The following is a 57,671-nucleotide window of genomic DNA, read 5'->3' as shown; positions in this document are numbered from 1 at the left end:
CGCTCGAGCGGTAGCCGTTCTCGTCGGCGTTCGGCAGGCGGTAGCTGCGGCCGGCCTTGGCGTGCACGGTGACGTTGGCCGCCGCATCAAAAGCGCCTTCGACGCTCCAGGCATTGACCGACTGGCTGCCTTCCGGCACGCCCTGCGACGCATTGGCTTCCTTCTTGGTGAAGCGCTCGTGGCGCGCGCCCACGGCCAGGCGTGCGTTGCCGGCGCCGTTGAAGCGCATCTCGTCGCGCAGGTAGTAGGCTTCGGCGCTCTGGCTCGCATCCGAACCGAGGCTCGTCACGCGGTCCCAGCGGCTCAGGTCGACGCCGGCGACGAATTCGTTCAGGCCGGCGTTGAAGTTGGCACTGTGACGCATGCGCGGCGAGAACTGGGTGTGGCGGGTGTCGTAGGTCGAGCTTGATAAGAAGCCGCCGAAGTCGTAGGCCGACTCCACGTGGCGCTCGCGGTGCGCCAGTTCGGCGGCGAATTCGGTGTTGCCGACGCGGCGCTCGACGAAGGCGGTCACGCGGTCGCTATCGAGCTTGCCGAAGTCCTTCGGAGTCAGGGTCTGGCGCGGGTTGGCGGCGAACTGTTCATAGGTGAGCGAACCCGGGAAGCGCATGTCCTGGCGCGCGCTTTCCACGCGCAGGCCGGCGCGCAGGTCGTTCTGAGCCCACTGGAAGCCGCCGCTGAAGCTGGTCTGGCGGAATTCGTTGTTGTCCCGGTAGTTGTCGGTGCCCTGGCGTGCGCCGGCCAGGTCGAACGACAGCGGGCCTTCGGTGTGGCGCACGGAAGCGCGCGCATCGAACTGGTCGAAGCGACCGCCCTCCAGCACCACCGAGCCGTGGTAGCCAGCTTCGCCGCCGCGCTTGGTGATGATGTTGATCACGCCGCCGGTCGCGCCTTCGCCGTACAGCACGCTGCTGCCGCCGCGCTGGATCTCGATGCGCTCGACGGTGTCGACCGGGATCGAGGACAGCACCGGGCCGGCCAGTTCGTTCTCGTTCAGGCGCACGCCGTCGACCAGCACCACCATGTTCTGGCTGCTGTTGGAGCCGAAGCCGCGCAGGTCGAGCGCGAAGTCGGGCGAGCCGTCCAGGCTCTGGCGGCCGAACACGCCGCCGATCTTGCGGATCGCGGCGTTGACGTCGGAGACGCCGGCGCGGCGGATCTCGTCAGCGGTGATGACGGTGGCGCCGATCGGCGTTAGCGAGGCTTGCGCCGGGAAGCGCGCGCCGGTGATGACGACGTCGGGAACGGTCTCCTGGGCCAGCGCATTGGCCGCGAAGGTGGACAGGGAAAAAGCGCAGGCCAGCGCGAGCGGCTTGAAAGCCGGCGCGCTGCTTGGGAAGGCAGCAAAAGTCATGTGGATGTTCTCGGTAAAAGCACCGGCCTGCGTCCCCGCACACCGGAGTCAACGGAAGACGCGGATGCCCTGGGCATGTGCGCGCTTCCCCCTGTCCTGGCCGGTATCCGGGCTTGCAAGTCGGACTGTCCCACCTTCCTGCGCGCGAGCACAGTGGTGATCGGGACAGCCTGCCACCGCCATGCGGTAGCGCTTGTTGACCGTTGCGGGGGCAGCACATCTCGGCGTTTGGCGCGGAGCGCTTCAGCCTCGTGTTTCCCGTTTAACTGCGCAGTCGATTGCCTGCGCGTGCACCAGAACGGGGCGGATTATAACCTGACAAGATTTTTGGCGTTTTTTGCCATCCTGTCGCCTATTCCTGCGGTCTATCGCATGTGCATGGCGTTTCTTCCCCATGCTGGGTATATTCGTTCTCAAACGACAATACAGGGAGTCCCGCATGCATTTTCAAGCACGCCGCACCTTGCACGCGGCGCTCGCCGCCGCCGTGCTCGCAGCCGGCGCCGCCGGCGCCTGGCTGGCCCAGGCCCAGGCGAACAAGCCGCCGCCCGCCGCCGTCCCGCCCGCGCTCGACGGCATCGCCCTCGCCGCACCCGACGCCGCCGCCATCACCACTCCCAGCGCCGCCAATGCCTGGGGCGGCGTGCGCACCGGCGACCACGCCACCCTGTCGGACCGGGTGGTCGGCTACCGCATCGAGGCCACCCTCGACCCGGCCAGGCACGTGGTCACGGGACGCCAGGCCCTCACCTGGCGCAACCGCAGCGCGGTGCCGGTACGCAGCGTCTACGTCCACCTCTACATGAACGCCTTCGAAGGCGAAGGCAGCACCTTCTTCACCGAGATGCGCCAGCGCGGCGAAGGCTTTCGCAGCGGCGTCGGCACGGAAGACGGCGAATGGGGCCACATCGCCATGCGCGGCGTGCGCCAGGGCGCGGCGAACGTGCCGTGGCGCTTCGTCCAGCCGGACGGCGGCCCGAGCACCGACCACACGGTCGCGCGCCTGGACTTGCCGGAAGCGGTGCAGCCGGGCGCCAGCACCACCCTCGACATCGACTTCACCACCCAGCTGCCGCGCGTGATCGCGCGCACCGGCTACTTCGGCAGCTTCCACCTGGTGGCGCAGTGGTTCCCCAAGATCGCGGTGCTGGAACTGCCGGGCGAGCGCGGCGCGACAAGCCCGCGCTGGAACGCCCACGAATTCCACATGGAGTCCGAGTTCTACGCCGACTTCGGCAGCTATGACGTCAGCCTGACGGTCCCGAAGGGCTACACGGTGGGCGCCACCGGCGAGCTGCAAGGTAAACCGCTCGAGAAGAACGGCCTGCTCACGCACCGCTACGTGCAGCACGACGTCCACGATTTCGCCTGGACCGCGGACAAGCGCAGCGCCGCGCCGCTGGTCGAGACCTGGACCGGCCCCGGCAGCCCGACCGTGACGGTGCAGGTGCTGTTCCCGCCCGAGTACGAGGCCAGCGCCAAGCCGGCCATGAAGGCGGCCAAGGATTCCCTGAGCTGGTTCTCGCGCACCCTCGGCCCCTACCCCTACCGCACGCTGACGGTCGTCATTCCGCCGTATAACGCCACCGAAGCGGGCGGGATGGAGTACCCGACCTTCTTCACCGCCTCCGGCCACGCGACCGTGGAACCGAATTCGCTCGACGAATTCCTGCTGGAAGGCGTGACCATCCACGAATTCGGCCACGGCTACTTCTACGGCATCCTGGCCAGCAACGAGTTCGAGGAGCCGATGCTGGACGAGGGCCTGAACGAGTACTGGGACAACCGCATGCTGCGCGAGCGCGGCCAGCAGGCGCACCCGATGCCGCCCTTCCTGAAACGGATCGGCATCGACCCGGCCTTCGACGCCTTCGACATCGTGCGGGTCGGCTCGCCGCGCGACAAGCCGGCCGACGCGCCCGGCCAGAACGCCTGGAACCGCCTGCAGGGCATCGGCCCGGTCTACAACCGCACGGCCCTGGTGATGCGCGACCTCGAGGAGCGCATCGGGCGCGAGGCGATCGAGCGCGGCTTCAAGGAATACTACCGGCGCTGGAAGTTCCGCCACCCGAGCGTGGCCGACTTCCGCGAAGCGCTGGCCGACGGCAGCGGCCAGCGCGCCGTGGTCGAAGAGGTGTTCGCGGCGCAGATGTATGCGGTGGCGCGGGTGGACGACCGCGTGAGCGAGATCGCCAGCGAGGAAGTGCTGCCGCTGGCCGGCACCCGCCTGGAAAACGGCAAGCGGATCGAGGAAACCCGGGCCGACCTCGACAAGCGCATTGCGAAGGTGCGGGCCGACTGGAAGAAGGCCAATCCCGACGCCAAGGAGGGCCGCGGCCCCTTCCCCTGGCGCACCCAGGTGACGCTGCGGCGCGAAGGCGCGAACGTGCCGCAGACGCTGGTGGTGCATTTCGCCGACGGCAGCAGCGAGACCGTGGCCTGGCACGCGAACGAGAAGTGGCGCACCTTCAGCTGGACCAAGCCGGCCAGGGCCGTGTCGGCCGTGCTCGACCCGCGCCGCAGCCACTACCTCGACGTCAACAAGCTCGACGACAGCCGCACGCTCGACAAGGACAGCCGCGCGTCACGCCGCTGGGCCAGCGACGCGATGGCCTTCATCCAGCTCCTTCTCTCCTTCATCGCCACCGTATGACGACCATGCAACCGACCCTCGAGACGCCCCAGGCCGTCCACTCCTCCGCTGCGCCCGAGCGCCGCGGCCTGCGCGCCGCCCTGCGCCCCGCCCTGCAATGGCGCCTGATGCTGCTCTGGCTGCTCGGTCTACTGCTGCCGGCCCTGGTGGCCAGCCTGCCGGTCTGGCGCATGTTCGGCGCCGCCTTCGACCATAGCGTGCAGGCCGGCGTGCTGGCCCAGCGCCTCGACCTGGCCGCGATCACCGACCTGGCCAGCCTGCATCCGCAGCACGCCGCGGCGCTCGGCGGCGGCGGCCTGGTCGCCGTGGTATTGACCCTGCTGCTCTCGCCCCTGCTGACCGGCGCCGCCATCAGCGCGGCGCGGGCCCCGGCGCCACTGGGCTTCGCCGCCCTGGCCGCCGGCGGGGTGCGCGAATACGGACGCCTGCTGCGCACCCTGGTCTGGGCCATCGTGCCGCTCGGCCTGGCCGCCTTCCTGGGCGGGATCGGCGCGGGCGCCGCTTCCGACCATGCAGCCGGCGCGGTGCTGGAATCCTCGGCCAGCAATGCGCAGCTGGGCGCCACCGTCGTCATGGCGATACTGCTCCTGCTGGCGCATGCGACCCTGGACGCGGGCCGCGCCCAGCTGGCGCTGGACCGGCGGCGCCGCTCGGCGGTGCTGGCCTGGGTGGCGGGCCTCAAGCTGCTCGTGCGCCGGCCGCTGGCCACGCTCGGGGTCTACTTCGGCGTGACGATCGTCGGCTTCGGGCTGGCCGGACTGCTGGCGGTGGCGCGCATCAACGTGCCGGCGCTGGGCCTGGGCAGCTTGCTGGGCGGCTTCGCGCTGGCCCAGCTGGCCGTGCTGGTGCTGGCCTGGATGCGCTGCGCGCGCCTGTTCGGGCTGATGGAAATGGCCCGCCCACGCTGATTTCCATCCTGCGCTACCATGGGTGTTTCGACGTCGATCGAGCGGAGCACCCATGACTTTGCCCACCTATTTCGTGTCCCACGGCGGCGGCCCCTGGCCGTGGATGAAGGACCAGTACGGCCCGGCCTACGACCGGCTGGAAGCGTCGCTGAAGGCGATGCGGCATGAAGCCGGCGAGCGGGCGCGCGCGGTGCTGGTGGTGACCAGCCACTGGGAGACGCCGGGCTTCATGGTGTCTTCAAGCAGCGCGCCCGGGATGATCTACGACTATGGCGGCTTTCCGCCGCATACCTACCGGATCGCTTATCCGGCGCCGGGCGAACCTGCGCTGGCGCGGCGCGTGGCCGGGCTGTTGACGGCGGCGGGCCACCCGGCGGGGCTGGACCCGGAACGCGGCTTCGACCACGGGACGTTCTCGATGCTGTATCCGGTGTATCCGGACGCGGCGATGCCGGTGGTGCAGCTGTCGCTGCGGCGCGATCTCGATCCGCAGGCGCACATCGAGGCCGGACGCGCGCTGGCGCCGTTACGGGATGAGGGCGTGCTGATCGTCGGGAGCGGGCTGTCGTATCACAATCTGCGGCAGTTCGGGGCAGGCGGTGGCGCGGCGTCGCGCGCCTTCGATGGGTGGCTGCAGGAGACGATGGCGCTTGCTCCGGACGCGCGCAATGCGGCGTTGTTGCGGTGGAGTGATGCGCCGATGGCGCGGGTGGCGCATCCGCGGGAGGAGCATTTATTGCCGTTAATGGTGGCGTCGGGCGCGGCAAGTGGGGAGCCGGCGGCGTGCGTGTATCACGAAGATGATTTCTTCGGAAGCCTGACCGTATCGAGCTTCAGGTTTGGTAGGGTGGGCGGTCCCCCGCCCACGCGTTCAACGAACGAGAGTTAAGCCACGGAGCGGGCCAGGAAACGTGATTTGAACGCGTGGGCGGGGACCGCCCACCCTACAAGAGCGATCTAGGTAGCCAATCGACCGGGATCACGTCCCGCGCTTGCCGCGCATGGCCTCTTCGGCCTTCAGCGCCGCTTTCTCTTCGGCGATGCGCGCCTTCTCGGCCATCTCGGCCGCGTGCTGCGTCAAGGCCGCCGCGCGCGTTTCCGGCGTCTCCAGGCTGATCCTTCCCAGCGCCCCGGTGCGGTAGTCGTGCAGCAGCACGTGGGCCGCTTTTTCGTAGTCGAAGTCGCCGCCGCGCATGCGGAAACCGCGGCGCGCCGCCACCTGTTCGATCACGGCGATGCCGTCCAGGCCCTCGGTCCTGAAACCGTAGCGCGCGGTGAGCAGCTGCGGGTAGCGCTCCAGCAGCAGGTTGCCCAGGAATTCGGCCACCTCCTCCTCGATCAGCGCGTTGGAGCCGACCGCATGGCTGGCGGCCAGCATCAGGCCGTCGCTGGCCATGGCGATCTTCGGCCACAGCATGCCGGGGGTGTCGACCAGCACCATGTGCTTGCCGAGGTAGAGCTTCTGCTGGGTTTTCGTCACGGCCGGCTCGTCGCCGACCTTGGCGACACGTTTTTTCAGCAGCGCGTTCATCAGGGTCGACTTGCCGACGTTCGGGATCCCCATGATCATGATGCGCAGCGGCTTGGTGGGTACGCCGCGGTGCGGGGCCAGCGACTGGCAGATGTCGGGGATGCGCGCGACGTCGCCCGGCTTCTTGGTCGTCATCGGATAGGCCGTCACGCCGTCCTGGGCGTCGTAGAACGCTTTCCAGGCCGCGGTCGCCTGCGGATCGGCGAGGTCGATCTTGTTCAGGATTTTCAGGCAGGGGCGCTGGCGGAACTTGCGCAGCTCCTCGACCAGGGGATTGCAGCTCGCCTCGGGCAGGCGGGCGTCGAGGACTTCGATCACCAGGTCGGTGTTCTCCATCTGCTCGGCGGCTTCCTTCTTGGCCGCGTTCATGTGCCCCGGGAACCATTGAATGGACATGCTGTGCTTTCGTAATCTTCAATTCAAGGCGCTATTTTACGCTGCCGCCCGTCTCGGGGAAAAATAGGTGCGCAGTTGATCCTCAGCAACGCATGGATGCCTCGACGGCGCAACAATGGTCTTTTCGCCCGCATCACGGAGGATCGCCATGCACCAGGCCCCCAACTCCCTGCGCACCCGCTGGATCACCTTCGGCACGCTGTGCGGAGTGATCGCCCTCAGCTGCCTGGTCGGGCGCTTCCCGCTGCTGGCGGCGTAAGTTTCCCCATCTGCGCCATGCCCGCCGGCGCGCAGGCGCTTTGCGGCAGCGGCTGCGCCGGATCGAAGGCGCCCAGCGCGGCGCGCGCGGCCTGGCGGTCCTTCGCGTATTCCGCCAGGTAGCGGCTGCGCTCCTCGCTCTGCCATTCGGCATCCGACACGCCATCGAGCGAGCGCGCACGCCCGCTCAGCACGCGGCCCTGCAGGCGGGCTACCTGCAGGCGGTCCGGGTCGACGTTCTCGCGCAGCAGGTAGCCGTCGACGTCGCGCAGGGTCAGCGGCATGGCCGGCGTCTCGTCCTTGAGCAGCTTGCCGAACACCGTCAGCTTCACTTCGCGCGTGCCGGTCTGCAGCACGTCGTTGAAGGTCGCCACCGCGAAGGGCTTGCCGCGCGCGTCGTCGACGCGGCCGGTGACGACGTAGCGGCCGGGCTGGCGCACTTCCAGGCCCAGGTAGTAGTGCAGCGAACCTTCCTCCACCGCCTCGCGCGCCTTGCCGGTCCAGGTGGCCGGCAGCACCGGCGTGTAGATCACGTCGAACAGGGCGAAGCCGCTGCGCCCGCCGGCCGTGTAGCGTACTTCGATGCGGATGGTGCCGTGAAAGCCCGCCAGGCCGCCCTGGCCCGGGGCCAATACGCCGGCATAAGCGTTGTCGCCGGCGACCGGGTCGGCGCCGCCGCCATCGTCCACGAACGGCACCGCCACCTGCGGCGTCGGCCGGCTGGACCCGTAGGTCATGCCCTGGGCCACCGCGCGCGTGACCACCAGCGGCAGGGTCTGGCCCTTGCCGTCGACGGCGCGCAGGGAGAAAGCGGCGGCTTCGCCGGCGGCCAGGTAAACGTGCGACTGCGAGGTCTGCAGCAGCACCGTATTGTTGGTGCCGCCGCCTTCCGTGCGCATCGGGTTCGCCTCCTGGATGGGCTGGTTCGGATGGACCTGGTCCGGGTTCTGCGCCACCGGGCGCGACTCCATCGGGTACTTGCTGCCCTCCAGGTAGCTGCAATAGGTGTGGTCGGTCAGCTGGACCTGCTCGAGCAGCTGGCGGCGGCGCTCGTCCCGGTCGCTCGGGATGGGCAGGCCGCCGTCATCGGGGACGGCGCCGAAGAACTGCGGGCCGGCGGGCTGCGGCGCACTCGCGGTCCGGGGCGCCGCATCGGGGCCGCTGCGCCCGAGCCACAGGGCCAGCGCCGCGGCGATCGCCACGCCGGCCCCGATGAACGCTGCTGGCCGCTTACTGGGCACTGCTCACCACCGCGCTGCGCACCACGCCGACGATGCCGCCCCAGTTGCCGTTCGCGTAGTGGTTGTAGGCTTCGCCGTCGTCGCGGAACGCCACCGAGTGGTAGCTCCACTTGGCGCTGCCGCCCTCATTGGCCGCGGTGCCGAGCGTCAGGTCGTTGCAGAACCAGTCGCTCGGATTGCAGTAGGACCCGCCCGCGCTGCCGGCCACGCCGCCGGTGCTGTGGTAGGCGACGGCTTCGTCGTCCTGGCCCGGCAGGATGCCGGAATAGGCGGTGCCCTTGGCGGCCGCGTACATGTAGAACCAGATGTTGCGGGTCGTGTTGTGGTTGTACATGGCGCGCGCGGTGCTCGTCTTCAGGTCCTGCACCAGCGGCTCGGAGGTGGTCCAGGAGCCGACGTCCGACAGCTCCGAGCCGCCCGCCGCGCCGGAGGCCGCCCTCACCCACTTGATGTTCCAGCCGGCCTGGCTCGATCCATCGGTGTTGCCGCACACGCCGGCGCTGTTGGCGCTGGCGTTCTTCTTCAGGCGCGCCGAGCCGCCGTAGTTGGCCAGCGTGTAGCCCATCATCAGGTCGCCCGCGCTATGGGTGACGATGTAGCACCAGTTGGACCCGGTGCAGAAGCAGTCGAGGGCGTCGCGCACCTTGCCGTTCTGCGAGGCGATGCTGCTGCGCCCGTCCCAGTTGACCGACTTCTTGTTGACCCCGGCGGCCGTGGTGCCGGGGCCCCAGTAGCTGAAGTCGTTGTAGTTGCCGACCGCGCCGCCGCCGGTGCGGCCGTTGATCCAGAGCGTGTAGTTGGCGGCGGCGGCCCAGCCGGATACGAGGAACAGGCACAGCGCGCCGATGGCGCGGATGGTGCGAATGATTTTCACTGTTGTCTCCATCAAGTCGTTGTCTGCCATATTGCTTATGGCTGAGTTCGACTCTATGCCTGACATGCATGCGCGTCAAATCGCACAACAGTGCGCGCTCCCCTACTGTGCGGTATTCACCACGGCGCCGCGCAGCACGCCGATGATGCCGCCCCAGTTGCCGCCGCCGTAGTGGTTGTAGTCCTCGCCGTCGTCGCGGAAGGCGACAGAATGCCAGCTCCACTTGCTGCTGCCGCCCTGGTTGTTTTCCGTCCCCAGGCGCAGGTCGTCGCAGAACCAGTCGCCCGGGTTGCACAGCGAGCGGCCCGAATTGCCCGCCACCCCGCCCGCGCTGTGGTAGGCGACCACCTCGTCGTCCTGTCCCGGCAGCACGAAGGAGTAGGCGGTGCCGCGCGCGCCCGCGTACATGTAGAACCAGACGCTGCGCGTGACGTTGTGGTTGTACATGGCGCGCGCCGTACTGGTTTTCAGATCCTGCACCAGCGGCTCGGAAGTGGTCCAGGCGCCGATGTCCGACAGCTCCGAACCGCCCGCGGCGCCCGCCGCCGCCCGCACCCACTTGATGTTCCAGCCGGCCTGGGTCCCGGCGCCGCTGTTGCCGCACACGCCGGCCGCGTTCGGGCTGGCGTTCTTCTGCTGGCGGATGGTGCCGCCGTAGTTGGCCAGGGTGTAGCCGGTCAGGAGGTCGCCGGCGCTGTAGGTGACGACGTAGCACCAGTTGTTCCCGGTGCAGAAGCAGTCGAGCGCGTCGCGCACCCGGCCGCTCTGGGAAGCGATGCTGCTGCGGCCGTCCCAGTTCACGGCCTTCTTGTTGACCCCGGCGGGGGTCGAGGACGGGCCCCAGTAGCTGAAGTCGTTGTAGTTGCCTGGCGTGCCGTTGGCGCCGCTGCCGGCACGGCCGTTGATCCAGAGGGTGTAGTTGGCGGCGGATGCGAGGGTGGATGCGAGCAAGAGGCAGAGGGCGAGGATGGTCTTCACGGGGGTCTCCTTGTTGTTCGCCGGGGGGCGTCAAGGATTAGATGAGATACCGGGGGCTGCGTTCCGTGCTGAGACTGCGCTTGGTGAAATTGGGTTCCGGCCTGCGCCGGAACGACGGTTCAACGGTTCGTGGTAAAAGGTGGCAGCAACGCCTGGACAGCTGCGTGAGAACGTCGTCCCGGCGAAGGCCGGGACCCAAGTTTGCTGGCAAACCGCGAAAGTCACTCGAGCTCCGCGAGCACCTTCACATGCGCGACCACACTGCGCCCCAGCGCCGACAAGGCATATCCGCCTTCAAGGCAACTGACGATCCGCCCCTGCGCATGCTGCTTCGCCACCGCCATGATCTGCCTTGTGATCCACGCATAATCGCTTTCGACCAGCCCGATCCCGCCCATATCGTCCTCGCGGTGCCCATCGAACCCCGCCGACACGAACACCATCTGCGGCCGGTGCGCGTGCAGCGCCGGCAGCCACAAGTCCGTGACCAGCTGGCGCACCGCGTCCCCATCGGCCAGCGCCGGCACCGGCACGTTGACGCTGGTGGCGCTGTAGGGCTCCGGGTCGGAATACGGGTAGAACGGGTGCTGGAACAGGCTCACCATCAACACGCGCGGGTCGTTGCGGAAGGCGTCGGCGGTGCCGTTGCCGTGGTGGACGTCGAAGTCGACGATGGCAACCCTTTCCAGCCCGTGCACCTCCATTGCATGCCGCGCAGCGATGGCGACGTTGTTGAAGAAGCAAAATCCCATCGGCTCGGTGGGCGTGGCGTGGTGGCCGGGCGGGCGCACCGAGCAGAAGGCGTTGTCGACTTCGCCCGCGATCACGGCGTCGGTCGCCGCCACCGCCGCGCCGGCCGCGCGCAGCGCCGCGCGGTAGCTGTCGTGGCAGAGGATGGTGTCGCCGTCGAGCGGGTAGTAATCGCCCGGGGCCGGCACGTTGTCGCGCACCAGCGCCAGCGCGCCCGGCGTGTGGTTGCGCAGGATGTCGGCAACCTCGGCCAGCGGGGCGCTGCGCCGCTCGAGCAGGCCGTCGAGGCGCGCCAGGATCAGCTGGTCGTCGATCGCGCGCAGGCGCTCGGGACATTCGGGATGCCAGTCGCCCATCTCGTGCCGCAGGCAGTCGGGGTGGCTGAAAATTGCTGTGCTCATGGTGGTGGGTCTCCGTGTCAGCTCATCCATAGCGCACCTTCGCGCCCGATCTCGCATAGAATCGGAGCCGAGGCTTGTTGCCGACGGAGTACAAAGCTTGCCAATGGCGCTAATCTACCATGATGCCGCGCCGGCCTGCTCGGCTACGCACTGAACGCACTGAACGGACCACGGAACCTACTATGTTCAATCAATTACATGCGGCCGCACGCCAGGTCGGCCAGGTCGTGATCGGCAAGGACCAGCAGGTCCGGCTGGCGCTGACCTGCCTGCTGGCCGGCGGCCACCTGCTGCTCGAGGACCTGCCCGGCGTCGGCAAGACCACGCTGGCCCACGCGCTGGCGATCTCGCTGGGCCTGAAGTTCAACCGGGTCCAGTTCACCAGCGACCTGCTGCCGGCCGACGTGGCCGGCATCTCGGTCTACGAGCGCGAGACCAATGGCTTCGTGTTCCACAAGGGCCCGATCTTCACGCAGGTGCTGCTGGCCGACGAGATCAACCGCGCCACGCCCAAGACCCAGTCGGGCCTGCTGGAAGCGATGGAAGAACGCCAGGTCAGCGCCGAGGGCGTCACCCACAGCCTGCCCGAACCCTTCTTCGTGATCGCGACCCAGAACCCGGCCAACCAGGTCGGCACCTTCCCGCTGCCGGAATCGCAGCTCGACCGCTTCCTGATGTGCCTGACCCTGGGTTATCCGGACGCCGCCGCCGAACGCGCCCTGCTGAAGGGCGAAGACCGGCGCGCCATGCTGCGGCACTTGCAGCCGGCGATGCAGCCATCGGAACTGGCGCAAGCCCAGCGCGCGCTCAAGGAAATCCATGCCTCGGATGCGCTGATCGGCTATGTGCAGGCGCTGGCCCAGGCCTCGCGCCAGAACGGCCTGTTTGCCGAAGGCCTGTCGCCGCGCGCGGCGCTGGCCCTGCTGCAGGCGGGGCGCGCCTGGGCTGCGCTGGAAGGACGCGACCACGTGATCCCGGAAGACATCCAGGCGGTGCTGGTGCCGGTCTGTGCGCACCGCCTGCGGCCTTTGCGCTCGGCGCAGGGCATGGCGCTGGCCAGCCGCGACCTGGTCCTGCAGCTGCAGAAATCGGTGCCGGTCTAGATGGCGGTGGCGGCACGCGCGAAGGGTGCGGGACTGCGCGGCTGGCTGCGGCGCAGCACCGGCAAGTGGCTGCCGCGGCGCGGCACGCTGGATGCGGGCGAGGTGGTGCTGAGCCAGCGCCGCGTCTTCATCCTGCCGACCCGCGCCGGCATCGGCTTCGCGGTGCTGCTGCTGGTGCTGCTGATCGGTTCGATCAACTACCAGCTGGGCCTCGGCTTCGCGCTGAGCTTCCTGGTGCTGTCCTGCGCCCTGGTCGACATGGTCTTCACCTACCGTAACCTGGCCCACCTGGCGCTGCAGCAGGGCCGCATGCCGCAGGTCTTCGCCGGCCAGGAAGCGCAGTTCGAGCTGCACCTGACCAACCGCAGCAAGCTGGCGCGTTACGGGGTCTGGATCGATTTCGACGACATCAAGGAGCCGCGCCACGCGGTCGACGTCAAGGCGGCCGGCAGCGCCGCGGTGCTGCTGGCCGTGCCGACCGCGGACCGCGGCTGGCTGCAGCCGGCGCGCGTGGTGCTCTCCACCCGCTTCCCGCTCGGCCTGTACCGCGCCTGGAGCTACTGGCGCCCCGCCGCGCGCGCCCTGGTCTACCCCAGGCCCGAGGAAGGCGCACCGCCGCTGCCGCTGTCGGGCAGCGCTTCCGGCAGCGGTCGCGCCGGGGGCAACGACGACTTCGCCGGCGTGCGCAGCTACCAGGCCGGCGACTCGCCGCGGCAGCTGGCCTGGCGCCAGATCGCCCGCCTCGACCCGAGCCTCGGCGGCCAGCTGGTCACCAAGCATTTCGAAGGCGCCACCGGCGACGAGCTGGTGCTCGATTTCTCCGCCCTGCCGGCCTACCTGGACGTGGAACTGCGCCTGTCGCGCATGACGCGCTGGGTGCTCGACGCCGAGCAGCGCGCCCTGCCCTACGCCTTCCGTCTGGGCAGCCTGCGCTACGACGCGGCCAATGGCGCGGCCCACCAGGCGGCCTGCCTGCGCGCGCTGGCCCTGTACGGCCTGCAGGAGGCGGCATGAAGGACGCCCCCATCAAGCCGTCCCTGTTCGCCCGCCCGCTCCCGCGCGACAAGGCCGACACCCTGCTGCTGCTCGGCAGCGCGGTGCTGGTGCTGGCGCCGCACACGGCGCACCTGCCGCTGTGGGTCTCGCTGCTGTGCGCCGCCACCCTGCTCTGGCGCGGCTACATCACCTTGCGCGGCAAGCGCATGCCCTCGACCCTGGTGCTGCTGCCGATCGCCGCCGGCGCGATGGCGGGCGTGCAGTTCAGCTACAACACCCTGCTCGGACGCGATGCCGGCGTGGCGATGCTGGTGATGCTGGTCGCCTTCAAGATGCTGGAGATGCACGCGCGGCGCGACCTGTACGTCGTGATCTTCCTGTGCTTCTTCCTGGTGCTCACCAACTTCTTCTACGCCCAGGGCATCGGCACCGCGATCCTGATGGTGGTGGCGGTATTGGCCTTGTTGACCACCCAGATCTCGTTCCAGTTCACCGGCGCCGTGCCTTCCTTGAGAGCGCGCCTGGCGCTGAGCGGCAGGATGCTGCTGTTCGCGGCGCCGGTCGCGGTGGCCCTGTTCTTCATCTTCCCGCGCCTGGGCGGCCCGCTGTGGGGCATGCCGGGTTCCGGCGGCGGCAGCGGCGGCAAGTCCGGCCTGTCGGAACGGATGGCGCCGGGGCAGATGTCGAACCTGGCCATGTCGGATGAACCGGCGTTCCGGGTGCGCTTCGACGGCGCGGTGCCGGACAAATCGAAGCTCTACTGGCGCGGCCTGGTGCTGGACGCCTTCGACGGCGCCGCCTGGACCCGCGGCGGCTCGCTGCCCGGCAGCCAGACCGTCTCCCTGAACGTGCGCGGCGAGGCGGTGCGCTACGAGCTGACCCTGGAACCCTCCGACACCCGCTGGCTGTTCACACTCGACATGCCGGGCCACCTGCCCGAGATCGACGGCTACCGCAGCCAGGTCTCGCACCAGCTCGAACTCACCAGCGAGCGTCCGCTCGAGGGACGGGTGCGCTATGCGATGACCTCCTACCCCGAGTACACGCTGGACGACGGCGAGGCGCTCGAGGATCCGAACCAGTGGCTGCTGCTCCCCTACGGCTACAACCCGAAGGCGCTGGCCGCCGGCCTGGCGCTGCGTAAACTCGCCGACCCGGTCGAACGGGTGAACACGGTGCTGCGCCAGTTCCGCGAACAGCCGTTCAGCTACACGCTGGAGCCGCCGCTGCTGGGCCGTCATTCGATCGACGAATTCCTGTACGGGACCCGCGCCGGCTTTTGCGAACACTATTCCGGCGCCTTCGTGTTCCTGATGCGCGCGGCCGGCATTCCGGCGCGGGTGGTCACCGGCTACCAGGGGGGTGAACGCAATCCGCTCGACGGCTTCGTCACGGTGCGCCAGTCCGACGCCCACGCCTGGGCCGAAGTCTGGGTGCGCGGACGCGGCTGGGTGCGCATCGACCCGACCGCCGCGGTGGCGCCGGAACGGGTGCGGCGCAACCTGGCCGCGGCGGTCGAGCGTCCGGCGCCGTTCGGCATCGACGCGCTGCGCGGGCTGTCGCTGTTCCAGGCCGGCGAGGATTCGCTCTTGGTACAACTGCGCAATGCGCTGGGCGCCGTCAACAACGGCTGGAACCAGTGGGTGCTGAACTACACGCCGGAACGCCAGGCCGGGCTGATGCAAAGCCTGCAATCGACGCTGGCGGACTGGCGGTTTGCCGGTGTGGCAAGCCTGCTCGTGCTGGTGTTGCTGGTGGCCAGAATTTTCTATCGCCGCAGGGCAATTGACCCTGTCGAGGCGGTATACTCCGTCCTATGCAAGCGCCTTGCCCACCTGGACCTGGCACGCGCAGCGGACGAAGGACCCACCGCCTACGCGGCCCGGATCGCGGCCTCGCAGCAACTGGCGCCGCCATCACGCGAAGCCGCCGTCGAGTTCTTGCGCCGCTACAGCGCCTGGCGCTATGCGCCGCCCCAGCCCGAATCCTCCGCGCGGCTGGCCGCCACCTTGAAGAGTCTATTGTCACAGCTTCGATGAAATCGTTCGTTCCCCTGTTTGCCGCGCTGGCAATGGCGTTTTCCCCGGTCGGAAACGCCGATGCCGCCGCGAAGGATTCCAAGCCCACCAGCACCAAAAGCACCAAGGCCGCCAAGACAGCCAAGGCGGCGAAAGCCAAAGCCGGCAAGGCCAGGGCCGGCAAGAAGGTCGCCATCAAGTCGAGCCGCGTGATCAAGGCGGCCCCGGCCGCCGCCGTGATCGACTATGACGGCGAGCACAGCAACTTCCTCGAATGGCAGGCGGTGCGCGAATTCATCGAAGAGATGGTGGCCCGGCACGGATTCGAGCGCGCCGAACTGGATGCGCTGTTCGGCCAGGCCCGCTTCATCGATTCGGCCGTGCAGCTGGTGAAACCCGCGCCGCCCGGCAAGCCGAAGAACTGGCAAGCCTACCGCGACCGCTTCATCGAACCGATCCGCATCAATGCCGGCGTGCGCTTCTGGAACGACAACGCGCAAGCCCTGGCGCGCGCCGAGGCGGCCTATGGCGTCCCGGCCGAGATCATCGTCGGCATCATCGGCGTCGAGACGATCTATGGGCGCGACACCGGCAAGTTCCGCGTGCTCGACACCCTTGCCACCCTCGCCTTCGCCTACCCGGAAACCCCGAACCGCGCCAGCCGCATGGCCTTCTTCCGCAGCGAGCTGGCCAACACCCTGCTGTTCGCGCGCGAGCACAAGGTGGAGCCGTTCTCGCTGCTCGGTTCGTTTGCCGGCGCGGTCGGCATGCCGCAATTCATGCCGGGCAATATCCTGAAATACGGCGTCGACTTCGACAAGGATGGCCAGATCGACCTGCGCACCTCGAGCGAGGATGCGATCGGCAGCGTGGCCAATTTCCTGGTCCAGCACGGCTGGAATCCGGAGCACCGCGGCAGCCCGGTGTACGCCGCCGACGTGTCGCCGAGCCAGGCCTGGGAACCCCTGCTCGATCGCGGCCTGGCCGCCACCCTGCGCCCCGAGGAGCTGCGCGCAGCGGGCGTGACGACCGCCCAGGCGCTGCCGGCCGAGCGCCTGTACGGCCTGGTCAATCTGCAGAATGGCGCCGAGGCGACCGAGTACTGGGTGGCAAACGATAACTTCTTTGCCATCACCAAGTACAACCGCAGTTATTTTTATGCCATGTCCGTGATCGAACTCGGTCGGGCGGTGAGCGCCGCGCGGCCCCAGTAAGCATTGCTGGCCGGGAAACTTTGTATCGAGTTGTAACTGGTTTCCCGGCCGGACACGTCCGTATCCTTCCCTCACATACTTCATACTCCCCAGGGGTATGCGCCGCACTTTCTGCAGATTCTCCATAGAAACACCTGCGCGACTATCATACTCCCCGTTTTCTTAGCATTCTGTCAGCACGCCCCATACCGTGCGGCATCAAAAGCATGTTCCTACTACACTGCTGATTAATCAAAAAACAATAAACATTTCAGTGACTTTATGAGAGAATTGCATTGCGGCTATTGTTGCGATGAGACAACAATTCCGAAGGGAAGTCCCTGATTCTTATTGCTATTAAGTATCAGATAAGAAATTAGTTGTACAATTGAATAGAAAATTACGACATAACCTGCCTGGAGCCGAGCGCCGCATGGGGCTCCGTCCAACCCCAAAATAGGATATTGAATCATGACAAACCAAGTCGGCATCGACATGAACAGCGATTCGGAGTCCGATGAACTCCTGCAGTACAACCCGAACCGCCTGCTCGACACCCTGATCGAGAACCTGCGCCTGAAGAACGACGCCGCCCTGTCGCGCGCGCTGGAAGTGGCGCCGCCGGTGATCTCGAAGATCCGCCACCACCGCCTGCCGGTCGGCGCTTCGCTCCTGATCCGCATGCATGAAGTCAGCGACCTGTCGATCCGCGACCTGCGCTACCTCATGGGCGACCGCCGCGCCAAGTTCCGCATCAGCGACAAGCAATTCAAGCCGAAAGAAGGCGCTGCGCCGAAAGAGGCGTAAGCCGTACGGGCGTTGCCCGCGCTCGACGAGGATGCGCCCGCCACGGCGCGTCCCTGACTGCTGCACGCTGCACATGACAAGCCATCCGCCAGGATGGCTTGTCGCGTTTACACCTGCATCGTCCGGCTGTCCTGCTCGCAGGACGCAGCCGCGCGCAGGCGCGCCAGGGTCGCGCGCGCGCCTGCGAAGTCGCAGTTGCCGATCTGTTCGGCCAGCATGGCTTGGCTCGATCCGGGCTTGGCTCCGGCCGCGATCTCCTCAGCAAGGTCGAGCGCGCGCAGGTTGCCGTCCGCCAGCAGCCCATCCAGCACCGCGAGGTCGACCTCGGCGCCAGGCGCGGCGGACGTTTCGGTCGGCAGGAAAGGGGCGGCGGCGGCGCGCAGGGCGGCGCACGTCTCGCGCACCGCGGCGGGGGTCCAGCCCTCGAGCAGCGCCAGCAATTCCGGCCCGGCACAGCCTTCTTTCAGGCCGCGCTGCACGTCGGCCAGCGCGATAGCCAGGGCGGCGGCGCCGACAGTGGCGGCGGCGCCTTTGAGGCTGTGAACGGCAGCAGCGGCCTCGGTGCGTTCCTCGCCTGCGAGCGCGGCGCGGACCCGCGCCAGCAGCCCGTCGGCTTCGGGAAAGAAAGCATCGAGACTGCGCAGGTAAACGGCGGCATCGTTGCCGAAGCGCGCCAGCACTGCACCGATCGGTCCGGCTGCAACGCGCGGCGGTGCCGCCGCCGCGCCGGCGCCCGGCCGCAGGACCTGCACCAGCGCTTCCAGGTCAATCGGCTTGCCCAGGTGTTCATTCATGCCGGCCTCAAGGCAACGCGCGCGATCACCCGGACCCGCATTCGCTGTCATGGCGATGATCGGCAGCGAGGCGCAGAGGGAGCGCCGGATCAGGCGCGTCGCCTCCAGGCCATCCATGCCCGGCATCTGCATGTCCATCAGCACGGCGTCGGGCAACGTGGCCACACCCAGCAGGTGGTCGACGCCCTGGCGCCCGTCGACGGCGACCGCCACCTGCGCCCCTTCGCGTTCGAGCAACTCGCGTGCGACCTGGCGGTTCAGCACGTTGTCTTCCACGACCAGGATACGCATGCCGGCAAGGCGCTGGGTGCGCTGCGGCGCCACTGTTTCCGGCCTTGGCCCGACCAGGGCGCGCGCCACCGCCTCGCTGATCAGGCGCGGCGTCACTGGTTTGGTCAGGACACCGGAGAACGGGGCATCGGCGTCGTTGCCCTGCGCTTCCAGCAACATCTCTCGTCCGGCAGCCGTCACCATCAGCACGATCGGCGCTTGCACGCAGGCGCGCCGGATGCAATGGGCAGTTTCGAGGCCGTCGAGTCCGGGCATGCGCCAGTCGAGCAGGACGACGTCGAAGCAACAGGCCGGCTCCCCTAGCAGCGTCAGTGCCTGCACCCCGCTTGCGCACAGTACGGCCTCCCAGCCGAGTCCGCGCACCATGCGCTCGAGCGCCTCGCCCGCTTCGGGATGATCGTCCACCACGAGTACCCGCAACGCCGCCGGCGCCGCGGCGGGCAGCGCTGGGGCCAGTCCGAATTCGAGGTCGAACCAGAAGCAGCTGCCGGCGCCGGGCTCGCTGTCGAGCCGGAGTTCGGCCCCCATCTGCGCCAGCAGGCGTTGGCAGATGACCAGGCCCAGGCCAGTGCCGCCGAAGCGGCGCGAGATCGACGCTTCAGCCTGGGTAAATCCCTCGAAGATGCGCTCGCGCTGGCGCGGTTCGATTCCTATGCCGGTGTCGCGCACCGCGACCCGGATCCGCGCCGCACCGGCATCCTGTGCGAGAAGCTCGATGCCCACCCGAACACTGCCACGCTCGGTGAACTTGAGAGCATTGCCGGCCAGGTTGATCAGGACCTGCTGCAGGCGCAGGCGGTCCCCAACCACGCAGTCCGGCAGGCGCGGGTCCATGTCGAACAGCAGCTCGACCGGCTTGCCGCCCTGGTTCCCCGACAGGATCGTGCCCAGGTCGCGCATCAGTCCGTCGAGTTCGAAGGGATGCGGATCGAGCTGAAGCTTGCCGGCCTCGATCTTCGAATAATCGAGCACGTCGTTGAGCAGCTGAAGCAGGGCTCGCGCTGCCTGTCCGGCCTTGTCGGTGTAATCCTGCTGGCGCGCGTCGAGCCGTGTCATCTGCAGCAGTTGCAGCATGCCCAGCACCGCGTTGAGCGGCGTCCTGATTTCGTGGCTCATGTTGGCCAGGAAGGTGGACTTGGCGTCGCTGGCCGCGTCGGCCTGCTCCTTCGCTTGCCTCAGCGAAGCCAGCAGCTCCTTGCGCGCCGTGACATCCACCGCCACCCCGAGGTAGCCGTCGATGGCGCCATCGGCGCCCTTAATCGCGCTGACGATCAGCGACACCGCGATGCGGCCGCCATCGCGCCGCACGTAGGTCCATTCGCGCGTTTCGGCGCCGTCGCGCGCCGGCACGGAGACGAAGGTGTCGAAACCGGCCACCGGCCCGCCCTGCGCGGCGCTGAGCTCGGCGGCACGCCCCGCCACTTCCTCGGCGTCGTGAAACAGCATCGGCGTGGCGCGGCCGACCATCTCCTGCGCCGGATAGCCGAGCATCAGCTCGGCGCCGCGGTTGAACACCGTAATCAAGCCATCGGCGCCGGTCGCGACGATGGCGACGCCGGTGGCGGCGTCGAGCACGCCGCGGAGCAGCGCGTTGAGCTGGCGCAGCTGCGCCGTGCGGCTGGCGACGGTATCCTCCAGACGCGCGTTGGCTGCCCGCACCTCTTCCTCAGCGGCCTTGCGCCCGGTGATATCGCGCATCGTGACGGCCAGGCCACCGACGGCGCCCTTGGCATCGCGTACCGGCGACACCGCCAGCCAGACGTCGATCAGGTGCCCATCCTTGTGCCGGCGCCGCGTTTCCAGATCGGCCACGGCAGCACCGTCGGCCAGCCAGGCCAGCATGCGGCTTTCCTCGCCAAGGCGGTCGGCTGGCACCAGCAATTCGGCGGCGGTGCGACCGACCGCTTCCTGCGGGCTGTAGCCGAACAGATTCTCGGCGCCGCGATTCCAGCTGGTGATACGCCCGCCCAAGTCCTTGCCGATGATTGCGTCGATCGAGCTGTCGACGATGGCGGCCAGCCGGGCGCGCCCATCGCGCAGCTCGTGCTTGCGGCGCCGTCCGGCGGCGGCCAGCATGGCGAGCGCCGACAGTGCTGCGCTGGCGGCCAGCCCGGCCGCCAGCACGGTCGACGGCTGCGTCAGGCCCTGCTGCGCCACGAACGCCTCGCCTGCGGACAGGGTCAGGCGCCAGCGGCGCCCGAACACGTCGATGTGGGCGCGCGCCCGCAGCTCGTCCCCCGCCGCTGGCGGCAGCACGACATCGACCGCGCCGCCGCTGACGTCTTCCAGTCCGAGCGTGGCCTGCTCGTTCGGGTCGACCAGGCCGCGCAGGATGGTGTCGACCTGCAGCGGCGCGTAGGTCCAGCCGATCAGATGCGTCTCGCGTTCAGGCGGTGGCGGAATCACATCCTTGTCGTACACCGGCAGCATCAGCAGGAAGGCCTGACCGGCGGACGAGCCCGGAAATACCAGCGTGATCGGCGCGGTCAGGCGGGCGGCGCCACTGCGCATCGCATCCAGCGCCGCGCGCCTGCGCTTGGGCTCGGAAGCCAGGTCGAGACCCAGCGCCGACTCGTTGCCGCCGATCGATTCGAACAGTTGGATCACATAGCGCTCGTCCTGGTTCGGCGCCACCTGGCGCAGGGCGAACTTTCCATGCACCAGGCGTTGGCGCGCCACATAGGCCGCCTCGGCCGCGGGCGCGACCCGGCGTGCGAAGCCGAAGCCGCGCGCGCCCGGAAATTCATGCTCCACGTCGATGTTGGCGAGATAGCGCGACAGTTGCGCCGGGGTGGTCCGGTCGGGCCCGGCCACCAGCAGCAGGCCGCGCATCCCGCGCAGGACGTTGCGGTACCCCTGGATGCGCGCCCCGACGCCCTCCGAGGCATGATCGAGCAGGCGTTGCAGTCGCCTTTCCAGCACCTGCCGGTTGTCGCGCTGCTGGTACTGGGCGGCGGCGATACTGAGTGCAACGCCGGCGACGGCGATCACGAGTGCCGACAGGTGGCGCAGCCTGGCACTCATGGCGCTTCGATACAGGCGCGGTCGCGGCCTGCCTCCTTGGCCCGGTACAGCTGCTCGTCGGCGCGCCGCAACAGCTCGTCCACGTCGAAGGACGCGACGCCGTCAACGCACACGACGCCGATGCTGACGGTGACGATGGGCGCCGCGTCGGAAGCGTCGTGAGCCAGGGCCAGCGCATGCACCTCGCGCCGCACCGCGGCGGCGAGCGCCTCGGCCGCGGCCGGTCCGGCGCCGGGCGCCAGCAGCGCGAACTCCTCGCCGCCGTAGCGCGCCACGAAATCGTTGGGACGCTGCAGCGCGCGCCGGAATGCAGCCGCAACCCCTTGCAGGCAGGCGTCGCCGGCCTGGTGGCCATAGCGGTCGTTGTAGCGCTTGAAGTAATCGACGTCGGCCAGCATCAGCACCATCGGCGCGCCCTCGCGCCGGGCGCGCGCCGTCTCGGCGGCCATGCGCTCGTTGAAATAGCGCCGGTTCGGAATCTCGGTCAGGCCGTCGATGTAGGCCATCCGCTGCAGCATGTCGGCCTGGCGCTTGAGCGCAAGATGGACCTGGACCCGGCGCCGCAGGGTCATCGGATTGAAGGGCTTGGTGACGAAATCGACCGCCCCGGCCTCCCAGCAGTCCGATTCCTCGTCGCTGTCGGTGCTGGCGGTGACGAAGATCAGTGGGATCGCTTCGAGCGCCGGATCGGCCTTGAGGCGGCGCGCCACCTCGATGCCGCCCATTCCGGGCATGACCAGGTCGAGCAGCACCAGGTCCGGCCGATGCCGGAGGCAGGCGGCGATGCCCTCCTCGCCGCCGGTGGCCATCAGGACTTCATGGTCCGGGGACAGCGTCTGGTAGACGGTGCGCAGGTTGATGGGCTGGTCGTCGATGACCAGGACCGTGCGCCGGTCGGACGTGGCGCTGGGCTTGTGGTCCAGGTTGAGCATGGCTGCGCGCAATGAGATCGTGATCGGGATCCGCCGCCGGATATCCGGAAGCGGCCGCAACGGCACCCCTTGCAGGTAAAGCGAGGGAGTGTTCCGTATCTACAGTGTAGCTCAAGTTGATTTGCGTCAACTCCCACACGTTGCGCAAATCAGACGCAAGACCGTGTCAAGCCGGGAATACCCCGGTCGACAGGTAGCGGTCGCCCCGGTCGCACACCACGAACACGATGGTCGCGTTCTCCACGGTCTGCGAGATGCGCAGCGCCACTTCGCAGGCGCCGGCCGCCGAGATGCCGCAGAAGATACCCTCTTCCGCCGCCAGCCGGCGCGCCATCTGCTCGGCCGCGGCCTGGCTCACCGCCTCGACCTGGTCCACGCGCGCTTTTTCATAGATCTTCGGCAGGTAGGCTTCCGGCCACTTGCGGATGCCGGGAATCGAGGAGCCCTCTTCCGGCTGGGCGCCGACGATGCGGATCGCCTCGTTCTGTTCCTTCAGATAGCGCGACACGCCCATGATGGTGCCGGTGGTGCCCATTGCGCTGACAAAATGGGTGACGCGGCCTTCGGTGTCGCGCCAGATTTCCGGACCGGTGGTTTCATAGTGGGCGCGCGGGTTGTCGCCATTGGCGAACTGGTCGAGGATGATGCCCTGGCCGTCCTTCTGCATCTGCTCGGCCATGTCGCGCGCGTATTCCATGCCGCCCGACTTCGGGGTCAGGATGATCTGGGCGCCATAGGCGGCCATGCTCTGGCGGCGCTCGACCGAGAGATTGTCCGGCATCAGGAGCACCATCTTGTAGCCGCGGATCGCCGCCGCCATCGCCAGCGCGATGCCGGTATTGCCGCTGGTCGCCTCGATCAGGGTGTCGCCCGGCTTGATCTGGCCGCGCTGCTCGGCGCCGCGCAGCATCGACATGGCGGCGCGGTCCTTCACCGACCCGGCCGGATTGTTGCCCTCGAGCTTGCCGAGGATGATGTTGTTGCGGGCGGCGGCGTCCGCGCCAGCCAGCCTTTGCAGCTGCACCAGCGGCGTATTACCGATCGTGTCTTCGATGGTCTTGTAAGCCATTCCTTGCTCTTTCGCGATTTCCTAAACCGCTATTCTAATCCGGTCCGCAAGGTGGCGTACGGGACCGGCTCCGGGACGAAGCCGGCCCCTCCGTTCTGCCGATCAGCGCTGCGGCATCGGGTAGCTTGCCGGGCTGACGTTGCCGTCCTTGTCCACCGCCTGCACGCCGAAGAACACATTGTCCTTCGACAGGTCGATCGTCGCCTCGCCCACGTTGCCGACCCACTTCGCGCCCTGCCAGTTGGCGGCGGTGGTCTCGCGCCAGACCACGCGGTAGCCGGCGACGTCCGGTTCCGGATTGGCCTGCCACACCAGGGTCGAATCGTTGGTCAGCTTGTCGGTACGCAGTTTCACCCCTTGCGGCGCGCCCGGCGCCAGCGCCAGCGAAGCCAGCGCCGCCGCGTTCACGCGCGTCACCTTGGCGATGTAGTCGTAATCATTGAACTCGATCAGGTCGCCGTAGACCTTGCCGTTTTCGGTGCGCAGGTCCTGGTGCTGGTGCGAGAAATCCTCGGCCGGCTCGGTGAAGCGCAGCGCGGCGTAGCCCTGCTCCAGGAAAGGCATGTGGTCGCCGCCGCGCAGGTAGCGGTCGTGGCGCTGGATCACGGACACCTTGAAGTCCTTCTGGTAGCGCTCGCCCTGCTCCTTGGTGTGGCGGGCCAGCTGGCGCGAGATCGAATCGTTCTCGCCGCCGGTCTGCACCAGGGTGCGGATCGCATCGCTCATTTCCTTGGTGGCCGGGATGCTCTGGGCGAACAGGCGCACCTGCTTGTTGTCGACCTTGCCGTTGTCGGCGCGCGAGCTGCCGATGATGTCGTTGGTGAACATGCCGGCGATGTTCAGCTTCTTCTCACGCGCCTGGGTCGCCCAGTGGCGCGCGCCCAGCAGGCCCTGCTCCTCGGCGGCCACGGTCATGAAGACCAGGGTCGCGTCGAACTTGTACTTCGACATCACGCATGCCAGTTCCATCACGGCCGCGGTGCCGGAGGCGTCGTCGTTGGCGCCGGGGGCGTCGGCGGTGTAGTTCATCACGTCGGAGACCCGCGAGTCGTAGTGGCCGCTGGTGACGTAGATGCGGTCCTTCGAGGCTTCCTGGCTGCCCGGGAGGGTCGCGACCACGTTGACGATCTCGGTCGGGCGCGAAATACGCGCCGAGACCGGGGCGATGTGGCTGTCGAAGGCCACTTGCAGATTCGTGCCGGCCCCACAACGCTCCATCTCGGCCTTGATCCAGCGCCGCGCGGCGCCGATGCCGCGGGTGTCGGATTCGGTTTCCGACATCGTGTGGCGGGTGCCGAAGCTGACCAGCTTGGCGACATAGCCTTCGATGCGCTTGGGCGAGATTTCGGCGAGGATTTTCTTGATTTGCGGCTGCTGGCGGGTGATGTCAGGGGCCTTGTCAGTAACCGGCGTGGCGGCGGTTGCGCTGCCTGCGGCGACGGCGAGCAAGGTGGCCAGGAGGGAAGAGGAAACGCGGGTGTGAGGCATGAATACCTTTCTGGTTTATGAAGGGCGGATGACAAGCGCATCTTCGCACGCGGCTTGTCTCGTGTCAGTCAATACATGACTCGAAATCAGGTGGCAGCGCAGTTCCTGCCGGCCGTCTTGGCTCGATACAGTGCTGCATCGGCCTGTCCGACCACGTTAGCGCCGTCTTCGGCATCGTGCGGAATCGTGGCATGCATGCCGATGCTGACCGTGACCACGCCGAGCGGTGAATCGGCATGCGGGAGAGCGCGCGCCTGCACCGACACACGGATGGTCTCCGCGACTTCGCGCGCCCCGGCGAGGTCGGTATCCGGCAGGATCACCACGAACTCCTCGCCGCCGTAGCGCGCTGCAAGGTCGCCGCTGCGGCGCAGGCCGCGCTGGATCGCTTGCGCCACGGCCACCAGGGCAGCGTCACCGGCCTGGTGGCCGTAGCGGTCGTTGTAGTGCTTGAAGTAGTCGATGTCCAGCATCAGGACGGCGAAGGGCGTGCCGTTGCGGCTGGCCCGTCCAACCTCGCGCTGCAGCGCCAGTTCGTAATAGCGGCGATTGAACAGGTCCGTCAAACCGTCGATGTAAGCCATGGTCGACAGCGCCGTGTTGGCTGTCTCGAGGTGTGCCTTAGTCGACAGCAACTCGCCCTCCAGCTGCTCGCGCACGTCCAGCTGACGCACTACTCGGCGGCCGAGCAACAGCAGGCCGGCGATCAGGAGCAGCAGCGCCAGGCAGGCGAACATGGCCGAGTGGCGCCAGCCGGCCAGCACGGCCTTCTGGTCTTGCAGCAGGGTGATTCCGACCGGATAGGCGCCGATGCGCGCATGGCTCAAGATGTGCGTCTTGCCATCGATCACGGCTTCGACGGTGCGCGTCGCGAAGTCGTGTTTTGCCTGTAGGAAGAAGGACGGGGTAGATGCGATATTGCTCCCGAGTTCGCGCGCGTCGAAAGGCGAACGCAGCAGCAAGCTGCCGTCGTTCAGCGTCATCATGACCTGCCCGCCGGGTCCCAGCTCGAGGCTGGAATAGATGCTGCGATAGAAATCGATCTTGATGGTCGCCAGGGCGACGCCGGCGAAGCGGCCGTCAGGATGCTCGATCCGGCGCGATACCGGCACCACCCACACTCCGCTGGTGCGGCCGACGATTGGGCTGCCGATGTGCACACCCCGGTCGCGCGCATGCTTGTGATACTGGAAATACGTGCGGTCCGCATTGTTGCGGCCCTCGTAGCTGCGGCCGGCGGACGTGGCGATCCAGCGCCCGGTCTCGTCGTAGACGAAGAGTCCCTGCAAGGCCGGCAGGTGCTCCATCTGCTTGGCCATCAGGGTGCGCAGGCGATCGACATTCAGTTCGGACCAGCCTTCCACCTCGATCTTGTCGACCAGCGACACCAGGACCGTGTCGGCCACATTGAAGGATGAGTTGGCTTGGTTGGCCAAGGTCAGCACCGTGTTGGTCGCCGCGATCCGGGCACGCGCCAGTTCGAGCGCGCGCGCGTGGACCAAGCTCCAAGCCAGCACCGCTGCCGCCATGATGCCCGCCAGCAGTACAAGGCTGACGGTCGCGGCCCTGACAGGCCTGCGCTTGCCGACCAAGCGGCCAAAACGTACATCTTCGCGATGCTCCAGCTCTTTGCGCAGCAGCGCCGCCGCTCCATCCCGCTTCACCGTCGACCCACCTGTTGGAATGACAATGTGCCAGTGTATTCCAGATAGGAAACGAATTGCCGGTTTTGAGTCTATGGACCGCAGTCGGCGTATGCAGCCTGCAACGAAAAACGGCTGCGGAAAACACAACCCGCGTTGCCGCGGGCTGCTGCTTCAGATTACATTGCTGCTTTTTGCTCGGCTGGCTTGGTCTTGGCCGCCGTCTTCTCCTTCGCCGGCTTGGCCATGCTCGCGTCCATCGGCTTGCCGTTGACCACCAGCCCCGCCTCCGACAGCTTCATCGCCTTCTTGCCCTTCATGCCCTTGATACGGTCCTGGAAGTCGCCCCAGTCCTTGAACTCGCTCTTGGCGCGCTCTTCCAGGATCATCTTCGACATGCTCGGGCCCACGCCCTTGACGCCGTCCAGCGCGGCCGCGTCGGCCTTGTTGACGTCCACCTGGGCGAAGGCGATGCCGGTCGAGGCGAGCAGCGCGGCAACAGCGAATACCAGTTTCTTGATCATGTGATTGCTCTCCGTGTTGTTGAGGACGATGGCCAGCGAGCGCCGGCCATCCTTGCCCTAACGGAGATCCCCGGACGCCGTTGACGGTCCGGGTTTGAGCAAACTCAAGCGGGGAAGAGTTCCTCGCGGGTGACGGTCGCCGTCCCTAGTTTGCCGACCACGATGCCGCCGGCGCGGTTGGCAGTGGCCAGCGCTTCGTCCAGCGGCGCGCCCGCGCCCAGCATCGCGGCCAGGGTGGCGATCACGGTATCGCCCGCGCCCGAGACGTCGAACACCTCGCGCGCGTCGGCATGCACGTGCAGCACTTCCTTTTCGCTGTACAGGCTCATGCCCTCTTCCGAGCGCGTCACCAGCAGGGCCATCAGGCCGAGTTCGGCGCGCAGGCGCTGGGCCTTTTCGGTGAGTTGCTCCTCGGTCTTCCAGCCGCCGACCACGCGCTGCAGTTCCGAGCGGTTCGGGGTCAGGATGCTGGCGCCGGTGTAGGGCGAGAAATCGTCGCCCTTCGGGTCGACCAGCACGATCTTGCCGGCCGCGCGCGCCGCCCTGACCATCTCGGCCACGTTGACCAGCGCGCCCTTGTTGTAGTCGGACAGGATCACCACGTCGTAGTCCGGCAGCAGGGCCTTGAACTGGTCGAGCTTCTCCACCAGCACGTGCTCGGTCGGCGCATCCTCGAAATCGATCCGCACCATCTGCTGCTGGCGGCCGATGACACGGAGCTTGATGATGGTCGAGATCGCCTCGTCGCGCTTCATGTAGCTGTGGATGCCGCCGTCCTTCAGCAGCTTCTCGACCTCGTCGCCAGCCTCGTCGCGTCCGGTGATGCCGAGCAGGCCCGTATGGGCGCCGAGCGCGGCGGCATTCCTGGCCACGTTGGCGGCGCCGCCCAGGCGTTCCTCGCGGCGTGCGATGCGCACTACCGGCACCGGGGCTTCCGGCGAGATGCGCGAGACGTCGCCGAACCAGTAGCGGTCGAGCATGACGTCGCCGACGACCAGCAGGCGCACGCTGGCGAGGTCCGGGGCCGCCTCGCGGCGGAAACTGTCTGCCGCCAGCAGGCGGCTCGGGGTCAGGTCACTCATCTTGCTCAGTTCATCACATTGAGTTCTTCGGTACGGCGCGGCGGATAGGTTTCCCAGCGGCTGCAGCCCGGGCATTGCCAGTAGAACTGGCGCGCCTTGAAGCCGCAGTGGCTGCACTGGTAGCGCGCCAGCTTCTGGGTATAACGCTGCACCAGGTTCTTGACCATCGACAGCTCTTCCCAGACATGGGCCGGGGCATCCATCAGCCGCGCTTCCAGCAACTTATCCAGGCCCAGCAGGGTCGGGTTGCGGCGCAATTCCTCGATCACCAGCTGTTTGGCGGCTTCCACGCCGTCGAGTTCGATGACGGCCTTGAACACCACCTCGATCAGGTCGATCGACGAGGCGTCAAGCAGGTAGGCGCGCAGCAGGTTGACGCCTTCCTGCGGCCGGCCGACCTTGCGGTAGCCGTCCATCAGGCGGGCGGCCACCAGGGCCACGTGCGGCACGCTCTGCTGCTCGACGCGGCGCCAGGTGAGCAATGCCGCTTCGGTATCGCCCTGGGCCAGTTGTGCGTCGCCATACAGGATGGTGGCGCGCACGCTGGAGCGATCGGCCTGCAGGGCCTTGTCCAGCAGGGCCATGGCGTCGCTCGGCTGCAGGTGCACCAGGGCGTCCTGGGCCAATTCGCAATAGAACTGGGCAATTTCCTTCTGGCGCGCACCGGCGCCGGATTCCTGCAGGCCCACGGCCACGTCGATGGCGCGGCGCCATTCCTTTTCGCGCTGGTAGATTTCCAGCAGCGCCTTGCGCGACTGCACGGCGTAGGTGGTGTCGACCAGCAGGTTGAAGGCCTCCTCGGCGCGGTCGAGCAGGCCCGCCTTCAGGTAGTCCATGCCGAGCTCGTACCTAGCGTGGGCCTTTTGTTCGCCCGGCAGGTCGGGACGCGCCAACAGGTTCTGGTGGACGCGGATGGCGCGCTCGGTCTCGCCGCGGCGGCGGAACAGGTTGCCGAGGGCAAAATGCATGTCGGCCGATTCGGGGTCGAGCTTCAGGATCTCGATGAAGGCGTCGATCGCCTTGTCCGGCTGGTCGTTGAGCAGGTGGTTCAGGCCCTTAAAATAGCCGCGCGGCAGCGAGCGCGATTCGGAGACCAGTTCATTGATGTCGACGCGGGCGGCGATCCAGCCCAGGCCAAAGAAAAAGGGGATGCCGAGCAGCATCCAGATTTCGAATTCCATGTGTTCTTGTTCTGTTGTGGCGCGGCTTCAGCGCGCCGGGTTCACGGCGTCCGGCGTCGGCTGGGCGCTGCCGGTGCCGGCGGCGCTCTGCAGGGCCTGGATGGTGTTTTTGTGCTGCGAGGTCTGGCGGCGCTGGCGGAACACGGTCGGGGTCAGCGCCAGGATGCCGAGGGCGGCGCCGGCCACGAAAAAGGCCAGCAGCATCAGCACCAAGGGGCCGCGCAGCTCGTAATTGAGGAAGAAGTGCAGGTCGACTTCCTGGGTGTTCTTCAGGGCGAAGCCGAAGAACAGGACGAAGACGATGAAGCCGGCGATGGTCGAAACAAATTTCATCAGCAGTGCCCGGTGGGTGAATACACAAAGGCGAAGTGTCGCATATCCAACATGATATAGGCAAAAGGGTTGGGGTGCAGGGGTAAGGATGAGCTGGTGGTGGGCGACGGACTTGGGTTCCGGCCTTCGCCGGAACGACGCTGTTTGGGTTTACCTACAGCCTCAAGACCGTCATGCGCGCCACTGGCGCCCATGACTCCCGGCGGAGGCCGGGACCAAGTTAGCGTGCGCACCACCAACCCACGAAAAAAAACGGCATCCCCAAGAGGACGCCGTTTTTTTCCGCACGCGGCAGACGACTTCAGTCTTCGATAATCGGTTGCCCAACCATCGCATCCACCCGCTCGCGCAACTGTTTGCCCGGCTTGAAGTGCGGCACCCGTTTTTCGGGCACCATCACCTTGTCGCCGGACTTCGGATTGCGGCCGATGCGAGGTGGCCGGCTGTTCAGCGCGAAGCTGCCGAAACCGCGGATCTCGATGCGTTGCCCCGTTGCCAGGGCATTCGTCATCGCGTCCAGGATGGTCTTGACAGCGAACTCGGCATCTTTCGCCACCAGCTGGGAATAACGTTCAGCCAGGCGGTTGATCAGCTCGGACTTGGTCATCTGGTCGCCTCGAAAAGGAGATTAACCCTTGTTGTCGAACTTGGCCTTCAGCAGTGCGCCCAGGCTGGTGGTGCCCGAAGCAGCGCTGTTGTCCGAAGCCAGCTTGTTCATCGCTTCCTGGGTGTCAGCGCTGTCTTTCGCCTTGATCGACAGCTGGATGCTGCGAGCCTTGCGATCGATGTTGATGACCAGGGCTTCGACCTTGTCGCCCACTTTCAGGTGGGTGCCGGCGTCTTCCACGCGGTCGCGCGAGATTTCCGAAGCGCGCAGGTAGCCTTCGACTTCTTCGTTCAGCGCGATCACGGCGCCTTTCGGCTCAACCGACTTCACGGTGCCGGTGACCAGGGTGCCCTTGTCGTTCAGCGAAGCGAAGTTGTTGAACGGGTCGCCTTCCAGCTGCTTGACGCCCAGCGAGACACGCTCGCGCTCGACGTCGATGGCCAGGACCACGGCTTCCAGCTCGTCGCCCTTCTTGAAGCGACGCACGGCTTCTTCGCCGGCTTCGGTCCAGGACAGGTCCGACAGGTGCACCAGGCCGTCGATGTTGCCCGGCAGGCCGATGAACACGCCGAAGTCGGTGATCGACTTGATCGAACCCTTGACCTTGTCGCCCTTCTTGTGGGTCATGCCGAAGTCGTCCCATGGGTTCGCCTTGCACTGCTTCATGCCCAGCGAGATACGGCGACGCTCTTCGTCGATTTCCAGGACCATGACTTCGACTTCGTCGCCCAGCTGCACGACTTTGTTCGGGGCCACGTTCTTGTTGGTCCAGTCCATTTCCGACACGTGGACCAGGCCTTCGATGCCTTGTTCCACTTCGACGAACGCGCCGTAGTCGGTCAGGTTGGTGACTTTACCGAACAGGCGGGTGCCTTGCGGGTAACGACGCGACAGACCGGTCCACGGATCGTCGCCCAGCTGCTTCACGCCCAGCGAAACACGGTTCTTCTCTTGATCGTATTTCAGGACTTTAGCGGTGATTTCCTGGCCAACCGACAGGACTTCCGACGGGTGACGCACGCGACGCCATGCCAGGTCGGTGATGTGCAGCAGGCCGTCGATGCCGCCCAGGTCGACGAACGCGCCGTAGTCGGTGATGTTCTTGACGACGCCGGTGACCACGGTGCCTTCTTTCAGGGTTTCCATCAGCTTGGCGCGCTCTTCGCCCATCGATGCTTCGATGACGGCGCGACGCGACAGGACGACGTTGTTACGCTTGCGGTCCAGCTTGATGACCTTGAATTCCAGGGTCTTGCCTTCGAACGGGGTGGTGTCCTTGACCGGACGAGTGTCGACCAGCGAACCCGGCAGGAAGGCACGGATGCCGTTGGTCAGGACGGTCAGGCCGCCCTTGACTTTGCCGTTCACGGTGCCGGTGACGATCTCGCCCGACTCCATTGCTTTTTCCAGTGCCAGCCACGAAGCCAGACGCTTGGCCTTGTCGCGCGACAGGATGGTATCGCCGAAACCGTTTTCCAGCGATTCGATGGCCACGGACACGAAGTCACCGATCTGGACTTCCAGTTCGCCCTGGTCATTCTTGAATTCGTCGACAGGAATGAAAGCTTCCGACTTCAGGCCGGCGTTGACGATCACGAAGTTGTGATCCAGGCGCACGACTTCAGCCGAAATGACTTCGCCCGAACGCATGTCTTGACGCGACAGCGATTCCTCGAACAGGGCGGCAAAGCTTTCCATACCGGTATCTTGATTGGTTGCAGTAGACATAAAGGATATTACTCAGGTTAGCCCAGCAGGCCGTCATTGGTGCGGACTGAACTGGGGTTAGGTTGAAACACACCTGCGCGGGCGGAATTGCCGTTGCAGGCCCCTACAAGGACGTCGCGCAGTCGATGTGTCATTTGGACCACCTCCCCCCTGCACGTCGTCCCGGCGAAGGCCGGGACCCAAGTTTGTCAGCGCAGCCACCGTGGCGATGACTCGAGCCGACGGCGGCGCATCGAACTTGGATTCCGGCCTGCGCCGGAAGTCTTCACTGCCAGTGGCAGTGAAGACGATTCGCGAAGGTATGGCTACCCTTCAAAACTCAAGCATGCGCATACCACGCCAGCACCTGCTCAACCGCTTCCGCAGCCGACATTTCCGAGGTATCCAGCAAGTGCGCATCCTCCGCCGGGACCAGGGGAGCGATCGTGCGCTTGGTGTCGCGCTCGTCTCGTTCCTTCAAATCCTTCAGCAGATCGTCCATATTAGCAGAAAATCCTTTGTCAATCAATTGCTTATACCGGCGTCCGGCACGGGCTTCCACACTTGCGGTCAAGAACACTTTTAGTTTCGCGCCGGGAAAGATCACGGTGCCCATATCGCGCCCGTCGGCCACCAGGCCGGGGGTCTCGCGAAAGCCTAGTTGCAGGGCGTAGAGCGCCTGGCGCACGGTCGGCAGCGCGGCGATCTTCGATGCCATGTTGCCAACCTCTTCCGCGCGGATCGCGCCGGTGACGTTTTCGTTGTTCAGGAAAATATCGCCGCCCACGAAGCGCGCCGGCAGGTGCTCGGCCAGCTTGGCGATGCCGTGCTCGTCACGCAGCTCGACGTCGCGGCGCAGGGCCTGCAGCGCGGTCAGGCGGTACAGGGCGCCCGAGTCGAGCAGGTGGAAGCCGAGGCGCTCGGCGACCTTGGCGGCGACGGTGCCCTTGCCGGAGGCGGTCGGGCCGTCGATGGCGATGACGGGGATGGGATTGTTCGGCATAGGTTCAAAACAATTCGTTCTTGGCGATGCCTGCGAAGGCCTCGAAGTATTCGGGGAAGGTCTTGGCGACGCACTTCGGATCGTTGATCCGCATCGCGTTGCCGCGCCGCGCCTTGCCGTCGAGCGAGGCCAGCGAGAAGCACATCGCCATCCGGTGGTCGTCATAGGTGTCGATGGTAGCCGGTTTCAACTGTTCCGGCGGCGTGATACGGATGTAGTCCGCGCCCTCCTCCACCTCGGCGCCGACCTTGCGCAATTCGGTCGCCATGGCGGCCAGGCGGTCGGTTTCCTTCACGCGCCAGCTGGCGATGTTGCGCAAGGTGCTCGGGCCATCCGCGTACAGCGCGGCCACGGCGATGGTCATGGCCGCATCCGGGATATGGTTGAAGTCCGCGTCGATGGCCTTCAGCACCCCGCTCGAACGCGCCTCGATCCAGTTCTCGCCGCGCGTCACGATGGCGCCCATGCGTTCGAGCGCGTCGGCGAAGCGCACGTCGCCCTGGATGCTGTGCTCGCCCACGCCCTCGACCCGCACCGGTCCACCGGCGATCGCGCCGGCCGCCAGGAAGTAGGACGCCGACGAGGCGTCGCCCTCGACGTGGATGCTGCCCGGCGACGCATAGCGCTGGCCCGGCTGCACGGTGAACGAGGACCAGCCGTTCTGCTCGACCGTCACGCCGAAGCGGCGCATCAGGTTCAGGGTGATCTCGATATAGGGCTTCGAAATCAGCTCGCCGACCACGTCGATGGAAACGGCGTGGGTGGTCGCCATCAACGGCGCCGACATCAGCAGCGCGGTCAAAAACTGGCTCGACACATTGCCGCGCACCGCGATGCGATTCGCGTGGATGTGGCCGCGGCGGATGCGCAGCGGCGGGAAGCCCTGCTCGCCCGTGTAGTCGATCTGGGCGCCGACTTCGTTCAGCGCGTCGACCAGGTCGCCGATCGGGCGCTCGTGCATGCGCGAGACGCCGTGCAGCGTGTAGTCGCCGCCGATCACGGCCAGCGCGGCGGTGAGCGGACGGATCGCGGTGCCGGCATTGCCCATGAAGAGGTCGGCCTCATGGTTCGGCAGCACGCCGCCATTGCCGTGCACGACCACCGTGCGCTCGTCGACCTCGTCCCACTTGATGCCGAGCGAGCGCAGCGCGCCCAGCATCACCATGGTGTCGTCGGAAGCCAGCAGGTCGTGGATCGTGGTCGTCCCTTCGGACAGCGCGGCCAGCAGCAGGGTGCGGTTCGAGATGCTCTTGGAGCCGGGCAGGCGCACCGCGCCCTCGACGTGGATCACGGGTTCGAGGTCGATGTGCTGGGGGTAGTGTTTGGATTGTGTCATTCGATATCCTGATTGGGCGGCGGTGGCGGCGAACCGGCTTCGATCGCTTCCTGCCAGGCACGGCGCGCGCGCTGCGCGTTCGCGTACACGGTCTCGAGCGCGGGCCCGTCGGCGGCGGCGAGCCGCGCGCGCAATGTCGTTAATTGTGCCAGATATGCATCGAGCTCGGTGAGCAAGGCGGCCCGGTTGGCGAGGCTGATGTCGCGCCACATCTCGGGCGAGGAGCCGGCGATGCGGGTGAAGTCGCGGAAGCCGCTGGCGGCGTACTGGAACAGCAGGTCCGCATGGGGCTTGGCGGCGATGTCGTCCACCAGCGCGTAAGCCAGCAAATGCGGCAGATGGCTGACGGCGGCGAACACGCGGTCGTGGTCCTCGGGCGACAAGGTGTGGATGATCGCGCCGCACGTGCGCCAGGCGTTTGCCACGCGCTCGACAGCAGCAGGATCATTCTCGGGCAGCGGCGTCAGCACGGTCTTCTTGCCGCGGTAAAGGCCGGCCATTGCCGCATCGGGGCCGTTCGACTCGCTACCGGCGATCGGGTGACCGGGAACGAACTGCGCGATGCGCATCCCCAATGCGGCACGTGCGTTTGCCACCACGTCGCACTTGGTACTGCCGGCGTCGGTGACGATGGTCTCCGGCTCCAGCCAAGGCAGGAGCGACGCCAGGATCGGCCCCGTCTGGGCGACCGGCGCGGCCAGCAGCACCATGTCGGCGCCGCGCATCGCCTCTTCCACCGTCGCGCAAACCTCGTCGACGATGCCCAACTCGAGCGCACGCGCCATCGCCTGCGGATCGCGCCCGAGGCCGGCCACGCGCGCCACCACGCCGGCCTGCTTCAGCGCCAGCGCAAAGGAGCCGCCGATCAGGCCGGCGCCGATGACGACGAGCCGGCCGATGTTCAAGCCAGGACCTTCTTCAAGGCTTCGATGAAGGTCGCATTCTCTTCCGGCAGGCCGATCGAGATGCGCAGCCACTGCGGCAGGCCGTAGTTGCCGACCGGGCGCACGATCACGCCTTGCTTGAGCAGCGCCAGGTTCACGCGCGCGCCGGCCTGCTCGTCGTCGCCGACCTTGACCAGCACGAAGTTGCCGAACGACGGCACGTACTGCAGGCCCAGTTCATCGAAGGCCGCGGTCATCTGCTGGTAACCCTCGGCGTTGTTCTGCGCGCCCTTCTCCAGGAAGGCCTTGTCGTTCAGCGCGGCGATGGCGGCAGCCTGCGCCAGCGAGTTCACGTTGAACGGCTGGCGGATACGGTTCATCAGGTCGGTCACGGCCGGCTGGGCGATCGCGAAGCCGACGCGCAGGCCGGCCAGGCCGTAGGCCTTGGAGAAGGTGCGCGAGACGATCAGGTTGGGATAAGTGCGGACCCATGTGCTCGACTCGAACTGGTGCTCGGCCGCCAGGTATTCGTTGTAGGCCTCGTCCAGCACCACGACCACGTTCGACGGCACCTTCTTCAGGAAGGCTTCGATCTCGGCGGCCGGAATGAAGGTGCCGGTCGGGTTGTTCGGATTGGCCACGAAGACCAGACGCGTGTCGCTTTGAATTGCTGCCGCCATGGCGTCGAGGTCATGGCCGTAATCCTTGGCCGGAACCACGATGGCGCGGCCGCCCACGCCCTGGGTCGCCAGCGCGTACACGGCGAACGAGTACTGCGCATACACCACGGATTCACCCTTCTGCACGAAGGCGTGGGCGGCGATCTCCAGGATGTCGTTGCTGCCGTTGCCGAGCGTGATCCAGTCGGCCGGCACGTCGTAGCGCGCCGACAAGGCCGCCTTCAGCTCGAAGCCGTTCGCATCCGGATAGCGCCCCAGGTCGGCGGCTGCCTGCGCCATCGCGGCGCGGCTCGATTCCGGCACGCCGAAGGGGTTTTCGTTGGAGGCGAGCTTGACGATCTTGGCTTCGTCTAAGCCGAACTCGCGGGCGACTTCAGCGATGGGTTTGCCGGCCTGGTAGGGGGCGATGGCGCGGACGTAATCTGGACCGAATTGCGACATGGATGTACTCGAAAAAAAGTGAAGGAATCAGAGGCTCTGCGGGTAGGAACCGAGCACCTTGAAGAAGGCGGCGTTGTCCTTCAGTTCCGCAAGCGCGCGGTCCACCGAAGCGTCGTGCACGTGGCCTTCGACGTCGACATAGAAGTAGTACTCCCAGGTGCCGATGCGCGCCGGGCGCGACTCGAAGCGGGTCATCGATACGCCGTGCTTGGCGAGCGGCGCCAGCAGGTTGTAGACGGCGCCGGCCTTGTTCGGCACAGCCAGCACGATCGCGGTGCGGTCGCGCCCCGACGGCCCGGTCTGCAGGCTGCCGATGACGACGAATCGGGTGCGGTTGTGCGGGTCGTCCTGGATATGGGGCTGCACCACGCCGAGCTGGTACTGCTCGCCCGCCATCTCGCTGGCGATCGCGGCCACCGTCGGGTCCTGGCTGGCCAGGATCGCGGCTTCCGCGTTGGAGGCCACCGCGCGGCGTTCGATGCCGGGATGGTGCTGGTTGAGCCAGACCTGGCACTGCGCCAGCGCCTGCGAGTGCGCGCACACGACGGTGACGCCCTCCATGCTGCCGGTCTTGCTCATCAGGCTGTGGTGGACCGGGATCGAGATCTCGCCGCTGATGATGGTGGTGGTAGCGAGCAGCAGGTCGAGCGTGCGGTTGATCGCACCCTCGGACGAGTTCTCGACCGGGACCACGCTGAAGTCGGCGGTGCCGGCCTCGGTGGCGCGGAACACTTCGTCGATGGAGACGCAGGGCAAGGTCTCGATGGCGCTGCCGAACTGCTGGTAGACGGCCTGTTCGCTGAAGGTGCCGGACGGGCCGAGGTAGGCGACGGTGACGCGCTTTTCGAGCGCGCGGCAGGACGACATGATCTCGCGGAAGATCGTCTGCACGTCGCGGTCCTTGAGCGGGCCGGGGTTGCGTTCGGCGACGCCGCGCAGCACCTGCGCTTCGCGCTCGGGGCGGAACACCGGGGCGTTGGTTTCGGCTTTGACGTGGCCGACCTGCTGGGCGATCTGGCCGCGCCGGCTCAGGAGGTCGAGGATTTGCGCGTCGATCGCGTCGATCTGTTCGCGCAGAGGGAGGAGTTTGTCGTTCATCGTTCGGGGTCGTTATCGTGGTCGCGGGCCAATATGCGTGGTTTGAACGTGTGGGCGGCGGACCGCCCACACGTTCAACGGCCTGCGAATTCGTTCAAATAATCGACGAGGGCCTGTACGCCCTCGAGCGGCATCGCGTTGTAGATCGATGCCCGCATGCCGCCGACGGACTTGTGGCCCTTCAGTTGCAGCAGCCCGCGCGCCTTCGCGCCGGCCAGGAATTGTTCGTTCAGGGATTCGTCGCGCAGGAAGAACGGTACGTTCATGCGCGAGCGGAATTCATGCGAGACGCGATTCTGGTAGAAGTCGTCCGCATCCAGCGCGGCATACAGCAGGCGCGCCTTTTCGATATTGATCTTTTCCATCGCCGCCACCCCGCCCAGCTTCTTCAGGTGGGCGAACACCAGCCCCGCGATATAGATCGCATAGGTCGGCGGCGTGTTGTACATGGACTCGTGCTCAGCCACGGTCTTGAAGTGGAAGGCCGAGGGGCAGATCGGCAGCGCGTCTTCCAGGAGGTCGTCGCGCACGATGACCAGCGTCAGGCCGGCCGGGCCGATGTTCTTCTGGGCGCCGGCGAAGATCACGCCGTACTTCGATACATCAATCTGGCGCGACAGGATGTGCGAGGACATGTCGGCCACAATCGGCACCTTGGGATCGATCTCGGGCACGAAGTTGTACTCGACGCCGTCGATGGTCTCGTTGGTGCAGATGTGCAGGTAGGCCGCGCCCGGAGTCAGGTTCCAGGAGGACTGCGGCGGCACGCCGGTGAAGCCGGATGCTTCGCTGCTGGCCGCCACGTTCGCATGGGCGTAGCGCCGCGCCTCCTTCGCCGACTTGCCCGACCACGAACCGGTGTGGATGAAGTCGATCGTCGCCGGCTGGGCGCAGCATCCTGCGAGGTTCATCGGGATGATGGCGTTCTCGCCGAGTCCCCCGCCCTGCATGAACAGGATCTTGTAGTTGCCCGGCACCGCCAGCAGCTCGCGCAGGTCGGCTTCGGCCTGCTTGTAGATGGAGATGAATTCCGGACCGCGGTGGCTCATCTCCATGACCGACATGCCGCTGCCGTGCCAGTCCAGCATCTCGCCGGCCGCCTGCCGCAGCACTTCCTTGGGGAGGACGGCCGGGCCGGCCGAGAAGTTATATACCTGGTTCGTCATGCGGTCCTTTCTTCCTCAGGGCTTCTGCACTTCCTGCATCACATCCTGCATCAGCTTGCCGATGCGCGGATTCATGATGCGCTGGCCGATCGCCATGCTTTCGCCGGCCAGCTTCGGCATCAGGGTCATCATCTTGCGGCCGACCGGGCTCTGGTAGAAGGCGGTCAGCTGCTTGATCTCGTCGACCGTGTAGTTGTTGGCGTACAGCGGCACCATTTCGTCGATCATCTCGTCGATCAGGGCCGGGTCGCTGAAGATCTTGCCGATCGCCTGGGCCAGGCCGGGCAGCTTGGCCTCGAACTTGGCCATGGCGTCCTTCTTCTGCGCGGCATTCAGCGTGGTGTCGGCCTCGATCATGGCGCCGGTCTGCTGGCGCATCATGGCCGGCAGCGACTTCTGCATGTCCGAATACATGACGACCATGTTCTTGCGGATTTCCATCGCATCGAGCATCGCCTTGGTGGCGGCGACGGCTTGCGGATTGGCGCTCGGCGCGGTCTGGGCGAAGGCCGGCGCCGCCACGAAAGCGGCGGCGCTTGCCAGGGTCAGGACAAATTTTTTCATGATGTCGTCGATCAGGTAAAAAAACGGGCCGCTCAAGCGCGGCCCGTCGGGAGCGTCTTATTCGGGCGCCTGTTCGAGCTCGACCTCTTCGAGATCGGTCTCGACGATGCGCTGCAGGCCGGACAGCTTGGTGCCGTCCTCCACCGCGATCAGGGTCACGCCCTGGGTCGCGCGGCCCATCTCGCGGATCTCGGCCACGCGGGTGCGGATCAACACGCCGCCGGTCGTGATCAGCATGATCTCATCCGTGGTGTCGACCAGCGTCGCGGCCACCACCTTGCCGTTACGCTCGGATGTCTGGATCGCGATCATGCCCTTGGTGCCGCGGCCGTGGCGGGTGTATTCAAGGATCGGGGTGCGCTTGCCGAAGCCGTTCTCGGTGGCCGTGAGCACCGACTGCTGCTCGTTCTCGGCCACCAGCAGGGCGATGACCTGCTGGCCCTCTTCCAGGTTCATGCCGCGCACGCCGCGCGCGGTGCGGCCCATCGGACGCACGTCGTTCTCGTCGAAGCGCACCGCCTTGCCGCCGTCCGAGAACAGCATCACGTCGTGCTGGCCGTCGGTCAGCGCGGCGCCCACCAGCACGTCGCCCTCGTCGAGGTCGACCGCGATGATGCCGGCCTTGCGCGGGTTGGAGAAGTCGCGCAGCGGCGTCTTCTTGACGGTGCCGAGCGAGGTCGCCATGAACACGTAGTGGTCTTCCGGGAAGGTCCGGTTCTCGCCCGACAGCGGCAGGATCACGGTGATCTTCTCGCCGTCCTGCAGCGGGAACATGTTGACGATCGGTTTGCCGCGCGAGTTGCGCGAGCCCTGCGGCACTTCCCACACCTTCAGCCAGTACATGCGGCCGCGGTTCGAGAAGCACAGCATGTAGTCGTGGGTGTTGGCGATGAACAGCTGGTCGATCCAGTCCTCGTCCTTGGTCGCCATCGCCTGCTTGCCGCGGCCGCCGCGCTTCTGGGCGCGGTATTCGGCGATCGGCTGCGACTTCATGTAGCCCGAGTGCGACAGGGTGACCACCATGTCCTGCGGGGTGATCAGGTCTTCGGTTTCCAGGTCGCTGGCGTTGTGCTCGATGGCCGAGCGGCGCTGGTCCTTGCCGTTTTCCGTGTAGTCCGACTTGATCTGCGCCATCTCGTCGCTGATGATGGTCGTGACGCGCTCCGGCTTGGACAGGATGTCGAGCAGGTCGGCGATGTGGTCCATCACTTCCTTGTACTCGTTGACGATCTTGTCCTGCTCGAGGCCCGTCAGGCGCTGCAGGCGCATCTGCAGGATTTCCTGGGCCTGCTCGTCGGACAGCTTGTACAGGCCATCCTGCTGCATACCGTAGTGCTTCGGCAGGTGCTCCGGACGGAAGGCTTCGATGCCGCCGGCGCCGGCCAGTTCGGTACGGTTCAGCATTTCGCGCACCAGGGACGAATCCCAGGCGCGCTGCATCAGTTCAGTTTTCGCGATCGGCGGCGTCGGCGCGGCCTTGATGATCGCGATGAAGTCGTCGATGTTGGCCAGCGCGACCGCCAGGCCTTCCAGCATGTGGCCGCGTTCGCGCGCCTTGCGCAGCTCGAACACGGTGCGGCGGGTGACCACTTCGCGGCGGTGCGAGAGGAAGCACTCGAGCATCTGCTTGAGGTTCAGCAGCTTCGGCTGGCCATTGACCAGCGCGACCATGTTCATGCCGAAGGTGTCTTGCAGCTGGGTCTGCTTGTACAGATTGTTCAGCACCACTTCGGGCACTTCGCCGCGCTTCAGTTCGATGACCACGCGCATGCCCGACTTGTCGGACTCGTCACGGATGTCGCTGATGCCCTCTAACTTCTTGTCGCGCACGTTCTCGGCGATACGCTCGAGCAGGGACTTCTTGTTGACCTGGTAGGGCAGCTCGTCGACGATGATCGCGACGCGGCCGCCGTCCTTGCCGTATTCCTCGAAGTGGGTCTTGGCGCGCATCACCACGCGGCCGCGGCCGGTGCGATAACCGTCGCGCACGCCCGAGACGCCATAGATGATGCCGGCGGTCGGGAAGTCCGGCGCCGGGATCAGCTCGATCAGTTCGTCGATCGTGCACTCCGGGTTCTTCAGCAGGTGCTGGGCGCCGTTGATGACTTCCGACAGATTGTGCGGCGGGATGTTGGTGGCCATGCCCACCGCGATGCCCGAGGAACCGTTGATCAGCAGGTTCGGGATCTTGGTCGGCAGGACGGTCGGCTCTTTTTCCTTGCCGTCATAGTTCGGCTGGTAGTCGACGGTGTCCTTGTCGATGTCGGCCAGAAGTTCCTGCGAAATCTTGTCCAGGCGGCACTCGGTATAACGCATTGCCGCGGCGGAGTCGCCGTCGATCGAGCCGAAGTTGCCCTGGCCGTCGACCAGGGTGTAGCGCAGCGAGAAGTCCTGGGCCATGCGGACCAGGGTGTCGTAGATCGACGCGTCGCCGTGCGGGTGGTACTTACCCATGGTGTCGCCGACCACGCGCGCGCACTTCACGTACGGACGGTTGTGGACGTAGTTACTTTCGTGCATCGAGTACAGCACGCGGCGGTGCACCGGCTTCAAGCCGTCGCGCACGTCCGGCAGAGCACGGCCCACGATCACGCTCATCGCGTAATCGAGGTAGCTCTTGCGCATTTCTTCTTCTAGGGAAATGGGAACTGTTTCTTTTGCAAATTGATCCATTGTGCGGGTCGACTGCTTTCAGGCTAATGGTTATTGACTGCAACGGATGATTCTACCATGCGGTAGTTAGTGGCAGCACAATTCCTGCCCGGAGCCCCGTTTCGGTGCGGACGATTCCAGCATTGTCGATGCCGGCCTAGTCCGCTTGACCTAACGTTGCAACAAAACAACGTTAAAAAAATATGCCTTGTGTTTGATTTAGGTGCAGTCGTGCGTTTTTGGTGCATGTGGCAAAATGGACAGGAAATTAATTGTTTGTTTCATAATGCGAAACTAGCCCCTTCCCAAGGCGTGTTATTCTCTTGACCATAACGCCCCAGCTGAGTTTCGCAAGGCATTTACCCGAAAGGAAAAAAGAACATGAATAAACTGGTAACCCTCATGCTCGCAGCCTCGGCCGCGTTCGCAGGCAATGCGTTTGCCCAGAGCGATGCGCCGTATGCACCGCTGACCACCGACATCCAGGCCCGTACCCCGTACAGCGCCTATGTGCAGGACAGCCGCGGCGTGATTGCCCGCAATCCTTTCGGCCTGTGCTGGCGCACCGGCTACTGGACCCCGGCCGACGCGGTCCCGGGCTGCGATGCGCCGCTGTGCGTCGCACCTGAGAAACTGGAAAACGGCAAGTGCGTCGCTCCGCCGCCGCCACCTCCGCCGCCGGCCCCGCCTGTCGCCGAAACCCCGGCCCCGACGCCTGCTCCGGCGCCGGTTCCGACCTCCGAAAAAGTGTCCTACTCGGCCGACGCCTTCTTCGACTTCGACAAGGCCGTCCTGAAACCGGCCGGCAAGGCAGCGCTCGACGACCTGACCTCGAAGCTGGGCGACATGAACCTGGAAGTCATCATCGCCGTCGGCCACACCGACTCGATCGGCACCGATGCCTACAACCAGAAGCTGTCGATCCGCCGCGCTGAAGCCGTCAAGACCTACCTGAAGGGCAAGGGCGTGGAAGAAAACCGCATCTACACCGAAGGCAAGGGCGAGAAGCAGCCGGAAGCCGACAACAAGACCTCGGCAGGCCGCGCGAAGAACCGCCGCGTGGAGATCGAAGTCGTGGGTACGCGTACCGTCAACAAGTAATCCCTTGCGGATGGCTTGAGGAAGACCCCGCTGCGGCGGGGTTTTTCGTTTGTGGCGAGACGTTGCGGCAGCGGCGTGCGTGCAACTTGGGTTCCGGCCTTCGCCGGAACGACGACGGTTGAGTTTGCTGTTAGCGCGGAGACCGTCGCACCGGCGCAGGCCGGTGCCCAGGTTTGGCTCCCACACCCCCATACATATTTTCCGTGCGGCACTGCGTGAGCCCACCCATTTCCAGTATTATCCAAGCTATGACTACGACGACCAACGCAGACCCCCTAGAAATCCAGAAATTCAGCGAACTGGCCCACCGCTGGTGGGACCCGACGTCCGAATTCCGTCCGCTGCACGAAATCAATCCGCTGCGCCTGGAGTGGATCAACGCGCGCGCCCCGCTGCTGGGCAAGAACGTGATCGACATCGGCTGCGGCGGCGGCGTGCTGTCGGAGGCGATGGCGCGCAAGGGCGCCAAGGTGACCGGCATCGACCTGTCGAAGAAGGCCCTGAAGGTGGCCGACCTGCACAGCCTGGAATCGGGCGTTGAGGTGCGCTACAAGCACATCGCGGCCGAAGAGATGGCGGCGGCCGAGCCGGGCCAGTTCGACGTGGTCACCTGCATGGAAATGCTCGAGCACGTGCCGGACCCGGCCGCGATCGTGCAGGCCGCGGCCACCCTGGTGAAACCGGGCGGCCACGTGTTCTTCTCGACCCTGAACCGCAATCCGAAGTCCTATCTGTTCGCCGTCATCGGCGCCGAGTACATCCTGCGCATGCTGCCGCGCGGGACCCACGACTACGCCAAGTTCATCACGCCGGCCGAACTGGCGCAGTTCGCGCGCCTGGCGGGCCTGCAGGTCGACGGCCTGAAAGGCCTGACCTACAATCCGTTGACCAAGATCTACTCGCTCAACAACGACACCGATGTGAACTACATGGTGGCGTGCACCAAACCGCTCTAACGTACCGCTCGAACCTTTCTCCATGACCCTCCCGACCGTCCTGCCGGCACCGCGTGCCATCCTGTTCGACCTCGATGGCACGCTGGCCGACACCGCGCCCGACCTGGCCGCCGCCGTCAACTGGCTGCGCACCGAACGCGGCTTGCCGCCGACCCCGTATTCGGTGCTGCGCCCTACCGCCTCCGCCGGCGCGCGCGGCATGATCGGCGCCGCCTTCGGCCTGGGGCCGGGCGACGACGGTTACGAGGAATTGCGCCTGCAGTGGTTCGACCGCTACCAGGAAACCATGGCCGTGCACAGCTCGCTGTTCGGCGGCGTGGCCGAACTCCTGCTCGGCATCGAAGAGGCCGGCATGGCCTGGGGCATCGTCACCAACAAGCCGGCGCGCTTCACCGACCCTTTGATTCCGCAGATCGGCCTGTCGCACGCCGGCTGCATCGTCTCGGGCGACACCACGCCGCATTCGAAACCCCACCCTGCCCCGCTGCTCGAAGGCGCGCGCCGCCTCGGCGTCGATCCGACCCACTGCTGGTACGTGGGCGACGACAAGCGCGACGTGGAAGCCGGCGTGGCTGCGGGCATGGTCACCGTCGCCTGCAACTGGGGCTACTGCGGCGCGATCGAACCGTCGACCTGGGGCGCCGACTACCTGCTCGACACCCCGACCGACCTGCTGCAGACCCTGCGCAGCGTGGTGGACGCGGCGCGCGAGGCCGAACGCGCGGCGTGAGGCGCGTGCTTACATCTCATTACGACTGATACAGCCTTGAGTCTAGGCTTGCGCCGGGCTCGCCATTAATCTACTCCCATACGACAACCCAACGTCCTACGGAGCAGAACATGGAAACCACCGCACGCACCACCACCCGCATCCACCCACTGATGGCCGCAGCCGCCGCGTCGGTCGTCATCGTCAGCCTGACCGGCGCCGCCGCCATCACCGGCCTGCTGCCGAGCTCGAAGAGCGCTCCGGAATCCCAGGCCGCCCTCGCTGCCGCGCAGTACGCCGGCATGGTGCCGATGACGAATGCGCAAGGCCAGGTCGTGATGGTGCCGGCAGCCGCCGTGCAGGGCGCCGCTCCGGTCGCGCCCGCCGCGCTGGCCGCCACGCCGGTGACGCCGCAGCTGGCGTCCCAGCTGGCCGCCGGTGCGCTGCCGGCCGCTGCCCAGCCGGTCGCCTACGCCCAGCCGGCGCCGCAGCCGGCCCCGGTGGTGGTCAAGGAAATCATCCGTGAGAAACCGGTCGTGAAAGTGGTCGAGAAGACCCGCGTGGTGCACGCCAAGCCGGCCGAGCCGCGCTACTACCCGCAACCGGCCCCTGCTCAGGCCCAGCCGAACTATGTCGGCATCGGCACCGGCGCCGTGATCGGCGGCCTGATCGGCAACCAGATCGGCGGCGGCAACGGCAAGAAGCTGGCGACGGTCGCCGGCATCATCGGCGGCGGCATGCTCGGCAACGAGATCGCCAATCGCAACCGCTAAGCACTTTTCTCCCTTACAAAACCGCAGGCGCCGTCAGCCTGCGGTTTTTTTTCGGAAGATGCAGACGATGATGTCGCTCGGGAAGATCTTCAGCACGGGGATCGCGCACATGATCGCGATGTACTGCACCCACAGCGACAGCGGCGGCACATTGCCGGCGCAGCTGAGGCGCTCGCGCAGGCCCTTGGCGCGCAGGGCCGGCAGCTCGGCGCTGTCGACCAATTCGAAGCCGCGCCCGGCCACCAGCCTGGACAGGTTGTCCGGACTGAAGTAATGCACGTGCGGCGACGGCAGGTCTTTCTGCCACAGGCGCTCGAAAGGCGTGCGCCAGCCGAAGCGGGCGATCACCTTCGACAGGCGGTAGAAGAAACCGCGGCTGCTGGGCAGGTTGAGGATCAGGATGCCCTCGTCGTTGAGACGCTGGCGGCAATCGTCGAGCGCGCTGCGGATGTCCGGGATGTGTTCGATGACGTCGTTGAAGACGATGACGTCGAAGCGCTCGTCGTCGCGCAGCACGTCGGGGAAGAAACCGGCCCGCACCGGCAGCCCGCGCGCGGCGGCGCGCGAACCGACCACGGCATCGGGCTCGACGCCGAGCACGTCGAAATCGTCGCGCGCGGTTTCCAGGAACCAGCCATGGGCGCTGCCCACGTCGAGCAGGCTGCGCCCGCCGGGCCGCACCTGCCGCTTGGCGAACTGGACGATGGCGCGGAAGTTCTCGAGCCGCAGCGCCTTCAGGCCGGCTTCGCGTTCGGCCTCGTTGACCTCGGGGCCGGTGTGGTGGTTGATGGCGACGGACAGGTCCGCGCTCTCGTAATGGCAGGCCGGGCAGGTTGCGTGCCATGCGGCGAGCCCGGCCATCTTGGTGTTTCCACAAACGATACAGACCATGCCCATTCCCTTGTCGAAAATTGTGAAGCAGACCGTACAGCCGGGCCATGATATTGCAGTTTTCACAGCTTGTGCGACTATTCTTTGACCGCTTGACACCGCTTCCGGTTTCAGTACGCCGACTGCACATGGGGGCAAATTGGAGTACAATGAAGCTTCTTTCGTTGGGGGCGACCTGGTTTCGACGTGGGTTGCAAAGCAGCGCAGGGCATACCGAGGACTGGTTACCTCGTAAATACATCCAGAAATCAATAACTGCAAACGATAACTCGTACGCACTCGCAGCTTAATCGCTGCTAGGTCCACAACACCTCGCCCCTGGGGTGTGCCGCAAGGTTCGTGGACTCATTTACAGGGGCTCGCAGTAGGCCGGGTCACTTGGTCGACTGCTAAATAATAGGTGACTCGCTTGTCCAAAGGGTGCACATCCCCGTTGTCCAGGTTAAATCAATTGATAGTGCTAAGTATGTAGAACTGTCTGTAGAGTGCTTGCGGACGCGGGTTCGATTCCCGCCGCCTCCACCAACCTCTTCCAAAAAGCCGCTGATTCGTCAGCGGCTTTTTTTATTTCTGGCGTTTATCAGGGATGTCTGAGGCCTATTTCACTGGCAACTGCCTCAGGATGGCGCGATTCTGTCCTCTCCGCTCTAATCGCGCCAGAATCGCGCCAAATATTCGCAGAAATCGCGCCAGTCGCGCCAAAGCTGCGCCATAATCGCGCCATCATCGTACCGTATCGCGCCACAATCCATGTCCCCAACGACTGACTTGCTGAACAGTATTCGAGCCTCTGCCGAGGGAATATCGCTGTCCGAACTTCTCGTGGCACATCCGGTTCTTACCCGGCGAACTGCCCAGCGCCTGATCGCGGCACTACTGGACACAGGAAAAATCTGCGCACGCGGCAACGCCCGAGCCCGGCGGTATCTTGCCATCGAGCCTTCGGTTCGCGCCACCGAGCAGCTTGCCGACGAAGATAGATTTCCTGCCTTCATCCCCTTGTCTGCAGACAGCCAGGACATTCTTGCCTACATCGACCAAGCTCCCGAAGCACGCAGGCCGGTAGGCTATCAGCCGGATTTCCTCGAGGCCTACCGCCCGAACGAAACCTGGTATCTGTCTGCATCGTTACGCCGACAATTGCACCGGATGGGCAGGACCGAGGAAATCGCTGCACCCGCAGGCACCTACAGCCGCGCGATCATCAACCGCTTGCTGATCGATCTCTCGTGGGCGTCCAGTCACCTCGAAGGCAATACCTATTCGCGGCTCGACACGCGTGAGCTGATCGAACATGGCAAGGCCGCACGCGGCAAGGCGGCCATCGAAACCCAGATGATCCTGAATCACAAAACGGCAATCGAACTCCTGGTCGATAATGCCGCGAGTGCGGAATTCAACCGCTACTTTGTGATGAATCTGCACAGCGCATTGGCAGAGAATCTCTTGCCCAATCCGGCAGACGAAGGCCGGATCCGCCAACACGGCGTCGATATCTGGAAAAGCGTGTATCGCCCCCTGTCGACTCCCCAACAGATCGAGGAAGAACTGAACACCTTGCTCGATAAAGCCGGGCAGATCCTCGACCCGTTCGAGCAATCCTTCTTCATGATGGTGCACCTGCCCTATTTGCAGCCGTTTGCCGACGTCAACAAGCGTACTTCCCGGCTGGCTGCGAATCTGCCCTTAGTCCGCGCCAACCTATGCCCACTGACTTTCCTGGACGTGCCGACGCAGGCCTACAGCCGCGCCACGCTTGGGGTCTACGAAATGACGCGCGTCGAGCTCCTGCGCGACCTGTATGTGTGGGCGTATGAAAGGTCGACGCAAGAATACCTGGCGATCAAGCAGGACCTGGCGGAACCCGATCCCCTTCGGCTGGCCTGGCGTGACTTCATCAAGCAGACCCTGCGCGAAGTGATCCTGCAACCGGCACAGGATCCGCTATCGAGCATACGGTCGGCCGTTCTGGAACACATTCCGGAGCCGCAGCAAACGGAGGTGCAGGCACTGATCGTCGAGGAGCTTCGTCGGATGCATGAGGGCGTGCTGGCGCGCTATGGCTTGCGGCCCTCGGAGTACGCGGCATGGCGTGCGGTGCATGGGCATTAAGGGAAACCACATCTTTGCCGAGCTAACTACAGGATGCCAGTTACGCTTGGTGAGAATCTTGCCTTTGAAGTCGCGTATGATGCGCACGCGAAACGGCGCGCCTTTAGATGCCGAATGAGGGAAGAATGAAAAAGATATTTTGATGAGTGTTGTGGTTGCTTGCCTGTCCGCCTGTGCTTCGAGTGGACCTATCCCGACCGGCAATGGTGCCTATTTGTTGACCAAGCAGAGCGCCGGAGGCATCTTCAAAGCTGGTGCAAGTGTGAAGGCGGATTTACTTGTCGAGGCCAATGAATTCTGCGCGAAAAGCGGATGATCGTCGACCGCACCCCAAGGAGGCCGGGCTAGTGCCCGGCCTTGCCCGGCGCCAGGGCTACGACGTCGGCCCCGGATCCGCCCCCGCCTGCTGCACCACCATCAACTCTTTCATCAGCGCATCATTGAACGCCGGAATATCCTCCGGCTTGCGACTGGTGACCAGCTTGCCGTCCACCACGACTTCATCATCCGTCCATTCCGCCCCGGCATTCACCAGGTCGTCCTTGATCGCCGGATAGCTCGTCAGGTGCTTCGACTCCGCAATCCCCGCGTCGATCAGCGGCCACGGTCCATGGCAGATCGCCGCGATCGGCTTGTCGGCCTCGTCGAAGGCCTTGATGAAGGCGATCGCTTCCGGAATCTGGCGCAGCTTCTTCGGGTTCTCTTCGCCGCCCGGCAGCAGCAGCGCGTCGTAATCGGCCACGTGCGCCTGCGACAGGCTCAGCTCCACCTTGAACTTGTCGCCCGGCTGGTCGTGGTTCATGCCCTGCACGTCCTCGCCCGCGGCCTTCGGCGAAATCAAGGTGACGCGCACGCCCTTCCCTTCCAGGAACGTGCGCGGACCGGTGTATTCGACCTGCTCCACGCCATCCGTCATCAGGACCGCCACGCGTTTTCCCAGTACATCTTGCTCACTTACGAGATCGACTTCGTCGCCCATATATCCTCCTGTCCGAACGGTTCATCAGTCGGGACAATTGTAGGTCGCCCGCACGGCCGGCGTCGCGCGGCTCGCGGCGCGCGCGGCGGGAATCAGGGCAGCAGGTAGCAGACGTCGTCGCGGTCGCGGGCAGGTGGATGCGTGCACAGGAACCCATCGAGGCCGAGGCGCTTGCCGCCGTCGAGCGCGATGCCCGCCACGTCCTCGCGGCGCAGCACCACCTGCAGTTCGCGGTAGGGAATCTCGATCGCGAACTGCCCCAGCAGCGCGCTGATCGCCCGGGCCCCGGGGGCCCCCGGCAGGAAGCGCTCGAACACGTCCGCCGGTACCGGCCCCACCCGGATGCGGATGCCGAGTTCCGGCCGCGGCAGGCGTTCGCCCAGGGTGGCGACGACGCCGACCTCGCAGTTGTGTTCGCCCAGCCGGTTGCGCTCTTCAAGCGGCAGCACGTCCCAGCGTCCAGCGAACTGGACGACCTGGACCTGGGCCTGCAGGTACTCGCCGAGCACGCCGGCGATCAGGCCGGCCGGCACCACGCGGCTGCGCAGCTGGGCCGCGAAATAGGCCAGGCTTTCGGAGGACAGCCCGGCATCCTGCTGCCCGAGGGCGCCGCCGAGCGCCGCCAGCTGGGCCAGGAAACGGTCGCGTCCGCCCTCATCCAGGCCGCCGCGCACGCGGTACTTGCACCAGGCGCGGTAGAACAGCGCGACCTGCCGGTGCGAGAGGGCGTCGTAGAAGGCGCGCGGGCCGGCGTCGCCGGTCGCATGTTCCCAGGCCGCGATGCGTTCGGTGTAGTGCAGGGGCAGCGCGCCGTTCACGCCGAGCAGGCCCATGACGGCGGTGCGCAGGCGCAGGCGCGGTGCGCCGTCGGCGCCGCTTTCCATCTGCACGCTGTCGATCTCGCTGGATGGAAAGGCCAGCGACAGCACGCTCTCGAAGCGCAGCGCGGCATCGACGTTTTCCCCGCCCTGCTGGCGGCGCAGCCAGCGCGCCAGCAGGCGGATCGCCTGGAACAGTTCGTAGCGCCAGGGTTCCGCGAGCAGGCGCTCGATCACAGCAGGGTCAGGCTGCCGTTGCGGGGTGCGCATCGCAGCAGCTCCCTGTCGGACTGGCTCGAGCGCAGCACCAGGCGGGTGAAGCTGTTCACGTGCACGTAAAGGCCGAAGAAGCGGTTGACCACTTCCGCGAACACCACCAGGCTGGCGCCGGCGAAGGCGTCCTCGTCGACCGTCATGCGGACCTCGGCGCCATGCACCAGCGTGGTCCCGATCGGGCTGCGCATCCAGGCGGTCGAGGACAGGGTCTCGAGCGCCGTGACGCCGGCGATCTGGCGCTGCGTCGCGCTCGAGCGCGCCACGTCGTACAGGGTCAGCACCTCGCGGAACGCATCCAGGTCGCCCAGCGAACGGTGGTTCAGCGCCAGCTGCGCCACCAGGCGCCAGTGGGCGCCGCTGGACGAGGGGAAGCGGTGCGGCGGCGTCGGTTTGCGCAGCAGGCGCAGCAGCAGGCCGCCGGCCGCCGTCTCGCTGACCAGGTCGCCGCCCGGCGCGCCGACCGGAGTCGAGCCCGCGTGCGCGCCGTTGGTGCAGGTCAGCTCGATCGAGGCCACGCTCTGCTCGTCGGCATGCAGGGCGAAGCCGGCTTCGCCCTGGCCGCCTTCGGTGAAGCCGATCTTCATGCGGTGGCGCTGCACCGCGCGATCGTCCCGGCGCGCGAACCAGTAGCGCTCGCGCAGCTCGCCGCCTTCGCCGTGACGCAGTCCGTAATAGGGCCGGTAGTCGAGCGACTGCACCCGCCCCTCCACCGTGCGCAGCACCCGCACCGCGTCGATGCTGTAGACCTCGACGTCGTCCTCATGGCGGCCCGGGACCACGTCGTACATCGCGCTGCGGTGGGTGATGCGCACCGGCGTCGCGGCCTGGTGAAACAGGTTGACGACGGTGGCGCAGCCGGGCGCCAGGTGGCCGGCGTGCAGGGTGCCGAGCAGGCGCGCCGACCGGGTGTCGCCGTGCAGGCCGTTGACGATCAGGTGCAGGGTGAAACGCTGGGCGCCGGCGGGCAGCATGGGGGCCAGCGGACCGAGGTCGATGTCGAGGAAGTGGAACTTGTCGGGGAAGGCAAAGTATTCGCTCAGCAGCCGGTAGGCGGCGTGTTCGCCGGGCCGCAGCGGCACCAGCGCGTCGTCCTCGCCGAAGCCGCCCAGCGCCAGCGGCATGCGGTCGAACTGGCGCCAGGGTCCGCCTTCGCCCACTTCCATATAACTGGCGCCGACGTGCAGGAACAGGGTGTCGATCAGGGCGCTCGAGAGCAGCGGATCGGCGTCGACGAACAGGCGTACCCGCGGCATGCCGAGCTGGTGCAGCAGGCGCAGCGGCGCGGCGCTCTCGATCGTCAGCGCGATCTGCCCGGTGGCGCGGGCCGGCAGGCGCACGCTGGCGGGGGCGTGCACCACCGGCTCGTAGCGCGCCCGGACCACGCCCGCCGGCGCCAGGCTCAGCGGACTTGCGGTGCGGAAGCGGCAGGGCGTGCCCTTGCCGTGCAGCGCGCTCATCTCGGTGCCGCGGGGGAGCGACTGGACCGTCTCGGCGCGGCTGCCGCCTGGCGCCGCGCCCTCGGCGATGCGCACCACCGAGCACGCCGGAATCCCCTGCAGGAAGGTCGGGTACAGGCTGCCCAGCAGGGCCTCGGTGAATTCGGGATAGTCGTCGTCGAGCTTCTTGGCGGTGCGCGCATTGAGCAGGGCGCAGGCCTGGATCAGGCGCCGGATGTGCGGGTCTTCGCTGCCCTCCGCGCCCATGCCCAGCTCGTTCGCCAGGCGCGGATACTGGCTGGCCAGTTCGCGCCCGACCGTGTTCAGGTAGACCAGTTCGCGCTCGTAGTACGGCAGCAGCTCTTCCATGGCGTTCTCCTGTCATGACTCTGTAAGGTCGTGCACTTTTGCGAAGGTGACCTTGTTTATGCTCAAAAACCGATGAGCAAGTGCCTCAGTGGCAGGTGGAATCCGCCCTGGCTATCCAACGAGCATGATCTCGCGCGATAGCCCAATGGTTGGCCCGCGATATCGACGAACTCTGCTATTCTGGCCCGCCCATTTGTTTTCAATTCGACACCAGAGCCATGAAGCGCATATCGACACTCGTCCTTCCCCTCTTGATCGCGGCCAGCCTGACTGCCTGCAAGTCCAAACAGAACGAGGCGCAGGATGCCGCCAAGGATGCTCCGGCCAGCACCGCGCAGGCACCGGCCGAGCCGGGAGCGACGGCGCCTGCAGCACCAGCAGCCCCTGCCACTGCAGCAGCGCCGGGCGCGAAGTTCGACCTGCAATCGGTGCCGGTGACCGACAAGGCCTTGCCGCCCTTCCCTTACCTGGCGACGCCGACCGGTCTGCCGGAAGAGCATATGACCACCACCAAAGACGTGGAGTTCGATCGCGTGTTCGTCCTCGCCGGCGAAGAGCTCCGTCCGGTCGAAGGCAAGGTTCAGAAGCGTATTTTCAACCTGTACAGCTTGAAATGGTCGGCGCTGGCGGCGCATCGCAACTACGAGGCGGCCTTGAAGGCACTGGGCGCGACGCGGGTCGACAAGGTCGATCCCCGCGACGAGCAGTTCATCCAGCGCAATGGCGGAAACGAATCCGCGATGTTGAAGAAAATGGGAGTCGATAGCCTGGACAGTTTGGAGGATCCCGAAGTGCCTGGATTCGAGCAATGGCTCATCCGCACGCCAAGCACCAATATCTGGCTGACCTTTTCCCTCAAGAACGGCGAGGTGCGCATCTTGACCGTCGAGGAAAAAGCGATGCAGCAGCAGGTGCAAGCCCTGCCCGCCGCCAAGCTCTCGAGCGCACTGAAGCAGGACGGCCACGTCGCCCTGTACCTGAACTTCGATACCGACAGCCAGGTCATCCGTCCGGACAGCCTGCCGGCCGTGGACGAGGTCGTCAAACTGATGCAGGGCGAACCTGCGCTGAAACTGCGCGTCGAAGGCCACACCGATGCGACCGGCGACGCTGCCCACAACCGCAAGCTGTCGCTGGCGCGCGCCGAGTCGGTGGTGCAGGCGATCACCGCGAAGAACATCTCGGCGCAGCGCCTCACCGCCGCCGGCAAGGGCCCGGACCAGCCGTTGGCCGACAACGGCACCGAAGCGGGCAAGGCGAAAAACCGCCGCGTCGAGCTGGTGCGCGTCTAAACACCTGCCTTCTTCTGCGTGCACGGGCGCTACGTCCGCCACGCGGCCTTAGCAATGAGGCGGTAGAATGGCAGGCTTTCCGTATCACGCCTGCCCCTCATGACCACCGTCGCCTCTTCACCCGTCCGCACCGAAATCTTCACCCTGTGGCGCCTGTCCTGGCCCATGCTGGTGGGCCAGCTCGCGACCGTCGGCATGGGCGTGGCCGACGTCGCGATGACCGGCCATGTCAGCGCCGAGGAACTGGCCGCCGTCTCGCTCGGCACCTCGGTGTGGTCGATCGTGCTGGTGACGGTGATGGGCACGATGATGGCGATTAACACCGTGGTCGCGCACGAGATCGGCGCGGCGCGCCACGACCAGGTGCCGCATTCGGTGCGCCAGTCGCTGTGGAAGGGCTTGCTGGTGGGCCTGGTGGCGATGGTGTTCGCCAACCTGTGCACCTTGCTGTTCGACCATGTCGGGCTGGACAAGCACGTCGCCGACCGCGCCTCCCTCTTCCTGCACGTGATCAGCCTCGGCATGCCGGCCTTCGCCTGCTACCGCGCGCTGTACGGCTACACGACCAGCATCAACCAGACCAAGCCGATCATGTGGATCGCGATCTTCGGCCTGGTGTTCAATGTCATTTCTAACTGGCTGCTGGTGTACGGCAACTGGGGCTTCCCGATGCTGGGCGCGGTCGGCTGCGCGGTGTCCACCGCGCTGGGCATGTGGCTGATGCTCGGCGCCATGATCCTGTGGGTCAGGCGCTCGCCGGCCTATCGCCTGACCTACCCTTTCACCGGCTGGGAAGGCCCGGACTGGAAGGCCATCAAAGAGATGCTGCGCCTCGGCCTGCCGATCGGCGTCACGTATTTCGCCGAGGTCAGCGCCTTTGGCCTGATCAGCCTGCTGGTGGCGCGCTTCGGCGTGGTCGCCGTGTCCTCGCACCAGATCGCGCTGAACTTTGCTTCGCTGGTATTCATGGTGCCGCTGAGCTTTTCGATCGGCATGATGACCCGGGTCGGCCAGGCCATGGGCGAAGGCAATCCGGTGCGCGCCCGCTTCGTGGGCTGGGTCGGGGTCGGCGTCTCCGTCGCCTTCGGCGCCCTGTCGGCCATCGGCATCGCCCTGTTCCGCTGGCAGATCGCGGCCGCCTATACCTCGGATCCGGCGGTGCAGGCGGCCTGCGCCGACCTGCTGCTGCTCGCGGCCCTGTTCCAGTTGTCGGATGCGACCCAGGTGGCCACCGCGTCGGCGATCCGCGGCTACCAGGTGACGCGTCCGCCGATGATCATCCAGCTGGTGGCGTTCTGGGGCGTGTCGCTGCCGCTGGGCTGCATCCTCGGCCTGGCGCCGCAGTGGTTCCCATGGGCGCCAAGTGCGCCGATGGCGAATACCGGCTTCTGGATCGGGCTGGTGATCGCGCTGACGGTGGCGGCGGTGCTCTTGACCTGGTCGTTCGAAAAGCTGGCCCGTCAACGCATCCGCGAAGGCGCCGCGGCGAAGGTTGCGGTGGCGTAGTTACAGCTTTTCGGGCGCGACTCTGGTATCGTTCCGCCGTTGTCATAAATTAACTTACCAAGAGACATTCATGCGCCCTCTCCTGTCCCTCCTGGTCGCCGCCGCGGCCACCCTGGCAGCCGCTCCCGCATCGGCCGAACGCCTGACGCTGGACCGCATCTACGGCGACACCTCCCTGTCCGGCCCGGGCGTGCGCAATCTGCGCGTGTCGCCGGACGGCGAGCGCGTCACCTTCCTGCGCGGCCGTGCCGACAACCAGTACCAGCTGGACCTGTGGGAATACAATATGAAGAGCAAGGCCACCCAGCGCCTTGTCGATTCCAAGCGCCTGGTGCCGAACGAGGAACTGTCGCTCGAGGAAAAAGCGCGCCGCGAACGTGCGCGTACCGCCGGCCTGTCGGGCATCATCAGCTATAACTGGTCGCCGGACGGCAAGCAGCTGCTGGTCCCGATCGGCGGCGACCTCTACCTGGTCAACGTCGCCACCCCGGATTCGCCGCGCAAGGTGGCGTCGGGCAATGTGACCGATCCGAAGATCTCGCCGAAGGGCCGCTACGTCTCCTTCGTGCGCGACCAGAACCTGGTCGTGATCGACCTGCAGAGCGGCGCCGAGCGCCAGCTGACGACCGACGGCAAGGGCACCATCCACAATGGCGAGGCGGAATTCGTCGCGCAGGAAGAGATGGACCAGCACACCGGCTACTACTGGGCGCCGGACGATTCCGCGATCGCCTACCGCCGCTACGACGAAGCCCCGGTGCCGGTGGTGCGCCGCTTCGAGATCTTCGCCGACCGCACCGAAGTCATCGACCAGCACTACCCGGCTGCCGGCGACCCGAACGTGCTGATCGAGCTGATGGTCGTCAACCCGGCCACCGGCCAGCAGCGCAAGATCGACCTCGGCGCCGAGAAGGACATCTACCTGGTGCGCGCCGACTTCAGCGCCGATGCGAAAACCCTGGTGTACCAGCGCCAGACCCGCGACCAGAAGCGCCTCGACCTGGTGGCCGTCGACGTCGACACCCTGGCCCAGCGCCCGCTGCTGTCGGAAACCTCGAAGACCTGGGTCAGCATCCACAACGACCTGCGCTTCCTGAAGAACAAGAAAGCCTTCATCTGGGCGTCGGAACGCACTGGCCGCAACCACCTGTACGTATACGGCATGGACGGCAAGCTGCAGTACCCGCTGTCGAAGGGCGAATGGGGCGTGGACAATATCCTGGCCGTCGATGAAGCGGCCGGCAAGGTCTACATCGCATCGAACAAGGATGCGGTGATCGACAAGCAGACCTATGCGCTGAACCTGGACGGCAAGAATGCCGACAAGCCGGTGCGCATCACCAGCGGCGACGGCATGCACGACGCCGCCTTCGCAGGCAATGGCAAGATCTTCGTCGATACCTACTCGAACCCGCAGACCCCGCCGCAGGTGTCGATCCGCCGCGCCGACGGCACCATGGTCGAGTGGCTCGAGAAGAACGAGCTGAACGCGAACCACCCGTACGCGAAGTACCTGCCGGATCACCTGCCGACCGAGTTCGGCTCGATCAAGGCCAAGGATGGCCAGACCCTGTACTACTCGATGATCAAGCCGGCCAACTTCGACGCCACCAAGCGTTACCCGGTGTTCCTGTTCACCTACGGCGGCCCGCACTCGCAGCGCGTCACCCGCGGCTGGGGCAGCTACTTCAACCAGTACATGGCGCAGCAGGGCTTCGTGGTGTTCACCCTGGACAACCGCGGCTCGAGCCGCCGCGAGCGCGTCTTCACCGACGCCCTGTACAACAACCTGGGCAGGGTCGAGGTCGAAGACCAGCTGACCGGCATCGAGTGGCTGTCGCAGCAGAGCTTCGTCGATTCGAAGCGCGTCGGCGTGTTCGGCTGGAGCTACGGCGGCTTCATGACCCTGCGCCTGCTGGCCGCGGCGTCGGACAAGATCGCGATGGGCGTGTCGGTGGCGCCGGTGACCGACTGGGCGCTGTACGACACCCACTACACCGAGCAGTTCGTCGGCGGCACGCCGAAATCGGACCCGGAAGCCTACAAGCGCAGCGGCGTGTTCGCGCACCTGGACGGCCTGAAGTCGCCGCTGCTGCTGGTGCACGGCATGGCCGACGACAACGTGCTGTTCACCAACACCACGCGCCTGATCGACGAGCTGGTGAAGCGTAACGTGCAGTTCGACCTGATGACCTATCCGGGCGCCAAGCACGGCATCTCGGGACGCGTCAGCCAGCGTCACGTGTATGGGATGATCGAAGGGTTCTTCAAGAAGAACCTGGGTGGGACGGCGGCGAAGTAAGCTGGTGTTTCAGTCTTGGAGCAGCCGCCTTCGGGCGGCTGTTTTTTTTGGCTGTGTTCGCGACCGTTGGGTGAACCAAGTCGCGTTGTCGAAGTCTTACGCATCGTCGAGTTAACTCATCTGGAGTGACGATGCAAGGCCCGCGCTTCGACGAATTGTTCGCTTTTCTGACCGCCGCGCCATTGTCCAGC

At 66.2% G+C, this 57,671-nt stretch carries 45 protein-coding genes, 1 other RNA gene and 1 riboswitch (1 of these 47 running past the window's edge); of the genes, 17 read left to right on the top strand and 29 right to left on the bottom strand.

Going from position 1 to position 57,671, the window contains the following annotated elements; genetic code table 11:
- Positions 1-1,354 carry the 5' portion of a TonB-dependent receptor family protein gene (locus LQ564_RS21220; RefSeq protein ID WP_231060100.1) on the bottom strand. It extends 605 nt beyond the left edge of the window, so 1,354 of the gene's 1,959 nt are visible here — the first part of the coding sequence; its start codon is at positions 1,352-1,354; its stop codon lies off the left edge, out of view.
- 81 nt (positions 1,355-1,435) lie between these two features.
- Positions 1,436-1,667, bottom strand: a riboswitch (cobalamin riboswitch).
- Between the two features lie 126 nt (positions 1,668-1,793).
- Between LQ564_RS21220 and LQ564_RS21215 the strand changes: the two genes are divergently transcribed.
- The 3 genes from LQ564_RS21215 to LQ564_RS21205 are packed head-to-tail and all read left to right on the top strand — an operon-like array spanning position 1,794 to position 5,804.
- Complete coding sequence (locus tag LQ564_RS21215) at positions 1,794-4,007, top strand: M1 family metallopeptidase (RefSeq protein WP_231060099.1); 2,214 nt, start codon at positions 1,794-1,796, stop codon at positions 4,005-4,007.
- Positions 4,004-4,915: a hypothetical protein gene (locus LQ564_RS21210; RefSeq protein WP_231060098.1), complete on the top strand. Its 912-nt coding sequence runs from the start codon at positions 4,004-4,006 to the stop codon at positions 4,913-4,915. The genes LQ564_RS21215 and LQ564_RS21210 overlap by 4 nt, the downstream gene beginning before the upstream one ends.
- 52 nt (positions 4,916-4,967) lie before the next feature.
- Positions 4,968-5,804, top strand: a complete 837-nt coding sequence (locus LQ564_RS21205) for a DODA-type extradiol aromatic ring-opening family dioxygenase (protein WP_231060097.1) — start codon at positions 4,968-4,970, stop codon at positions 5,802-5,804.
- Positions 5,805-5,894: 90 nt separating this feature from the next.
- Here LQ564_RS21205 and ylqF read toward each other — a convergent pair whose 3' ends face one another.
- From ylqF to LQ564_RS21180, 5 genes are all read right to left on the bottom strand, one after another.
- The gene (gene ylqF / locus LQ564_RS21200) at positions 5,895-6,842 is read right to left on the bottom strand and encodes a ribosome biogenesis GTPase YlqF (RefSeq protein WP_269143629.1); all 948 of its coding nucleotides are present in this window, start codon (positions 6,840-6,842) and stop codon (positions 5,895-5,897) included.
- Between the two features lie 218 nt (positions 6,843-7,060).
- The gene (locus tag LQ564_RS21195) at positions 7,061-8,341 is read right to left on the bottom strand and encodes a hypothetical protein (RefSeq protein ID WP_231060096.1); all 1,281 of its coding nucleotides are present in this window, start codon (positions 8,339-8,341) and stop codon (positions 7,061-7,063) included.
- The gene (locus LQ564_RS21190) at positions 8,331-9,215 is read right to left on the bottom strand and encodes a hypothetical protein (protein ID WP_231060095.1); all 885 of its coding nucleotides are present in this window, start codon (positions 9,213-9,215) and stop codon (positions 8,331-8,333) included. Before LQ564_RS21190 ends, LQ564_RS21195 begins: the two co-directional genes overlap by 11 nt.
- Positions 9,216-9,317: 102 nt before the next feature.
- Positions 9,318-10,193 (bottom strand): hypothetical protein, encoded by an 876-nt coding sequence (locus LQ564_RS21185; protein ID WP_231060094.1) that lies wholly within the window; start codon positions 10,191-10,193, stop codon positions 9,318-9,320.
- Between the two features lie 221 nt (positions 10,194-10,414).
- Entirely contained in the window at positions 10,415-11,344 is a 930-nt protein-coding gene (locus LQ564_RS21180; RefSeq protein WP_231060093.1) for a histone deacetylase family protein, read from the bottom strand.
- Between the two features lie 182 nt (positions 11,345-11,526).
- On the opposite strand from LQ564_RS21180, the gene LQ564_RS21175 reads away from it, so the two are divergent.
- The 5 genes from LQ564_RS21175 (at position 11,527) to LQ564_RS21155 (ending at position 17,461) form a co-directional block, all read left to right on the top strand.
- Positions 11,527-12,447 (top strand): AAA family ATPase, encoded by a 921-nt coding sequence (locus LQ564_RS21175; protein WP_231060092.1) that lies wholly within the window; start codon positions 11,527-11,529, stop codon positions 12,445-12,447.
- Positions 12,448-13,461 carry a DUF58 domain-containing protein gene (locus LQ564_RS21170; protein WP_231060091.1) on the top strand — a complete coding sequence of 338 codons (1,014 nt, stop codon included), beginning with the start codon at positions 12,448-12,450 and terminating at the stop codon, positions 13,459-13,461.
- Positions 13,458-15,482, top strand: a complete 2,025-nt coding sequence (locus LQ564_RS21165) for a transglutaminase TgpA family protein (RefSeq protein WP_231060090.1) — start codon at positions 13,458-13,460, stop codon at positions 15,480-15,482. The genes LQ564_RS21170 and LQ564_RS21165 overlap by 4 nt, the downstream gene beginning before the upstream one ends.
- Positions 15,479-16,675, top strand: coding sequence for a lytic murein transglycosylase B (gene mltB, locus LQ564_RS21160; RefSeq protein ID WP_231060089.1), 1,197 nt, complete (start codon positions 15,479-15,481; stop codon positions 16,673-16,675). Before LQ564_RS21165 ends, mltB begins: the two co-directional genes overlap by 4 nt.
- A gap of 450 nt (positions 16,676-17,125) precedes the next feature.
- Positions 17,126-17,461, top strand: a complete 336-nt coding sequence (locus LQ564_RS21155; RefSeq protein WP_036216124.1) for a hypothetical protein — start codon at positions 17,126-17,128, stop codon at positions 17,459-17,461.
- A 107-nt stretch (positions 17,462-17,568) separates the two neighbouring features.
- Here LQ564_RS21155 and LQ564_RS21150 read toward each other — a convergent pair whose 3' ends face one another.
- From LQ564_RS21150 to gyrA, 19 genes are all read right to left on the bottom strand, one after another.
- On the bottom strand, positions 17,569-21,570 hold the full coding sequence (locus tag LQ564_RS21150) for a CHASE domain-containing hybrid sensor histidine kinase/response regulator (protein WP_231060088.1): 4,002 nt from the start codon (positions 21,568-21,570) through the stop codon (positions 17,569-17,571).
- On the bottom strand, positions 21,567-22,502 hold the full coding sequence (locus LQ564_RS21145) for a GGDEF domain-containing response regulator (protein WP_231060087.1): 936 nt from the start codon (positions 22,500-22,502) through the stop codon (positions 21,567-21,569). The genes LQ564_RS21150 and LQ564_RS21145 overlap by 4 nt, the downstream gene beginning before the upstream one ends.
- A 166-nt stretch (positions 22,503-22,668) precedes the next feature.
- Positions 22,669-23,571, bottom strand: coding sequence for a cysteine synthase CysM (gene cysM, locus LQ564_RS21140; protein ID WP_231060086.1), 903 nt, complete (start codon positions 23,569-23,571; stop codon positions 22,669-22,671).
- A 102-nt stretch (positions 23,572-23,673) separates the two neighbouring features.
- On the bottom strand, positions 23,674-25,059 hold the full coding sequence (locus tag LQ564_RS21135; RefSeq protein ID WP_231060085.1) for a M28 family peptidase: 1,386 nt from the start codon (positions 25,057-25,059) through the stop codon (positions 23,674-23,676).
- Between the two features lie 86 nt (positions 25,060-25,145).
- Entirely contained in the window at positions 25,146-26,723 is a 1,578-nt protein-coding gene (locus tag LQ564_RS21130) for a diguanylate cyclase (protein ID WP_231060084.1), read from the bottom strand.
- Between the two features lie 158 nt (positions 26,724-26,881).
- Positions 26,882-27,226 carry a ComEA family DNA-binding protein gene (locus tag LQ564_RS21125; RefSeq protein ID WP_231060083.1) on the bottom strand — a complete coding sequence of 115 codons (345 nt, stop codon included), beginning with the start codon at positions 27,224-27,226 and terminating at the stop codon, positions 26,882-26,884.
- 104 nt (positions 27,227-27,330) lie between these two features.
- Positions 27,331-28,308, bottom strand: a complete 978-nt coding sequence (gene rfaE1 / locus LQ564_RS21120; RefSeq protein WP_269143628.1) for a D-glycero-beta-D-manno-heptose-7-phosphate kinase — start codon at positions 28,306-28,308, stop codon at positions 27,331-27,333.
- A gap of 5 nt (positions 28,309-28,313) precedes the next feature.
- Positions 28,314-29,489, bottom strand: coding sequence for a lipopolysaccharide assembly protein LapB (lapB, locus tag LQ564_RS21115; protein WP_231060082.1), 1,176 nt, complete (start codon positions 29,487-29,489; stop codon positions 28,314-28,316).
- Positions 29,490-29,516: 27 nt separating this feature from the next.
- Positions 29,517-29,822 carry a LapA family protein gene (locus LQ564_RS21110; protein ID WP_231060081.1) on the bottom strand — a complete coding sequence of 102 codons (306 nt, stop codon included), beginning with the start codon at positions 29,820-29,822 and terminating at the stop codon, positions 29,517-29,519.
- Positions 29,823-30,123: 301 nt separating this feature from the next.
- Complete coding sequence (locus LQ564_RS21105) at positions 30,124-30,429, bottom strand: integration host factor subunit beta (protein ID WP_027864826.1); 306 nt, start codon at positions 30,427-30,429, stop codon at positions 30,124-30,126.
- A 21-nt stretch (positions 30,430-30,450) separates the two neighbouring features.
- Positions 30,451-32,157, bottom strand: a complete 1,707-nt coding sequence (gene rpsA / locus LQ564_RS21100) for a 30S ribosomal protein S1 (protein WP_269143627.1) — start codon at positions 32,155-32,157, stop codon at positions 30,451-30,453.
- A 319-nt stretch (positions 32,158-32,476) separates the two neighbouring features.
- Positions 32,477-33,139, bottom strand: coding sequence for a (d)CMP kinase (cmk, locus tag LQ564_RS21095; RefSeq protein ID WP_231060079.1), 663 nt, complete (start codon positions 33,137-33,139; stop codon positions 32,477-32,479).
- 4 nt (positions 33,140-33,143) lie between these two features.
- A complete protein-coding gene (gene aroA / locus LQ564_RS21090) occupies positions 33,144-34,475 on the bottom strand; it encodes a 3-phosphoshikimate 1-carboxyvinyltransferase (protein ID WP_231060078.1) in 1,332 nt (443 codons plus the stop codon).
- Positions 34,472-35,374 (bottom strand): prephenate dehydrogenase, encoded by a 903-nt coding sequence (locus LQ564_RS21085; protein WP_231060236.1) that lies wholly within the window; start codon positions 35,372-35,374, stop codon positions 34,472-34,474. The genes aroA and LQ564_RS21085 overlap by 4 nt, the downstream gene beginning before the upstream one ends.
- A gap of 2 nt (positions 35,375-35,376) precedes the next feature.
- Positions 35,377-36,480 carry a histidinol-phosphate transaminase gene (gene hisC, locus LQ564_RS21080; RefSeq protein ID WP_231060077.1) on the bottom strand — a complete coding sequence of 368 codons (1,104 nt, stop codon included), beginning with the start codon at positions 36,478-36,480 and terminating at the stop codon, positions 35,377-35,379.
- 27 nt (positions 36,481-36,507) lie between these two features.
- Positions 36,508-37,578 carry a prephenate dehydratase gene (gene pheA / locus LQ564_RS21075; protein ID WP_231060076.1) on the bottom strand — a complete coding sequence of 357 codons (1,071 nt, stop codon included), beginning with the start codon at positions 37,576-37,578 and terminating at the stop codon, positions 36,508-36,510.
- Between the two features lie 74 nt (positions 37,579-37,652).
- Complete coding sequence (serC, locus tag LQ564_RS21070; protein ID WP_231060075.1) at positions 37,653-38,744, bottom strand: 3-phosphoserine/phosphohydroxythreonine transaminase; 1,092 nt, start codon at positions 38,742-38,744, stop codon at positions 37,653-37,655.
- A gap of 15 nt (positions 38,745-38,759) precedes the next feature.
- Positions 38,760-39,308 (bottom strand): DUF2059 domain-containing protein, encoded by a 549-nt coding sequence (locus LQ564_RS21065; RefSeq protein ID WP_231060074.1) that lies wholly within the window; start codon positions 39,306-39,308, stop codon positions 38,760-38,762.
- Between the two features lie 57 nt (positions 39,309-39,365).
- Positions 39,366-41,981, bottom strand: coding sequence for a DNA gyrase subunit A (gene gyrA, locus LQ564_RS21060; RefSeq protein ID WP_231060073.1), 2,616 nt, complete (start codon positions 41,979-41,981; stop codon positions 39,366-39,368).
- Positions 41,982-42,341: 360 nt separating this feature from the next.
- Between gyrA and ompA the strand changes: the two genes are divergently transcribed.
- The 4 genes from ompA to LQ564_RS21040 all read left to right on the top strand — a co-directional run bounded on the left by ompA (position 42,342) and on the right by LQ564_RS21040 (position 45,499).
- Entirely contained in the window at positions 42,342-43,061 is a 720-nt protein-coding gene (ompA, locus tag LQ564_RS21055; RefSeq protein WP_231060072.1) for an outer membrane protein OmpA, read from the top strand.
- Positions 43,062-43,309: 248 nt separating this feature from the next.
- Positions 43,310-44,017 carry a bifunctional 2-polyprenyl-6-hydroxyphenol methylase/3-demethylubiquinol 3-O-methyltransferase UbiG gene (ubiG, locus tag LQ564_RS21050; RefSeq protein ID WP_231060071.1) on the top strand — a complete coding sequence of 236 codons (708 nt, stop codon included), beginning with the start codon at positions 43,310-43,312 and terminating at the stop codon, positions 44,015-44,017.
- Positions 44,018-44,039: 22 nt separating this feature from the next.
- Positions 44,040-44,747, top strand: a complete 708-nt coding sequence (locus LQ564_RS21045; protein WP_231060070.1) for an HAD family hydrolase — start codon at positions 44,040-44,042, stop codon at positions 44,745-44,747.
- A gap of 110 nt (positions 44,748-44,857) precedes the next feature.
- On the top strand, positions 44,858-45,499 hold the full coding sequence (locus LQ564_RS21040) for a glycine zipper 2TM domain-containing protein (RefSeq protein ID WP_231060245.1): 642 nt from the start codon (positions 44,858-44,860) through the stop codon (positions 45,497-45,499).
- Positions 45,500-45,532: 33 nt separating this feature from the next.
- On the opposite strand, the gene LQ564_RS21035 is transcribed toward LQ564_RS21040, so the two are convergent.
- Positions 45,533-46,360 (bottom strand): class I SAM-dependent methyltransferase, encoded by an 828-nt coding sequence (locus LQ564_RS21035; protein ID WP_231060069.1) that lies wholly within the window; start codon positions 46,358-46,360, stop codon positions 45,533-45,535.
- 196 nt (positions 46,361-46,556) lie between these two features.
- Between LQ564_RS21035 and ssrA the strand changes: the two genes are divergently transcribed.
- Together ssrA and LQ564_RS21025 are read left to right on the top strand one after the other, a co-directional pair.
- Positions 46,557-46,915: a transfer-messenger RNA gene (gene ssrA, locus LQ564_RS21030) on the top strand.
- A 243-nt stretch (positions 46,916-47,158) separates the two neighbouring features.
- Positions 47,159-48,502 (top strand): Fic family protein, encoded by a 1,344-nt coding sequence (locus LQ564_RS21025; RefSeq protein WP_443094014.1) that lies wholly within the window; start codon positions 47,159-47,161, stop codon positions 48,500-48,502.
- A 373-nt stretch (positions 48,503-48,875) separates the two neighbouring features.
- Here LQ564_RS21025 and LQ564_RS21020 read toward each other — a convergent pair whose 3' ends face one another.
- The 3 genes from LQ564_RS21020 to tssF all read right to left on the bottom strand — a co-directional run bounded on the left by LQ564_RS21020 (position 48,876) and on the right by tssF (position 52,380).
- Positions 48,876-49,481, bottom strand: a complete 606-nt coding sequence (locus tag LQ564_RS21020; RefSeq protein WP_231060067.1) for a type 1 glutamine amidotransferase domain-containing protein — start codon at positions 49,479-49,481, stop codon at positions 48,876-48,878.
- Between the two features lie 92 nt (positions 49,482-49,573).
- A complete protein-coding gene (tssG, locus tag LQ564_RS21015; protein ID WP_231060066.1) occupies positions 49,574-50,569 on the bottom strand; it encodes a type VI secretion system baseplate subunit TssG in 996 nt (331 codons plus the stop codon).
- The gene (gene tssF / locus LQ564_RS21010; protein WP_231060065.1) at positions 50,533-52,380 is read right to left on the bottom strand and encodes a type VI secretion system baseplate subunit TssF; all 1,848 of its coding nucleotides are present in this window, start codon (positions 52,378-52,380) and stop codon (positions 50,533-50,535) included. The genes tssG and tssF overlap by 37 nt, the downstream gene beginning before the upstream one ends.
- Before the next feature lie 149 nt (positions 52,381-52,529).
- Here tssF and LQ564_RS21005 point away from each other — a divergent pair, with 149 nt between their 5' ends.
- From LQ564_RS21005 to LQ564_RS20995, 3 genes are all read left to right on the top strand, one after another.
- On the top strand, positions 52,530-53,672 hold the full coding sequence (locus tag LQ564_RS21005; protein ID WP_231060064.1) for an OmpA family protein: 1,143 nt from the start codon (positions 52,530-52,532) through the stop codon (positions 53,670-53,672).
- 99 nt (positions 53,673-53,771) lie between these two features.
- A complete protein-coding gene (locus LQ564_RS21000; protein ID WP_231060063.1) occupies positions 53,772-55,178 on the top strand; it encodes an MATE family efflux transporter in 1,407 nt (468 codons plus the stop codon).
- Between the two features lie 70 nt (positions 55,179-55,248).
- Positions 55,249-57,480: a S9 family peptidase gene (locus LQ564_RS20995; RefSeq protein ID WP_231060062.1), complete on the top strand. Its 2,232-nt coding sequence runs from the start codon at positions 55,249-55,251 to the stop codon at positions 57,478-57,480.
- The last annotated feature ends 191 nt before the right edge of the window (positions 57,481-57,671 follow it).

Source organism: Massilia phyllostachyos (assembly GCF_021044825.1).
In the GTDB taxonomy this organism is placed as follows: domain Bacteria; phylum Pseudomonadota; class Gammaproteobacteria; order Burkholderiales; family Burkholderiaceae_D; genus Telluria; species Telluria phyllostachyos.
Note: the sequence above shows the minus strand (reverse complement) of the source record. Positions and strands in the feature narration are given on the sequence as shown.

Excerpts from the sequence above, each read along its gene's own strand:
- LQ564_RS21215 (WP_231060099.1), top strand. The coding sequence starts at position 1,794 with ATGCATTTTCAAGCACGCCGCACCTTGCACGCGGCGCTCGCCGCCGCC.
- LQ564_RS21210 (WP_231060098.1), top strand. The coding sequence starts at position 4,004 with ATGACGACCATGCAACCGACCCTCGAGACGCCCCAGGCCGTCCACTCC.
- LQ564_RS21205 (WP_231060097.1), top strand. The coding sequence starts at position 4,968 with ATGACTTTGCCCACCTATTTCGTGTCCCACGGCGGCGGCCCCTGGCCG.
- ylqF (WP_269143629.1), bottom strand. The coding sequence starts at position 6,842 with ATGTCCATTCAATGGTTCCCGGGGCACATGAACGCGGCCAAGAAGGAA.
- LQ564_RS21180 (WP_231060093.1), bottom strand. The coding sequence starts at position 11,344 with ATGAGCACAGCAATTTTCAGCCACCCCGACTGCCTGCGGCACGAGATG.
- LQ564_RS21175 (WP_231060092.1), top strand. The coding sequence starts at position 11,527 with ATGTTCAATCAATTACATGCGGCCGCACGCCAGGTCGGCCAGGTCGTG.
- LQ564_RS21170 (WP_231060091.1), top strand. The coding sequence starts at position 12,448 with ATGGCGGTGGCGGCACGCGCGAAGGGTGCGGGACTGCGCGGCTGGCTG.
- LQ564_RS21165 (WP_231060090.1), top strand. The coding sequence starts at position 13,458 with ATGAAGGACGCCCCCATCAAGCCGTCCCTGTTCGCCCGCCCGCTCCCG.
- mltB (WP_231060089.1), top strand. The coding sequence starts at position 15,479 with ATGAAATCGTTCGTTCCCCTGTTTGCCGCGCTGGCAATGGCGTTTTCC.
- LQ564_RS21155 (WP_036216124.1), top strand. The coding sequence starts at position 17,126 with ATGACAAACCAAGTCGGCATCGACATGAACAGCGATTCGGAGTCCGAT.
- LQ564_RS21150 (WP_231060088.1), bottom strand. The coding sequence starts at position 21,570 with ATGAGTGCCAGGCTGCGCCACCTGTCGGCACTCGTGATCGCCGTCGCC.
- LQ564_RS21145 (WP_231060087.1), bottom strand. The coding sequence starts at position 22,502 with ATGCTCAACCTGGACCACAAGCCCAGCGCCACGTCCGACCGGCGCACG.
- cysM (WP_231060086.1), bottom strand. The coding sequence starts at position 23,571 with ATGGCTTACAAGACCATCGAAGACACGATCGGTAATACGCCGCTGGTG.
- LQ564_RS21135 (WP_231060085.1), bottom strand. The coding sequence starts at position 25,059 with ATGCCTCACACCCGCGTTTCCTCTTCCCTCCTGGCCACCTTGCTCGCC.
- LQ564_RS21125 (WP_231060083.1), bottom strand. The coding sequence starts at position 27,226 with ATGATCAAGAAACTGGTATTCGCTGTTGCCGCGCTGCTCGCCTCGACC.
- rfaE1 (WP_269143628.1), bottom strand. The coding sequence starts at position 28,308 with ATGAGTGACCTGACCCCGAGCCGCCTGCTGGCGGCAGACAGTTTCCGC.
- lapB (WP_231060082.1), bottom strand. The coding sequence starts at position 29,489 with ATGGAATTCGAAATCTGGATGCTGCTCGGCATCCCCTTTTTCTTTGGC.
- LQ564_RS21110 (WP_231060081.1), bottom strand. The coding sequence starts at position 29,822 with ATGAAATTTGTTTCGACCATCGCCGGCTTCATCGTCTTCGTCCTGTTC.
- LQ564_RS21105 (WP_027864826.1), bottom strand. The coding sequence starts at position 30,429 with ATGACCAAGTCCGAGCTGATCAACCGCCTGGCTGAACGTTATTCCCAG.
- rpsA (WP_269143627.1), bottom strand. The coding sequence starts at position 32,157 with ATGTCTACTGCAACCAATCAAGATACCGGTATGGAAAGCTTTGCCGCC.
- cmk (WP_231060079.1), bottom strand. The coding sequence starts at position 33,139 with ATGCCGAACAATCCCATCCCCGTCATCGCCATCGACGGCCCGACCGCC.
- aroA (WP_231060078.1), bottom strand. The coding sequence starts at position 34,475 with ATGACACAATCCAAACACTACCCCCAGCACATCGACCTCGAACCCGTG.
- hisC (WP_231060077.1), bottom strand. The coding sequence starts at position 36,480 with ATGTCGCAATTCGGTCCAGATTACGTCCGCGCCATCGCCCCCTACCAG.
- pheA (WP_231060076.1), bottom strand. The coding sequence starts at position 37,578 with ATGAACGACAAACTCCTCCCTCTGCGCGAACAGATCGACGCGATCGAC.
- serC (WP_231060075.1), bottom strand. The coding sequence starts at position 38,744 with ATGACGAACCAGGTATATAACTTCTCGGCCGGCCCGGCCGTCCTCCCC.
- LQ564_RS21065 (WP_231060074.1), bottom strand. The coding sequence starts at position 39,308 with ATGAAAAAATTTGTCCTGACCCTGGCAAGCGCCGCCGCTTTCGTGGCG.
- gyrA (WP_231060073.1), bottom strand. The coding sequence starts at position 41,981 with ATGGATCAATTTGCAAAAGAAACAGTTCCCATTTCCCTAGAAGAAGAA.
- ompA (WP_231060072.1), top strand. The coding sequence starts at position 42,342 with ATGAATAAACTGGTAACCCTCATGCTCGCAGCCTCGGCCGCGTTCGCA.
- ubiG (WP_231060071.1), top strand. The coding sequence starts at position 43,310 with ATGACTACGACGACCAACGCAGACCCCCTAGAAATCCAGAAATTCAGC.
- LQ564_RS21045 (WP_231060070.1), top strand. The coding sequence starts at position 44,040 with ATGACCCTCCCGACCGTCCTGCCGGCACCGCGTGCCATCCTGTTCGAC.
- LQ564_RS21040 (WP_231060245.1), top strand. The coding sequence starts at position 44,858 with ATGGAAACCACCGCACGCACCACCACCCGCATCCACCCACTGATGGCC.
- LQ564_RS21035 (WP_231060069.1), bottom strand. The coding sequence starts at position 46,360 with ATGGCCGGGCTCGCCGCATGGCACGCAACCTGCCCGGCCTGCCATTAC.
- LQ564_RS21020 (WP_231060067.1), bottom strand. The coding sequence starts at position 49,481 with ATGGGCGACGAAGTCGATCTCGTAAGTGAGCAAGATGTACTGGGAAAA.
- tssG (WP_231060066.1), bottom strand. The coding sequence starts at position 50,569 with ATGCGCACCCCGCAACGGCAGCCTGACCCTGCTGTGATCGAGCGCCTG.
- tssF (WP_231060065.1), bottom strand. The coding sequence starts at position 52,380 with ATGGAAGAGCTGCTGCCGTACTACGAGCGCGAACTGGTCTACCTGAAC.
- LQ564_RS21000 (WP_231060063.1), top strand. The coding sequence starts at position 53,772 with ATGACCACCGTCGCCTCTTCACCCGTCCGCACCGAAATCTTCACCCTG.
- LQ564_RS20995 (WP_231060062.1), top strand. The coding sequence starts at position 55,249 with ATGCGCCCTCTCCTGTCCCTCCTGGTCGCCGCCGCGGCCACCCTGGCA.